This window comes from Bradyrhizobium sp. ERR14, from assembly GCF_014198235.1.
GTDB lineage: Bacteria > Pseudomonadota > Alphaproteobacteria > Rhizobiales > Xanthobacteraceae > Bradyrhizobium.
This window is the reverse complement of the sequence record NZ_JACIHD010000004.1, coordinates 510,203-562,998: the sequence shown is the minus strand read 5'-3', so window position 1 is coordinate 562,998 and position 52,796 is coordinate 510,203. Positions and strand designations below refer to the sequence as shown.

The 52,796-nt window shown below is 64.0% G+C and carries 67 protein-coding genes and 1 pseudogene (2 of these 68 running past the window's edge); 10 read left to right on the top strand and 58 right to left on the bottom strand.

The genetic code is table 11. The annotated features are described in order from the left end of the window. The 4 genes from GGD62_RS16010 to GGD62_RS15995 form a co-directional block, all read right to left on the bottom strand. Positions 1-109 carry the 5' portion of a thiolase domain-containing protein gene (locus GGD62_RS16010; RefSeq protein ID WP_018322309.1) on the bottom strand. 1,049 nt of this gene lie to the left of the window's left edge, so 109 of the gene's 1,158 nt are visible here — the first part of the coding sequence; the start codon lies at positions 107-109; its stop codon lies beyond the left edge, outside the window. A gap of 962 nt (positions 110-1,071) precedes the next feature. Continuing rightward, the gene (locus GGD62_RS16005) at positions 1,072-1,578 is read right to left on the bottom strand and encodes a DUF4262 domain-containing protein (RefSeq protein WP_183709004.1); all 507 of its coding nucleotides are present in this window, start codon (positions 1,576-1,578) and stop codon (positions 1,072-1,074) included. Positions 1,579-1,620: 42 nt separating this feature from the next. Continuing rightward, the gene (locus GGD62_RS16000; protein ID WP_246800119.1) at positions 1,621-2,616 is read right to left on the bottom strand and encodes a hypothetical protein; all 996 of its coding nucleotides are present in this window, start codon (positions 2,614-2,616) and stop codon (positions 1,621-1,623) included. Positions 2,617-2,849: 233 nt separating this feature from the next. Continuing rightward, a complete protein-coding gene (locus GGD62_RS15995; protein WP_183709003.1) occupies positions 2,850-6,341 on the bottom strand; it encodes an indolepyruvate ferredoxin oxidoreductase family protein in 3,492 nt (1,163 codons plus the stop codon). Between the two features lie 283 nt (positions 6,342-6,624). Here GGD62_RS15995 and GGD62_RS15990 point away from each other — a divergent pair, with 283 nt between their 5' ends. Further along, entirely contained in the window at positions 6,625-7,863 is a 1,239-nt protein-coding gene (locus GGD62_RS15990; protein WP_183709002.1) for a cytochrome c, read from the top strand. Positions 7,864-7,902: 39 nt separating this feature from the next. On the opposite strand, the gene GGD62_RS15985 is transcribed toward GGD62_RS15990, so the two are convergent. Next, positions 7,903-8,547: a trimeric intracellular cation channel family protein gene (locus GGD62_RS15985; RefSeq protein WP_183709001.1), complete on the bottom strand. Its 645-nt coding sequence runs from the start codon at positions 8,545-8,547 to the stop codon at positions 7,903-7,905. Positions 8,548-8,710: 163 nt separating this feature from the next. On the opposite strand from GGD62_RS15985, the gene GGD62_RS15980 reads away from it, so the two are divergent. Continuing rightward, the gene (locus tag GGD62_RS15980) at positions 8,711-9,103 is read left to right on the top strand and encodes a hypothetical protein (protein ID WP_018322303.1); all 393 of its coding nucleotides are present in this window, start codon (positions 8,711-8,713) and stop codon (positions 9,101-9,103) included. A 77-nt stretch (positions 9,104-9,180) separates the two neighbouring features. Here GGD62_RS15980 and GGD62_RS15975 read toward each other — a convergent pair whose 3' ends face one another. The 3 genes from GGD62_RS15975 to GGD62_RS15965 form a co-directional block, all read right to left on the bottom strand. Next, positions 9,181-9,990: an oxaloacetate decarboxylase gene (locus tag GGD62_RS15975; RefSeq protein WP_183709000.1), complete on the bottom strand. Its 810-nt coding sequence runs from the start codon at positions 9,988-9,990 to the stop codon at positions 9,181-9,183. 71 nt (positions 9,991-10,061) lie between these two features. Beyond that, a complete protein-coding gene (locus tag GGD62_RS15970; protein ID WP_026202720.1) occupies positions 10,062-10,412 on the bottom strand; it encodes an antibiotic biosynthesis monooxygenase in 351 nt (116 codons plus the stop codon). A 24-nt stretch (positions 10,413-10,436) separates the two neighbouring features. Continuing rightward, on the bottom strand, positions 10,437-10,745 hold the full coding sequence (locus GGD62_RS15965; protein WP_018322300.1) for an NIPSNAP family protein: 309 nt from the start codon (positions 10,743-10,745) through the stop codon (positions 10,437-10,439). A gap of 213 nt (positions 10,746-10,958) precedes the next feature. Between GGD62_RS15965 and GGD62_RS15960 the strand changes: the two genes are divergently transcribed. Together GGD62_RS15960 and GGD62_RS15955 are read left to right on the top strand one after the other, a co-directional pair. Next, complete coding sequence (locus tag GGD62_RS15960; protein ID WP_177237286.1) at positions 10,959-11,657, top strand: helix-turn-helix transcriptional regulator; 699 nt, start codon at positions 10,959-10,961, stop codon at positions 11,655-11,657. 317 nt (positions 11,658-11,974) lie between these two features. Further along, positions 11,975-12,223, top strand: coding sequence for a GCG_CRPN prefix-to-repeats domain-containing protein (locus GGD62_RS15955; RefSeq protein ID WP_026202719.1), 249 nt, complete (start codon positions 11,975-11,977; stop codon positions 12,221-12,223). A 177-nt stretch (positions 12,224-12,400) separates the two neighbouring features. On the opposite strand, the gene GGD62_RS15950 is transcribed toward GGD62_RS15955, so the two are convergent. Further along, on the bottom strand, positions 12,401-12,676 hold the full coding sequence (locus tag GGD62_RS15950) for a twin-arginine translocation signal domain-containing protein (RefSeq protein ID WP_183708999.1): 276 nt from the start codon (positions 12,674-12,676) through the stop codon (positions 12,401-12,403). A gap of 132 nt (positions 12,677-12,808) precedes the next feature. Next, positions 12,809-13,123 carry a hypothetical protein gene (locus tag GGD62_RS15945; RefSeq protein ID WP_183708998.1) on the bottom strand — a complete coding sequence of 105 codons (315 nt, stop codon included), beginning with the start codon at positions 13,121-13,123 and terminating at the stop codon, positions 12,809-12,811. A gap of 130 nt (positions 13,124-13,253) precedes the next feature. On the opposite strand from GGD62_RS15945, the gene GGD62_RS15940 reads away from it, so the two are divergent. Next, a complete protein-coding gene (locus GGD62_RS15940; RefSeq protein ID WP_183708997.1) occupies positions 13,254-13,919 on the top strand; it encodes a glutathione S-transferase family protein in 666 nt (221 codons plus the stop codon). 80 nt (positions 13,920-13,999) lie between these two features. Here the strand turns inward: GGD62_RS15940 and GGD62_RS15935 are convergent, their stop codons facing one another. Genes GGD62_RS15935 through GGD62_RS15920 form a run of 4 tightly spaced genes read right to left on the bottom strand, consistent with a single transcriptional unit; the run spans position 14,000 to position 16,856 of the window. Next, a complete protein-coding gene (locus GGD62_RS15935) occupies positions 14,000-14,347 on the bottom strand; it encodes a hypothetical protein (protein ID WP_183234611.1) in 348 nt (115 codons plus the stop codon). Between the two features lie 60 nt (positions 14,348-14,407). Next, positions 14,408-15,079 (bottom strand): Fic family protein, encoded by a 672-nt coding sequence (locus GGD62_RS15930; RefSeq protein ID WP_018322294.1) that lies wholly within the window; start codon positions 15,077-15,079, stop codon positions 14,408-14,410. Then, the gene (locus GGD62_RS15925) at positions 15,076-15,288 is read right to left on the bottom strand and encodes a hypothetical protein (protein WP_018322293.1); all 213 of its coding nucleotides are present in this window, start codon (positions 15,286-15,288) and stop codon (positions 15,076-15,078) included. Before GGD62_RS15925 ends, GGD62_RS15930 begins: the two co-directional genes overlap by 4 nt. Positions 15,289-15,323: 35 nt before the next feature. Beyond that, positions 15,324-16,856 (bottom strand): acyl-CoA carboxylase subunit beta, encoded by a 1,533-nt coding sequence (locus GGD62_RS15920; protein ID WP_183708996.1) that lies wholly within the window; start codon positions 16,854-16,856, stop codon positions 15,324-15,326. Between the two features lie 138 nt (positions 16,857-16,994). On the opposite strand from GGD62_RS15920, the gene GGD62_RS15915 reads away from it, so the two are divergent. The 3 genes and pseudogenes from GGD62_RS15915 to GGD62_RS40800 form a co-directional block, all read left to right on the top strand. Beyond that, a complete protein-coding gene (locus GGD62_RS15915) occupies positions 16,995-17,399 on the top strand; it encodes a DUF4260 domain-containing protein (protein ID WP_018322291.1) in 405 nt (134 codons plus the stop codon). Positions 17,400-17,552: 153 nt separating this feature from the next. Beyond that, on the top strand, positions 17,553-18,146 hold the full coding sequence (locus GGD62_RS15910; RefSeq protein ID WP_183708995.1) for a hypothetical protein: 594 nt from the start codon (positions 17,553-17,555) through the stop codon (positions 18,144-18,146). 10 nt (positions 18,147-18,156) lie between these two features. Then, positions 18,157-18,264, top strand: a pseudogene (locus tag GGD62_RS40800) (carboxymethylenebutenolidase); the annotation flags it as partial. A 156-nt stretch (positions 18,265-18,420) separates the two neighbouring features. Here GGD62_RS40800 and blaOXA read toward each other — a convergent pair. From blaOXA to GGD62_RS15870, 8 genes are all read right to left on the bottom strand, one after another. Then, complete coding sequence (blaOXA, locus tag GGD62_RS15905; RefSeq protein WP_183708994.1) at positions 18,421-19,239, bottom strand: class D beta-lactamase; 819 nt, start codon at positions 19,237-19,239, stop codon at positions 18,421-18,423. A gap of 76 nt (positions 19,240-19,315) precedes the next feature. Next, complete coding sequence (locus tag GGD62_RS15900; RefSeq protein WP_018322289.1) at positions 19,316-19,579, bottom strand: EscU/YscU/HrcU family type III secretion system export apparatus switch protein; 264 nt, start codon at positions 19,577-19,579, stop codon at positions 19,316-19,318. Beyond that, the gene (locus GGD62_RS15895; RefSeq protein ID WP_183708993.1) at positions 19,576-21,177 is read right to left on the bottom strand and encodes a flagellar hook-length control protein FliK; all 1,602 of its coding nucleotides are present in this window, start codon (positions 21,175-21,177) and stop codon (positions 19,576-19,578) included. Before GGD62_RS15895 ends, GGD62_RS15900 begins: the two co-directional genes overlap by 4 nt. Positions 21,178-21,233: 56 nt before the next feature. Then, entirely contained in the window at positions 21,234-22,028 is a 795-nt protein-coding gene (locus GGD62_RS15890; protein ID WP_183708992.1) for an ATP12 family chaperone protein, read from the bottom strand. A gap of 70 nt (positions 22,029-22,098) precedes the next feature. Further along, positions 22,099-22,398, bottom strand: a complete 300-nt coding sequence (locus GGD62_RS15885) for a hypothetical protein (protein ID WP_092260197.1) — start codon at positions 22,396-22,398, stop codon at positions 22,099-22,101. 40 nt (positions 22,399-22,438) lie between these two features. Further along, entirely contained in the window at positions 22,439-23,656 is a 1,218-nt protein-coding gene (locus GGD62_RS15880; protein WP_183708991.1) for an RluA family pseudouridine synthase, read from the bottom strand. 52 nt (positions 23,657-23,708) lie between these two features. Then, positions 23,709-25,043: a replication-associated recombination protein A gene (locus GGD62_RS15875; protein WP_018322284.1), complete on the bottom strand. Its 1,335-nt coding sequence runs from the start codon at positions 25,041-25,043 to the stop codon at positions 23,709-23,711. Beyond that, the gene (locus tag GGD62_RS15870) at positions 25,040-26,446 is read right to left on the bottom strand and encodes a DegQ family serine endoprotease (RefSeq protein WP_018322283.1); all 1,407 of its coding nucleotides are present in this window, start codon (positions 26,444-26,446) and stop codon (positions 25,040-25,042) included. The genes GGD62_RS15875 and GGD62_RS15870 overlap by 4 nt, the downstream gene beginning before the upstream one ends. Before the next feature lie 314 nt (positions 26,447-26,760). Here GGD62_RS15870 and GGD62_RS15865 point away from each other — a divergent pair, with 314 nt between their 5' ends. Beyond that, entirely contained in the window at positions 26,761-28,374 is a 1,614-nt protein-coding gene (locus GGD62_RS15865; protein WP_183708990.1) for an OprO/OprP family phosphate-selective porin, read from the top strand. 173 nt (positions 28,375-28,547) lie between these two features. On the opposite strand, the gene GGD62_RS15860 is transcribed toward GGD62_RS15865, so the two are convergent. Next, positions 28,548-28,925, bottom strand: a complete 378-nt coding sequence (locus GGD62_RS15860) for a helix-turn-helix domain-containing protein (RefSeq protein ID WP_018322281.1) — start codon at positions 28,923-28,925, stop codon at positions 28,548-28,550. 135 nt (positions 28,926-29,060) lie between these two features. Between GGD62_RS15860 and GGD62_RS15855 the strand changes: the two genes are divergently transcribed. Then, a complete protein-coding gene (locus GGD62_RS15855) occupies positions 29,061-30,074 on the top strand; it encodes a zinc-binding alcohol dehydrogenase family protein (RefSeq protein ID WP_018322280.1) in 1,014 nt (337 codons plus the stop codon). A gap of 103 nt (positions 30,075-30,177) precedes the next feature. Here the strand turns inward: GGD62_RS15855 and GGD62_RS15850 are convergent, their stop codons facing one another. From GGD62_RS15850 to GGD62_RS15680, 35 genes are all read right to left on the bottom strand, one after another. Next, the gene (locus tag GGD62_RS15850) at positions 30,178-30,474 is read right to left on the bottom strand and encodes a DUF1330 domain-containing protein (RefSeq protein WP_018322279.1); all 297 of its coding nucleotides are present in this window, start codon (positions 30,472-30,474) and stop codon (positions 30,178-30,180) included. A gap of 7 nt (positions 30,475-30,481) precedes the next feature. Beyond that, positions 30,482-31,270 carry an SDR family NAD(P)-dependent oxidoreductase gene (locus GGD62_RS15845; RefSeq protein WP_183708989.1) on the bottom strand — a complete coding sequence of 263 codons (789 nt, stop codon included), beginning with the start codon at positions 31,268-31,270 and terminating at the stop codon, positions 30,482-30,484. Positions 31,271-31,474: 204 nt separating this feature from the next. After that, on the bottom strand, positions 31,475-31,891 hold the full coding sequence (gene rplQ / locus GGD62_RS15840) for a 50S ribosomal protein L17 (protein ID WP_018322277.1): 417 nt from the start codon (positions 31,889-31,891) through the stop codon (positions 31,475-31,477). Positions 31,892-32,041: 150 nt separating this feature from the next. Further along, positions 32,042-33,073 (bottom strand): DNA-directed RNA polymerase subunit alpha, encoded by a 1,032-nt coding sequence (locus GGD62_RS15835; RefSeq protein WP_008136316.1) that lies wholly within the window; start codon positions 33,071-33,073, stop codon positions 32,042-32,044. 112 nt (positions 33,074-33,185) lie between these two features. Then, positions 33,186-33,575 (bottom strand): 30S ribosomal protein S11, encoded by a 390-nt coding sequence (gene rpsK, locus GGD62_RS15830; RefSeq protein WP_007603045.1) that lies wholly within the window; start codon positions 33,573-33,575, stop codon positions 33,186-33,188. Between the two features lie 122 nt (positions 33,576-33,697). Continuing rightward, positions 33,698-34,066, bottom strand: a complete 369-nt coding sequence (gene rpsM, locus GGD62_RS15825) for a 30S ribosomal protein S13 (RefSeq protein WP_008549231.1) — start codon at positions 34,064-34,066, stop codon at positions 33,698-33,700. 187 nt (positions 34,067-34,253) lie between these two features. After that, entirely contained in the window at positions 34,254-35,168 is a 915-nt protein-coding gene (locus GGD62_RS15820; RefSeq protein WP_183708988.1) for an adenylate kinase, read from the bottom strand. Beyond that, complete coding sequence (locus tag GGD62_RS15815) at positions 35,165-36,370, bottom strand: preprotein translocase subunit SecY (protein WP_183708987.1); 1,206 nt, start codon at positions 36,368-36,370, stop codon at positions 35,165-35,167. Before GGD62_RS15815 ends, GGD62_RS15820 begins: the two co-directional genes overlap by 4 nt. Continuing rightward, positions 36,367-37,698, bottom strand: a complete 1,332-nt coding sequence (gene secY / locus GGD62_RS15810) for a preprotein translocase subunit SecY (protein WP_018322274.1) — start codon at positions 37,696-37,698, stop codon at positions 36,367-36,369. The genes GGD62_RS15815 and secY overlap by 4 nt, the downstream gene beginning before the upstream one ends. Positions 37,699-37,848: 150 nt before the next feature. Beyond that, positions 37,849-38,334, bottom strand: coding sequence for a 50S ribosomal protein L15 (gene rplO / locus GGD62_RS15805; protein ID WP_018322273.1), 486 nt, complete (start codon positions 38,332-38,334; stop codon positions 37,849-37,851). Between the two features lie 15 nt (positions 38,335-38,349). After that, positions 38,350-38,544 (bottom strand): 50S ribosomal protein L30, encoded by a 195-nt coding sequence (gene rpmD / locus GGD62_RS15800; protein WP_018322272.1) that lies wholly within the window; start codon positions 38,542-38,544, stop codon positions 38,350-38,352. A 23-nt stretch (positions 38,545-38,567) separates the two neighbouring features. After that, entirely contained in the window at positions 38,568-39,164 is a 597-nt protein-coding gene (rpsE, locus tag GGD62_RS15795) for a 30S ribosomal protein S5 (RefSeq protein WP_018322271.1), read from the bottom strand. Between the two features lie 44 nt (positions 39,165-39,208). Further along, positions 39,209-39,571, bottom strand: coding sequence for a 50S ribosomal protein L18 (gene rplR, locus GGD62_RS15790; RefSeq protein WP_007603036.1), 363 nt, complete (start codon positions 39,569-39,571; stop codon positions 39,209-39,211). An 11-nt stretch (positions 39,572-39,582) separates the two neighbouring features. Next, positions 39,583-40,116, bottom strand: coding sequence for a 50S ribosomal protein L6 (gene rplF, locus GGD62_RS15785; RefSeq protein ID WP_018322270.1), 534 nt, complete (start codon positions 40,114-40,116; stop codon positions 39,583-39,585). A 16-nt stretch (positions 40,117-40,132) separates the two neighbouring features. Continuing rightward, complete coding sequence (gene rpsH, locus GGD62_RS15780; protein ID WP_018322269.1) at positions 40,133-40,531, bottom strand: 30S ribosomal protein S8; 399 nt, start codon at positions 40,529-40,531, stop codon at positions 40,133-40,135. Between the two features lie 14 nt (positions 40,532-40,545). Then, complete coding sequence (rpsN, locus tag GGD62_RS15775; protein WP_018322268.1) at positions 40,546-40,851, bottom strand: 30S ribosomal protein S14; 306 nt, start codon at positions 40,849-40,851, stop codon at positions 40,546-40,548. Positions 40,852-40,897: 46 nt separating this feature from the next. Then, entirely contained in the window at positions 40,898-41,455 is a 558-nt protein-coding gene (gene rplE, locus GGD62_RS15770; protein ID WP_018322267.1) for a 50S ribosomal protein L5, read from the bottom strand. Next, on the bottom strand, positions 41,448-41,762 hold the full coding sequence (gene rplX, locus GGD62_RS15765) for a 50S ribosomal protein L24 (protein WP_014494502.1): 315 nt from the start codon (positions 41,760-41,762) through the stop codon (positions 41,448-41,450). Before rplX ends, rplE begins: the two co-directional genes overlap by 8 nt. After that, the gene (gene rplN / locus GGD62_RS15760) at positions 41,762-42,130 is read right to left on the bottom strand and encodes a 50S ribosomal protein L14 (RefSeq protein ID WP_007603030.1); all 369 of its coding nucleotides are present in this window, start codon (positions 42,128-42,130) and stop codon (positions 41,762-41,764) included. Before rplN ends, rplX begins: the two co-directional genes overlap by 1 nt. Positions 42,131-42,213: 83 nt before the next feature. Next, a complete protein-coding gene (rpsQ, locus tag GGD62_RS15755; RefSeq protein WP_007603028.1) occupies positions 42,214-42,462 on the bottom strand; it encodes a 30S ribosomal protein S17 in 249 nt (82 codons plus the stop codon). A 13-nt stretch (positions 42,463-42,475) separates the two neighbouring features. Further along, positions 42,476-42,682 (bottom strand): 50S ribosomal protein L29, encoded by a 207-nt coding sequence (gene rpmC / locus GGD62_RS15750; protein WP_026202715.1) that lies wholly within the window; start codon positions 42,680-42,682, stop codon positions 42,476-42,478. Positions 42,683-42,687: 5 nt separating this feature from the next. Continuing rightward, positions 42,688-43,101, bottom strand: coding sequence for a 50S ribosomal protein L16 (gene rplP, locus GGD62_RS15745; protein WP_008136349.1), 414 nt, complete (start codon positions 43,099-43,101; stop codon positions 42,688-42,690). A 30-nt stretch (positions 43,102-43,131) separates the two neighbouring features. Continuing rightward, on the bottom strand, positions 43,132-43,857 hold the full coding sequence (gene rpsC / locus GGD62_RS15740) for a 30S ribosomal protein S3 (RefSeq protein WP_014494500.1): 726 nt from the start codon (positions 43,855-43,857) through the stop codon (positions 43,132-43,134). A 17-nt stretch (positions 43,858-43,874) separates the two neighbouring features. Beyond that, entirely contained in the window at positions 43,875-44,261 is a 387-nt protein-coding gene (gene rplV / locus GGD62_RS15735; RefSeq protein WP_008136353.1) for a 50S ribosomal protein L22, read from the bottom strand. A 10-nt stretch (positions 44,262-44,271) separates the two neighbouring features. Next, complete coding sequence (rpsS, locus tag GGD62_RS15730) at positions 44,272-44,550, bottom strand: 30S ribosomal protein S19 (RefSeq protein WP_008136357.1); 279 nt, start codon at positions 44,548-44,550, stop codon at positions 44,272-44,274. 12 nt (positions 44,551-44,562) lie between these two features. After that, positions 44,563-45,396: a 50S ribosomal protein L2 gene (rplB, locus tag GGD62_RS15725; RefSeq protein ID WP_183708986.1), complete on the bottom strand. Its 834-nt coding sequence runs from the start codon at positions 45,394-45,396 to the stop codon at positions 44,563-44,565. Positions 45,397-45,408: 12 nt separating this feature from the next. Then, entirely contained in the window at positions 45,409-45,711 is a 303-nt protein-coding gene (locus GGD62_RS15720; protein WP_018322264.1) for a 50S ribosomal protein L23, read from the bottom strand. Further along, a complete protein-coding gene (gene rplD / locus GGD62_RS15715; protein ID WP_020508797.1) occupies positions 45,708-46,328 on the bottom strand; it encodes a 50S ribosomal protein L4 in 621 nt (206 codons plus the stop codon). Before rplD ends, GGD62_RS15720 begins: the two co-directional genes overlap by 4 nt. 1 nt (position 46,329) lies before the next feature. Beyond that, a complete protein-coding gene (gene rplC, locus GGD62_RS15710) occupies positions 46,330-47,046 on the bottom strand; it encodes a 50S ribosomal protein L3 (protein WP_018322262.1) in 717 nt (238 codons plus the stop codon). A gap of 53 nt (positions 47,047-47,099) precedes the next feature. After that, positions 47,100-47,408 carry a 30S ribosomal protein S10 gene (rpsJ, locus tag GGD62_RS15705; protein WP_002712302.1) on the bottom strand — a complete coding sequence of 103 codons (309 nt, stop codon included), beginning with the start codon at positions 47,406-47,408 and terminating at the stop codon, positions 47,100-47,102. Between the two features lie 83 nt (positions 47,409-47,491). Next, the gene (gene tuf / locus GGD62_RS15700) at positions 47,492-48,682 is read right to left on the bottom strand and encodes an elongation factor Tu (protein ID WP_008136415.1); all 1,191 of its coding nucleotides are present in this window, start codon (positions 48,680-48,682) and stop codon (positions 47,492-47,494) included. 40 nt (positions 48,683-48,722) lie between these two features. After that, positions 48,723-50,795 (bottom strand): elongation factor G, encoded by a 2,073-nt coding sequence (fusA, locus tag GGD62_RS15695; protein WP_018322261.1) that lies wholly within the window; start codon positions 50,793-50,795, stop codon positions 48,723-48,725. A gap of 30 nt (positions 50,796-50,825) precedes the next feature. After that, positions 50,826-51,296 (bottom strand): 30S ribosomal protein S7, encoded by a 471-nt coding sequence (rpsG, locus tag GGD62_RS15690; protein WP_018322260.1) that lies wholly within the window; start codon positions 51,294-51,296, stop codon positions 50,826-50,828. A gap of 15 nt (positions 51,297-51,311) precedes the next feature. Then, the gene (rpsL, locus tag GGD62_RS15685; protein ID WP_007603006.1) at positions 51,312-51,683 is read right to left on the bottom strand and encodes a 30S ribosomal protein S12; all 372 of its coding nucleotides are present in this window, start codon (positions 51,681-51,683) and stop codon (positions 51,312-51,314) included. 879 nt (positions 51,684-52,562) lie between these two features. Further along, positions 52,563-52,796, bottom strand: partial view of an ABC transporter ATP-binding protein gene (locus GGD62_RS15680; RefSeq protein WP_092260221.1) — the 3' portion only. The gene runs 1,794 nt beyond the window's last position; 234 of the gene's 2,028 nt are visible here — the last part of the coding sequence; its start codon lies off the right edge, out of view; its stop codon occupies positions 52,563-52,565.

Genomic DNA, 52,796 nt, shown 5'->3' with positions numbered 1-52,796 from the left:
TCGCGCCCTTGGCGACCTCGGCGTGGAGCTGGGCGGTGGATTTGTCCGGCGCATGCCGGGTCGGGTGTTCGTAGATCCCGGCAATGTAGGCCTTGCCCTTGATGGTCAAACTTCAGGTCTCCGCTGGCGTTTCTTGATTGCCCCGTTTTTCTGAACCGCACTGGGCAGATTGGCAAGCGCGGAAATATTCCGCCCCGCGAGAGGGCAGCGGGTCGGCGCAACTCCCAATCCCGTCATCTTGAGGTGCGAGTGATGGGGCGCAGCGCGCCCCATCAGGAGCCTCGAAGGATGCACGGCCAAGCTATCTCGACGCCCACTGAGCGACAGCCGGGCCGTCGCCCTTCGAGGCTCGCCGAAGAGGCGAGCGCCTCAGGGTGACGGTCTAGATGACCGGCTCGCTCTCACGTCGCAGACACACCCCCGCATCCTCGCGGCCCATCTCGCCCGAGCTTTGCTTCCGTCTCGCTCCCTCCTTGAACAGAGGGCGCAGGGAAGACCGGGTGCCGGCTGGGCACCCACGGTCCGCTGTGCGCGATTGCGCGAAGAACAGATGCACAGCGGCATACAGGTGCGGCCAAACATCCGGCCTTCCCTGCGCAGTGGCTTTACGGCTTATGTCGTGCTCTCCCCGGGGAGCGATGCACTATTGCCCCCGTCGCCTTGCAATTACTCGCAAGACTTGACGCCAGCCTGCGGGCGTCAGGACCACACGATTTTGCCGTACGCGAGACCGCGCCCGTCGTGCACGAGCCAATCGCCCGCGCGACGCAGCCCGCGTCCACCGCCACTCACCCCGCGTTTCGTGACGATCGCGATACGCCCCTCTGAGAGGGATGAGGTGGCCAAGGAAATACGACGTTTCCGAATTTCGGTAAAGCGGAATGTTTTTGCGCAGGCGGATTGACCCACGGCGTGGGTGTTTTGCCCGACGGGCAACACAAGGGATGGTGCCGTAGGGTGGGCAAAGCGACTTGTCCGCCGTAGCTCGGAGAGCGAAGGCGGAAGCGTGCCCACGTCTTTTGCGCAATCATAGCGAGGTCGTGGGCACGGCGCTTCGCGCCTTTGCCCACCCTACGGGACCTTGCGCCGTCCCAGCCAGTTGCCTTCCGTCAGGTCGGGCTGTGCGGCACGGGCCTCAGCGGATGCCTCCGCAGCCCAGGGAAAATGCCCGTCGCGATCGGGGTACGCGACTTGCAGGCATTCGAACTCATCATTGCCGTAGAACCATCTGCTCCATCCGAGATGCGAGCGGTAGTGCTGCAACGACACCGGAAGGAGCACGGCGGCGACATTCTCAAACAGCGCATCCGTGGGCTCGCCGACCAGCGGTCGCCGTCCTGCGTCGAGTTCGTGGTAGATCGTCCAGAACGTATCCCGGGCGGTCTGCTGCCCCATTGAAAACACGATCATCTCCGGAAACCTGAACTTCAGCCAGAATCCGGTCGTGTAGGCGAAGCCCGGTCCTTCGCCATCGGGGAAGACATGCGTGCCGAACCAGCCGTGATTGCGAACTTTCTCGACGAAATTCTGCTCGTGCTTATCGAGGCGATCGGGAGGCGCATCAAGGGCTGTGAACATTGCTCGCTCATCCGATACGAGGGGTGAAAGACAGACTCTTCGCTACGAGGCGGTGCTCGGGCGCGCGCGATAACGGAACGCGGTCAGCCCGGCGAACATCAGGCCGAGGACGAGAAAAACGGCGCCTCCCTTCACGCCAAAACTGTCCTGGTGTTGGCGCTCGGCCGCGTCGTCGACGATCAGGGGCCGCGCATCAGGTCTGCCCGTGAGATAGCGGATCCTGATCTGTCTGACGGTCTGGACGCCGTTGCGCGTGATCTGCCGCCAGAACGCCGGGCTGATATGGGTCGGTCCGTAGGCCTGCTGTCGTCCGCTCTTGTCGGTCCACGCCAGCGTCACGAGATAGCTCGGGGCCTCACCGGCCTTGTTCACCTCACCGTAGGCGCGGGTCACATCGGCGGTGGCGTCATCGCCATGGGCGAGGATCTCATTCAACGTGCTTTGCTCAATGTAGGAGTTCACCAGCATGTAGCCGCCGAATGGAAGCATCACAGCAGTCAGGGTCCCGAGGATGTAAGGAAAGGGACGCCTTGCTCCGGCGGCGATCGTCGCACTCCCCGGCCCGCCTCGACGCGCCGACCATGTCTGCCATCCGATCACGAGCATCAGGAGCACGGCACAAACGCCTGCTCCCGCCGCCATGAACCTGGACGTGGACCGGATATGGTTCAGATGGTCGTCGAGATCCTCGACAATGACCGGAAGCGATGCATCGTCGTCAACAGCCTGAATGGGAATCGTCAGGAGCTTGAGCTGGTTGCCAACCATGATCCGCGCCGCATAGGCAGCACTGACCGCAATGCCCGTGCGCTCGCGCTGGACGCCATCCCTGCCGGTCCACTGCAATCCGATCGACAGATTTTCGTCGACATAGCGCGGCCAGCCGCCGTCAAACACGAACGGAAACCGCGGCGAGACGACTTTGGCCGAAATGATCTTTCCGGTGGTGCCATAGCCATCGCGCATGACGCGTTCGATGGCATGCTGATTCCAGAACATCCCCAACGCCGCCAAAACACCGACGGCCAGAAACAGCATCAACACAGTGCGCAATGACATCGATCATCGCCCCGCATAGCGCAGGGCCGCATCGCCCGGCGCGCCTCACTATCGCAAGTTGCTGATATCGCGGCGCCACAACTCTTGTCAAACGGATGAATTGCCGTCCGTTGGCGTAGGGCGGATTAGCCGAAGGCGTAATCCGCCGTATTGATCCCCACGGCAATAGATGTGGCGGATTACGCTTCGCTAATCCGCCCTACGAGATCGCCCTACTCCGCCGCGATCTGCCTTGGCGCGGGCGGCGGGTTGGCGAGGTCCCCAGCGAGTTGGGCGTAGCGGGCCTTGGCGTCCGCGACCGCTTTCTCCTTCACCGGGCCGTAGCCGCGGATGCGGTCGGGCAGCGACAGCAGTTCCACCGCGGTGTCGATCGTCACCGGCGACAACAGGCCGAGCACGGTGGCGACGTCCTTCTCGTAGCCGGCGATCAGGTCGCGTTCGAGCTTGCGGTCGGCGCTGCGGCCGAAGATGTCGAGCGGCGTGCCGCGCAGGAATTTGAGTTTCGCCAGCACGCCGAAGACGTTCAGCATCCAGGGGCCGAAGGCGCGCTTCTTCGGGCGTCCCAGCGCGTCGAGGCCACCGCCGAGGATCGGCGGCGCCAGGTTGAAGCTGAATTTGAAGTCGCCCTCGAATTGATCGCGGAGCTGCTGGGCGAAGGCGCCGTCGGTGTAGAGGCGCGCGACTTCGTATTCGTCCTTGTAGGCCAAGAGCTTGGCGTAGTTCACCGCAACCGCGCGCGGCAGCGCATCGCCATAGCCACCCTTCACTGCGGCATCGCGCACCTGGTCGATCAGCTTGCGGTAGCGCTTGGCGAGACGGCTGTTCTGATAGGCAGCGAGGTGCTTGGCGCGGTGCTCGATGACCTCGTCGAGGCTCATGGCGTCCAGCGTCTTGGGCGCAGCCACCTGGTCCGTACCCTTCAGCATGTTGGCAAGACGTGCGGGATCGGCGACCGCGAGCCGGCCGAGGCGGAAGGCCTCCTTGTTCATCTTGATCGAGACGCCATTGACCTCGATCGCCTGTTCGATCGACTCCGCCGACAGCGGGAACAAGCCCTTCTGATAGGCGTAGCCCATCATCATCATGTTGGTGGCGATGCTGTCGCCGAGCAGCTGCTCGGCCGGCTTGGTGAAATCGAAGAACACGGAGTCCTTGTGCAGCGCGGTCTCCAAGAGCCCGTTCAGCTTGCGGGTCTGGAAGTTGAAGTCGCGGTTAAGGACGAAATCGGCGGTAGGAATGACGTGGCTGTTGATGATGCCGCGGGTCCGGGTGGAGTCGCAGAGCGAGATCGTGTCCTTGGCGACCGCGACCACCTCATCGGCGGCGAGCACGAGATCGGCCGTGCCGGTGACGATGCGCGAGCAGGTCACTTCCGCGGGGTGATCCGACAGGCGGACATGGCTGAGCACCGCCCCGCCCTTCTGTGCAAGGCCGGACATGTCGAGGATCATCGAGGCCTTGCCCTCGATATGGGCGGCCATGCCGAGCAGCGCGCCGATAGTGAGCACGCCGGTGCCGCCGACGCCGCCGACCGCGATGTTATAGGGCTTGTCGAGCGTCGGGCGTGAGGCCGGCTCGGGCAGCGCGCCGATATCGGCAAGCTCGGCCGGCGCACGGTGGCGCGGCTTGCCGCCGTCCACGGTGACGAAGGACGGGCAAAAGCCCTTGAGGCAGGAATAATCCTTGTTGCAGGACGACTGGTTGATGGCGCGCTTGCGACCGAACTCGGTCTCCAGCGGCTCAACCGAGATACAATTCGACTGCACCGAGCAATCGCCGCAGCCTTCGCAGACCGCGGGGTTGATCATGACGCGGCGCGCCGGATCTTCCATCAGGCCGCGCTTGCGGCGGCGGCGTTTTTCGGCGGCGCAGGTCTGCACGAACACGATCGCCGATGTGCCCTTGTGTTCCCGGCACATCTTCATGACGTTCTGCAGCTCGTCGCGATGATAGAGCTTCACGCCCGGCGCGATGGTGCCGGCCGGATAGGCATCGGGCGCCTCCGAGACAAGATAGATCTCGCGGATGCCTTCGGCGTGGAGCTGATGGGTGATCTGCTGCGGCGAGAGATCGCCGTCATGGCGCTGGCCGCCGGTCATGGCCACCGCGTCGTTGTAGAGGATCTTGTAGGTGATGTTGGTCTTGGACGCCACCGCCTGGCGGATGGCGAGAAGGCCCGAGTGGAAATAGGTGCCGTCGCCGAGATTGGCGAAGATGTGGTTCTCGTTGGTGAAGGGTGCGATGCCGACCCACGGCACGCCCTCGCCACCCATATGCGTAAAGGTCTCGGTCGAGCGGTCCATCCACAGCGCCATGAAGTGGCAGCCGATGCCGGCGAGCGCGCGGCTGCCTTCGGGGACCTTCGTCGAGGTGTTGTGGGGACAGCCGGAGCAGAAATACGGAGTGCGGGAGACAGGTGCGACCGCCTGCATCTGGGTGGCCTGACGGCCGTTGAACCAGTCGGCCTTGGCGCGGAGCATCGAAGCAATCTCAGGATTGAGATCGAGCTTGAGAAGTCGCTCGGTAAGCGAGGTCGCAAGCGAGGCGACGCTGAGCTCGGCGGCGAAGGTCAAGAAGCGCTTGTCGTGCTCGTCCATCTTGCCGACGATGCGCGGGCGCACGTCGTCGCGCCAGTTGAACAACACCTGCTTGACCTGGTTCTCGACGATCTCGCGGCGCTCCTCGACGATGAAGATCTCCTCCAGGCCGACGGCGAATTCATGCACGCCTTCCGGCTCCAGCGGCCAGGGCATGCCGATCTTGTAGAGGCGAAGGCCGATCTTGGCAGCGACCTCTTCGGTGACGCCGAGCTCGCGCAGCGCCTGACGGACGTCCTCATAGCTTTTGCCTGACGCCATGATGCCGAAGCGGGCGTTCGGCGAATCCATGGTGACGCGGTTGACCTTGTTGGCGCGCGCAAAGGCGATCGCGGCAAAGCCCTTGTAGTCCTGCAGGCGCCGATCCTGCTCGAAGCGATCGTCGGGCCAGCGCAGGTTGAGCCCGCCTTGCGGCATCTCGAAATCGGTGGGGATGATGAACGGCTTCATCTCGTCGGTGAGGTCGATCTCGGCGGTGGTCTCCACCGTCTCCGTGATCACCTTCATGCCGACCCAGCAGCCGGAATAGCGCGACATCGCGATGCCGAGCAGGCCCATCTCGATCATCTCGTGGATGCTCGAGGGATAGAGATACGGCATCAAGGCCGACATGAAGGCATGGTCGGACTGATGCGGGACCGTCGAGGATTTTGCGCCGTGGTCGTCACCGGCGAGACAGAGCACGCCGCCGTTCTTGGCCGAGCCTGCGGCATTGCCGTGGCGGAACACGTCGCCGCAGCGATCGACGCCGGGGCCCTTGCCGTACCAGATGCCGACCACCCCGTCATATTTCGCGGCGGGCGAGAGGTTAAGCTGCTGCGAGCCCCAGACGGCGGTGGCCGCCAGATCCTCGTTCACGCCGGGCTGGAACTTGATGTTGTACTGTTCGAGATGCTTGCGGGCGGCAAAGAGCTGCTGGTCGTAGCCGCCGAGCGGCGAGCCGCGATAGCCGGAGATGAAGCCCGCGGTGTTGAGGCCGCTGGCGCGGTCACGCCGGATCTGGGCCATGGGCAGGCGGACCAGGGCCTGGATGCCCGTGGTGAAGACGTGTCCGGTTTCCTGGGTGTATTTTTGATCGAGACTGATCGGACCCTGGTTGATTCCCATGCTGTCCTCTTTATCGCGCTGTTCAGGTCTTTCCGACTTAAGCCGTTGCCTTCCCGTTGTTTTTAGCTAGGGCGCGCCGACCAATCTCGCCACTCTATGTCGGATATTTCACGATCCGCATCACAAATCTGGACCAAATGGAGCCCTGGGTAAAAATCGCAATTTCGTGGCCTGAAACACGTTGGGCATTTTCAATTTGTGTCACCATACCCCCACTGTGGCGAAATGAACTGATGCCCCTGTCGTGCCAGATGCGGGCGATTGGTCGCAGGAGAGACTTTCGATGCGGACGATTCTGGCTGGCGCGGCTGTTGTCGGCTTGGCGTTGTGCAGTGCGGTTGCAAGCGCAGCCCGCGCCGCCGAGCCGTCGCCGGAGCTGATCGCCTACGGCAAGACGCTGGTCGAGGCCGGCGACTGCGCGGGCTGCCACACCGCCGATCCCGCAAAACCGTTCGCGGGCGGCAAGCGCATCGACACGCCGTTCGGCGCGATCTATGCGCCGAACCTGACCCCGGACCGCGACACCGGGATCGGCGCCTGGAAAGATGCCGATTTCACCCGCGCGTTGCGCACCGGCGTCGCGCCCGACGGCTCGAACTACTATCCGGCGTTCCCTTATCCCTACTTCACGAAGATGACGAAGGACGACACGCTGGCGATCCGCGCCTATCTCGGCACGCTTGCGCCCGTCGTCAGCCGCAACAAGCCGCCGGAGCTGCGCTGGCCGTTCGGCTATCGCGGCCTGATGCGGGTCTGGAACGCGATGTATTTCAAGCCCGGCCTGTTCGAGCCGGACCAGGGCCAGAGCGCGGCCTGGAACAGAGGTGGCTATCTCGTCACCGGGCTCGGTCATTGCGGCGCCTGCCACACGCCGACGAACTATTTTGGCGCGGACAAACAGGCGCAGGCGCTCTCGGGCAACGAGGTCGGCGGCTGGTACGCGCCAAGGCTCGACGGCGCCTCCCGCACAGGCCTGAAGTCGTGGAGCGAGGCGGACATCGCCGAATATCTGCAGAGCGGGCGCAATGCCAGGAGCCATGCCGGCGGGCTGATGGCGGAGGTGGTCGTCAACTCAACGGCGAAGATGAGCGATGCCGATGTGCGCGCGATCGCGGTGTACCTGAAGAGCCTGCCGCCGTCGCGGCGCGAGACCATCGTGACGCCGCCTGATGATGCCGAGATGAAGGCGGGCCAGGCGGTCTACGCCAAGCTCTGCATCGCATGCCATGAAGCCGACGGCACGGGCGCGCCGCGGATCTATCCGCCGTTGCCCGGCAATGCGCTGCTGCAATCGATCAATCCGTCCTCCACCTTGCGCATCATCCTCGACGGCGCCCACACCGTGACCACCCCGCGCGCGCCCAACACCGGCGAGATGCCGCCCTATGACAGGCTGTCCAATGAGGAGATCGCTGCGGTGACGAACTACATCCGCAACGCCTGGGGCAATGCGGCCCCCCTGGTGACGCCGGCGCAGGTGGCGAAGGCCAGGAAGCAGGGGAGAATGGGGAGTAGCGAATAGCCAGATCTATCCGCTATTCGCCATTCGCGCGCGCGGCGCTCACCTCTCGTCATCCCCGGTGAACACGAATTTCGGCATCTCCCATTTGTAGCGCACCGCGAGCAGGCGGAAGCTGAGACCGAGCACGAAGGTCAGGATGGTCCAGAGCTCGGCATTGAGGTTGAGGCCGAAGGCGGTGGCGTAGAACAGTCCCGTCACGACCGAGACGCTGGCGTAGAGTTCGGATCGGAACAGCAGCGGCACGTCGTTGCAGAGCACGTCGCGCAGCACGCCGCCGGCGCAGCCCGTCACCATGCCCGACACGATCACGATCGGCAGCGAGGCATCCATCTGCCAGCCGACGTTGCAGCCGATCATGGTGAAGACGACGAGGCCGATGGCATCGAGCACGATGAACGCGAGGTGCAGCCGATGCACCAGCCGCGCGATCAGGATCGTGAGCAGCGCCGCGCCACCCGGCAGCGCGAGGTAGATTGGGCTCGCCACCCACACCAGCGGGTAGTGACCGAGAAACAGGTCGCGCAGCGTGCCGCCGCCGAGCGCGGTCACGCAGGCGAGAAGACAAACGCCGACATAGTCCATGCTGCGCCGGCCGGCGGCGAGTGCCGCCGTCATGCCCTCTGCCGTGATGGCGACGAGTCCCAGAAGATGCAGCACGCTATCCGTCGGCGGCAGGCTCCACATCGGCTTGTTCCCTTCGTCGCGCCATGGAACCGCGTCCAGTTCCCAGCCAGACAGGTTCCCGATTCCCGCCGGGAGGGCAACATCCGACGAAAGCATAAAACGGGCGGAACAGAATCTCGCATCCCCGGGTTGTCACGGCGCAATCAACGAGGAGATTGAATCGATGGCTGACGACCGTTTTCCCAACGATCCGTACCGCCCGAACCTCGCCGACGATGAGTATCTTCGCGCGGCGCGCCGGGATGCCGACCTTCAGGCCGATCCCGAGCTTGGCGAAGGCCCCGCTTCCAGCGGCAAGGTTGCGTTGTTCGCCGTTGCGATTGCGCTGGTGCTGGGTGCCGTGTTCTACGGCCTGAACAATACCACCACTAGCAACCAGGCCAGCAACGCACCGGCCTCGCAGACGGCACAGACGCAGCCCACCAATCCGGCCGCGCCTCCCGGCATGCGCGACGTGACGCCACCGCGCAACAACGCCGAGCCGGGCGTGACCACGGGTGCGGCGCCGAGCAAGCCGGCCCCGGATACGCAGAAGCCGTCTGACGGCGCGAAGTAACACTTAGCAATAGCGCGTGAAAGCGGCGGGACTCAAAAAGTCCCGCCGCTTTTCGTTTCCTGGGCTGATCGTCGCCTCTAGCTGAACATCTTGTTCAGCTCGCCGCCGGGATAACCGCTGCCGAGCTCGGTGAACGTACCCTTCTCCGCCATCTCCTTTGCCGCACGCATGAAGCCGCCCCAGGCGGCGCGGGCGAGCGAGCCGCCGACGCTGATCCGGCGCACGCCGAGATCTTCGGCCTGCTGCAACGACAGGCCGGATGCGCCGATCAAGAGGTTGAACGGCTTTGGTGCGACAGCCTTCACCACAGCAGAGATGTCCTCGCAGGTCTTCAGGCCCGGCGCATAGAGGCAGTCGGCGCCGGCATCGGCGTAAGCGGTGAGCCGGTCGATCACCAGATTCAAGTCGGTCACGCCCCACAAATACGCTTCGCAGCGGCCGACCAGCAGCGTGCCGCTGTCGCCGATCGCCTTGCGCGAGGCCTTGATGCGCTCGACCGCGAGTGCGCGATCGTAGAGCGGCCTGTCCTTGTCGCCGGTGGAATCCTCGATCGACAAGCCGGCGACGCCGGTGCGCACGCAGCGCTCGACATTGTCCACGACCCTGTCAGGCTCGACCGCAAAGCCGCCCTCGAAATCGGCGTTGACGGGGATGTCGACGGCCGAGCTCAATGCTGCCAGGTGCTGACAGACCTCCTCGACGCTGACGTGGTTGTCGGCCTTGCCGATGGTCCAGGCGAAGCCCGCGCTCGACGACGCAATCGCCTTGAAACCGAGATGCTGCAACGCCTTGGCGCTGCCGATATCGACCGGATTGGGCAGGATGAAGCAGCCGCTTTCGTGCATCTTCTTGAAGGTCGCGCGCTTGTCCGCGGTCGTGACGTGCATGTTTCTCTCCCTTGTTGGCCGCGCAGACATAGGCGCGCTAACACGGCAGCGCCAGTGCGCGCCCGGCAGCGCTAGTGCGCGTCGTGCACCGCCCGGCTGTCCTTCGGCGCCTGCTCGCGATCATTCATGCCGTAGTCCCTGACGACGCTGGCGATGCGCAAATGATAATCGGCAAAGATCTGCGCCCTGCCCTTCGCCTGGGTGCGGCGATGCTCCATCGTGTTGCGCCAGGCCTGCACCGCCGCCTCGTCGCGCCAGAACGACACCGACAGGATCTTGCCCTTCTCGGTCAGGCTCTCGAAGCGCTCGACCGAGATGAAGCCGTCGATGGTTTGCAGGATCGGCTTCAGATCGGCTGCGAGGTCGAAATAATCCTGGCGGTGTTCCGGCTTCGGCCAGACCTCGAAGATCACGGCGATCATGGGCATCTCCTGCTGCTATCGGGCCTACAATACCACCTTGCGCAGGAACGTGCGCTCTTCAGCGAGGATGAATTTGTGTTCCTCGGCGAAATGGAAATTCGCCATGCCCTCCGCATCCTGCCGCAGCCGCGCGCGATAGGCCTCGTATGCGGCCAGACTCTCGAAGCTGATCAGCCCGAAGGCGATGTTGTTGGTGCCCTCATGCGGCATGAAATAGCCGATCAGGTCACCGCCGCATTTCGGGATGATGGTGAGCCAGCGCTTCGAATATTCCTCGAACTGCGCGCGCTTGAACGGGTCGATCTGGTAGCGGATGAAGACGGTGACGGACATGATGGCTCCTGTTTTCTTCCGTCACTGCGAGCGCGGTCTCGTAGGGTGGGCAAAGGCGCGTCAGCGCCATGCCCACCATTTCTTCGTAATAGCAACAGAACGTGGGCACGCTTACGCTTTGCCCACCCTACGGCTTCGGCTCCTCGCAATGACGTGTTTGCAGCAACACGCTACGCCCTTGCCCGACCACAATGCTTCGGCTACCATCGAAGCATGAAATCAGGACCCGACATCGCCCTGGTCGCTTCGCTGGTCGGCGATCCCGCGCGCGCCAACATGCTCACCGCGCTGATGAACGGCCGCGCGCTCACGGCGAGCGAGCTGGCGCAGGAGGCCGGCATCACGCCGCAGACTGCGAGCTCGCATCTGGCCAAGCTCGAGGCCGGCGGGCTGGTCGAGCCGGAGAAGCAGGGCCGCCACCGCTACTATCGCCTCACCGACGACGACGTCGCCAGCGTGCTCGAGGGCCTTGCAGGCCTTGCCGCGCGCACCGGCCACATGCGCGTGCGCACCGGGCCGAAGGATCCCGCCTTGCGGCGCGCGCGGATCTGCTACGACCACCTCGCCGGCGATCTCGGCGTGCAGATGCTCGATTCCCTGCGCGAACGGCATCTGGTCAAGCAGAAGAAGCAGGACATCGAGCTGACGGCCGAGGGCGAACGCTTTCTCGCCAGGCATCTGCAGATCTCGCCCGGCATGCTCACCCATCCACGTCGCCCGGTGTGCAAAGCCTGCCTCGACTGGAGCGAACGGCGCCATCATCTCGCCGGCACGCTGGGGGCCGCCATGATGCAGCGCTTCGCCGAGCTGAAATGGGCGGCGCGCGATGCCACGCCCGGCAGTCGTGTCGTCAACTTCACCCGCACCGGCGAGAAGCAGTTTGCCGCGCTGTTCGGCGACGGGAAGGACTGACCCACGCGCCGCCACAGCGGAAGTGCGCGCCTCAAATGCTCCCGGCCCCGGCGTCATTTAGGATTGCTGCCGGGCCGGCCGCCGACGCCAGTGTCTGTCGCGCCAAGCCGCATGCCGGGAACGTTCATGCCGCATTCAGGTCATGATTGGCAGGTTTGGATCGCGCCGTGCCGGCATGTTGCAAAATTAACATGTCGAATCGTGTCTTTTGATTCATTGTGCGCCGCAAGCGCCAAGCTCCCGAAGACTTGCTCCAGAGAGTTGCCTCCAAAGACTTGCCCCCAAAGACTTGCCCCAAGGACGAGAAGGAAGATCACATGAAATACCTGTTCGCCGCCGCCATGCTCGCCAGCGCGGTTGTCGGTTTCAGCGAGGCCGCCAGCGCCGCGCAGGGTTGCGGCCCGGGTTGGTATCGTGGCGCCTACGGCGGCTGCCGCCCGATGCGCGGCGCGGTCGTCGTGCGCCCCGCCCCGGTGGTGGTCGCTCCGCCAGTCGTCGTCGTGCCGCGCGCGCGTGTGTGCCCCTATGGCTTCCGCTGGTACGCCGGCCGCTGCCGCCCGTTCTGATCTCTTTGCATCGCAAAGATGGCCGCGCAGGTTCAGCCTGCGCGGCCATTTTCGTTTTCAGGCTTGTTCGTTTTCAGGCTTGCCGCCGACTAATCGTCCGCCGTGGATTTTGAGCGGCCTGGAATCGAAACGGGGACCGCGGCTGCGGTCCCCGTCCAATTCGCGGCTTGCCGCGGCTCACCAGTGGCGGCGGTGCCAGCGCCGGCGACGCCAGCCCCAATGACGGTGACCCCAGCCCCGGTGGCGGCCATGCCAGTGAACCTGTTCCGGCGTCAGCTTGGCGGCTTTCTCGCTGGTGGTGACGGCAGGATGAGCGTCGGGGTTGCCTTGCGGCATGCGCGCGGGATCGCCGACCGGCTGCGGCGACAACGGCGCGGCCTGCGCGGTCGCGGCGAAGGCGGCGGCGCCCGCCGTCACTCCCAATGCAAGTTTCAAAAAGTTCCGGCGCTCCATGACATGTCCTCTAGGCTATCGAGCAAGTGATGCAGAGGGAGTGTCGCGGTCACGACATGAACCAAGGCTGAATCCTGTGTTCAGATTCAGAAATGAAGTGAGATGGAGAATTCGTAGCCTGGATGGACCTCGCTACTTCGCAAACTCCTGCGCCAGCACCAGCGTCTCGCGCGAACGCCTGACATCGGGCCAGTCGCGGTTGAAATCGGCGACGAGCTGGTTGAGCGCATCGCCCTTCAGCATCGCCGCGAGCTTGGCCTCGTCATCGAACTTATACATCGCCTGATGCAGCGAGGGATCGTCCAGGCTCCAGAATCGCCAGGCTTTGCTCACGCCGAATGCCTTCACCGCGTCGGGCACATGTTCCCTCTCGTACCATCGGTCAAAAGCGGCGCGCTTGCCGGGATCGGTGACGATGGCGCGAACGACGAAGAAGGCAGCGGGCATCGGGTTTCCTCCTGTTGTTTGGCGCGAACCTAGCCGGATAAGCCGCCGCCGACAAAAAGAGTTGGCGCGGGTGTCGGAACGGACGCCCTTCGCTCGTCCTTTGTTTCGAACCAGGACACGGAGACAGCAAATGGCCGACCTCACCCTGACCACCTTCAATTGGGTTCCCGAACCGCCGCGAGGATTCGTGCGCGACCTTCGCGTGCGCTGGGCGCTCGAAGAGGCCGCGCTGCCCTATCGCGTCGCAAGCGCCCCATTCGACGATCGCGGCGCCGCACATTTCGCGCATCAGCCTTTCGGCCAGGTGCCCTGGCTGACCGACGGCAACCTCTCGATCTTCGAGACCGGCGCGATCCTGCTGCATCTCGGCGGGCTCAGCGAGAAACTGATGCCATCAGATCCGCGCGGCCGCACTGAAGCGACGGAATGGGTGTTCGCGGCGCTCAATTCGGTGGAGATGGCCAGCCTGCCCTGGGGAATGTCGAAGTTCATGGGCCATCCGACCGACACGGCGGCGTGGAAATTCGTCGACGACTTCCTCAAGCTGCGGCTGAAGCATCTCGAGCCGGTGCTGGCCGGCCGCGAATGGCTGGCCGGCTCCTTCTCCGTCGCCGACATCCTGATGTCGGACGTGCTGCGCGTCGTCGATGGTTTTGGTGGCCTGGCGGACAGTCCTGCCTGCCGCGCCTACGTCGCGCGCGCCACGGCCCGCCCGGCCTTCATCAAGGCCCATGCCGACCAGATGGCGCATTTCGCTGCGGCGGATAAGGCACGCGTAGTTCGTAGGGCGGATTAGGCGAAGCCGTAATCCGCCAACGCCTGCATCCGGCGATAAAGACATTGGCGGGTTACGCTGTCGCTAATCCGCCCCACACCTCACACCAGCTTCAGCGGCGCGTCGGCGACCACGCGCAGGTCGATGCTGCCGATCAACGCCGCCCGGCGTGCCTCCGCAGCACTAATGGCGTCGTCCGTCTGCCGCAACGTGCTGACGTTCGAGCCCAGCGACACGATCCCGCCCAGCACCAACGCGATCGATCCGAGGGCTGCGGTCTGACCGAAGCCAAACAGACCGAGGATCGTGATCAGCAACAGCGCGGCCCCGCCACCGATCGCGATCTTGGACGCCAGGATGTACTTCCGGCACCGCTCGGCGATCTCGGCAAGCCGCTCGATGCGATCCTCGATGTCGGAGATTTCGTCCGTCGGATCGTCTTTGGTCATTGGATTCGAAATTTTAAGGTGACTCGATTGCAAATAGAACCTAGCAACGAAGGCTCTCGTTCAGCCAGGCAGCTTGCCTCCAACCGACTTGTAGAATTCCGCAAGTTGGTTCGCTAACAGTGAGGCCAATAAATCTTCCATCTGCGAGACGTCGATCCGGTCTCCATCGCGAAAGGCTAAATCGGCCGCATCCAACGCGTCGAAATAGGGCTTTCGGTTGTCGACAATTTGATCCGGTATCGTCGGTGTGCCCGGCAGAAGCGCACCAGCACGAATTGAAAGGACGACATACGAGACAATCCGGGAGGTACGACCATTCCCGTCCGCGAACGGATGAATCCAATTCAGCCGCCACATGAGATAGGCGCCGAGATGGATCGGCGTGCTAGCCTCCCACCGATCATTGACGTAGTCGCACATGTCCTCAACGAGTTCGGGGACCAGATGTGCACCAACGGGCTCATGCTTGCTTCCCTCGATGGCAACGCCGCCGGGGCGATAGTTGCCAGCGTAAGAGCTGATGCCCGCTAAAGCTTCTCGCTGCAAACCGAGGATGAGTGACGGACGGAGCTTGAATGAGCCTCGCTCAAGAGCCGTCTGTATCACGCCAATTGCTGCGTCGTACTGACGGAACCCGTTCCGAGCTTCGGCCGCAGCCTTTTCCTGAGGATCGGTAATCAACTCAGGTTCGAGCGCACGGCTATCGCGCCGTTCACGCTCTTCGCTTGTCATTTTTTATCCTTGGCCAGCTTTTCGGCCTCACGATCCACCATTTCGCGCGTGATGAGCGAATTTTCGAAATGGGTATTGCCATACACGAAGCTCCGCCGCTGCTCCTCCCGATGTTCCGGGGATGGATTAGCCGTCTTGGCAGCTTCGATCAGCTTCTTGAGTGCGTCGGTCATGACACCAATATAGACGAGTCCGTTCAGGGGCACCATGCGATTTTATACGTAGTGCCCCCGGTAAGTTCATCTCACAACGGCAAATTGTCGTGCTTCTTCGCCGGCGCTTCGACCTTCTTGTCCTTCAGCATCGCCAGCGCCCGCGCGATGCGCTTGCGGGTCGAATGCGGCATGATGACGTCGTCAATGTAGCCGCGTTCGGCGGCGATGAAGGGTGACAGGAAGCGGTCTTCGTATTCCTTGGTGCGCGCGGTGATCTTGTCGGGGTCGCCGATGTCGGAGCGGAAGATGATCTCGACCGCGCCCTTGGCGCCCATCACCGCGATCTGGGCGGTCGGCCAGGCGTAGTTCATGTCGGCGCCGATCTCCTTGGAGGCCATGACGTCGAAGGCGCCGCCATAGGCCTTGCGGGTGATGATGGTGACGAGCGGCACGGTGCATTGCGAATAGGCGAACAGCAGTTTCGCGCCGTGCTTGATCAGGCCGCCATATTCCTGCGCAGTGCCCGGCAGGAAGCCCGGCACGTCGACGAAGGTGACGATCGGGATGTTGAAGGCATCACAAAAACGAACGAAGCGCGCGGCTTTCCGCGATGCGTCGCTGTCGAGCACGCCGGCCAGCACCATCGGCTGGTTGGCGACGAAGCCGACGGTACGGCCCGCGATGCGGCCGAAGCCCGTGACGATGTTCTTGGCGAAGCTCTCCGCGATCTCGAAGAAGTCCCCCTCGTCCACGACCTTCAGGATCAGCTCCTTCATGTCGTAAGGCTTGTTCGGATTGTCCGGGATCAGCGTATCCAGGGACATGTCGACGCGACCGATGTCGTCGAAGCTCGGCCATTCCGGCACGCCGTCACTGTTGTTGGACGGCAGGAAGTCGATCAGGCGACGCATCTGCAGAAGCGTCTCGACGTCATTCTCGAAGGCGCCGTCCGCGATCGAGGAGCGCGTGGCGTGCACCGAGGCGCCGCCCAGCTCTTCGGCGGTGACGACCTCGTTGGTGACGGTCTTCACCACGTCAGGACCGGTCACGAACATGTAGCTGGTGTTCTTCACCATGAAGATGAAGTCGGTCATGGCAGGCGAATAGACGTCGCCGCCGGCGCAGGGGCCCATGATGACGGAGATCTGCGGGATCACGCCGGAGGCGAGCACGTTGCGGCGGAACACGTAGGAATAGCCGGCGAGCGCAGCGACACCCTCCTGGATGCGGGCGCCGCCCGCGTCATAAAGGCCGATGATGGGCGCCCGCGCCTTCATCGCCATGTCCTGGAGCTTGGTGATCTTTAGCGCATGCGTTTCCGAGAGCGAGCCGCCGAAAACCGTGAAGTCCTTCGCGAACACGAACGTCTTGCGGCCGTTGACGGTGCCCCAGCCCGTGACGACGCCGTCGCCGGGCACCTTGTTCTTCTCCATGCCGAACTCGGTGGAGCGGTGCTCGACGAACATGTCGAATTCCTCGAACGATCCCTTGTCGAGCAGCAACTCGATACGCTCGCGCGCGGTCAGCTTGCCGCGGGCGTGCTGCGCCTCGATGCGCTTCTCCCCGCCGCCGAGCTTTGCGCCGGCGCGACGATCTTCAAGGGCGTCCAGGATGTGTTTCATTTGCTCCCGCCAGTTCTTAAGTGATGCGGGGTTCTAACACGGCATTTTGCGGACCGGAAAGCGCCTTTCCGCGCCGCAGGGCTGCCCTGTCCGGGCTAAAAGCGTGAGAGATTACAAAGTTTTGCCCGGGAGGCGAGCATGGACGAGAGAATGGCCGAGACTGGTGCGGCGACGGGCGGCGTCAACATCCTGCTGCGGCTGGAGGGCCTCACCCTGTTTATCGGGATGGTGATGCTTTACTGGGCCTGGGACGGCTCCTGGCTGGTCTTTGCCCTGCTCTTCTTCGTCCCCGATCTCAGCTTCCTGGCATACCTGTCCGACGCCAAATTCGGCGCGCTGATCTACAACGCCGCCCACAGCTACATGGCGCCGGTGTCGCTGCTGACGCTGGGCTTCGGCCTCGGCTCGCCGCTCACCTTGTCCATCGCCTTGATCTGGCTCGCCCATATCGGCATCGACCGCGCGCTCGGCTATGGCCTGAAATATTCCGCCGGGTTCGGCTTCACCCATCTGGGCCGGATCGGGCGGCAAAAGGACGCCTGACGCGCACGAATTTGGTCGCCCGGCCCGGTTGACCGGGCCTGCCGATTCAGGCTTGCTTCGCGCTCGCGATCAGGCGCCGAATGTTGCGTGAGCTCAGTTGGTACGGCGGCGGTCATTACGCCTTGGCTCGAGCATCACGCAAGCATCACTGAGATGTCCGCGACGGTCGTCCCCCTGCCGCCGAACTCGTCGTCCCAAACCATCGACTTCCTGCGGCGGATGGCCAGCATGGTGTCGGGGCAGAACGGCGAGATGCTGCTGCGCGCCGCAAGCCTGATCGAGTCGCTGGCGCAGCGGGCCATGTCGGCCGAGCGGCTCTATCATGAGCAGCTGGATGCGAGCACGCGTAACGCCGAGCTGCGCGAGGCCGCCGATCTCGCCTCCGATGCCATGGTCGGCCAGATCGAGGTGCTGCGGGCGCAGCTTGCCGAGGTCACCGCGGCAGCCGCCGCCGAGCGCGCCGCCTTCGATGCCGAGCGCGGCAAGCTGATCGGCGTGATGCAGAATGCCGAGAGCCATATCGGCAAGCTCACGACCGAGCTGGACAGCTTGCGCGCCTCCGTCGACAGCTTCAACGCGACCGCGGTCTCCGTGCCGATCGAGGTGCTGCGGCTGGCGCGGACGCAGTTCGATTTCCTCTCCGCCGGGTTTGCCCGCAAGGGCGACGTGATCTCGCAGGCGATGAGCGAGATCGGCGGCTTTGCGATCGACCAGGCGCTGACGGCGAAGAAGAGCGACACCGCCTGAGGCGGTCGCCCCTGCCTGCGTCGAGCTCAACCCGCATGTCGGCGGCAATCCGAAGACGGCCGCCGAGTCGCGCAAGGCGGTGGAGGAGTTTTTGCAGGTGTTGTTCAAGTTGGGCTAAAAAGGCCTTCAGCCTGCACCAGTGCCGTAGGGTGGGCAAAGCGTAGCGTGCCCACGAATCGTCGCTTACGGCATAAAGATCGCGGGCACGGCGCTACGCGCCTATGCCCACCCTACGGCGGCTGCGCTCGACGAGAACGATTGCACCACTCACAGGCTAGATCGCGCCGATCTCGGCAAGGCAGGCTTGCGTCAGCGTCATGCGCTCGCCGACGAGTCGCGGCTCCTTGCAATCCATGTTGAGCGCGAACACCGTGTGCGTCTCGCCCTTCTCGGCCCAGCCCACCATCCAGCCGAGCGATGGCTCGCCGCGCTCGGCGCCCAGCAGGCCGGATTTGGCGCGAATGACGCTGTCGCCGACCTTGGTCACCGGCAGGATGTCGGCGACCAGATCCTGGCTGCGCTTGCTGATCGGCAGCGCGCGGCGCCGCAGCCGGTCGACGAAATCGATCTGCTCGACCGGGTCGATGCGCAAATTCCCGGTCAGCCAGAACTGGTCGATGCCGCCGCCGATGTCGCGGTTACCGTAGTCGAACTCGTCGACATACTTTTGCATCCGCTCCTGGCCTATGCGGCGGGCGATCTCCTGATAGACCGGCACTGCGCTCACGGCGATCGCGCTACGCAGCGTGTGATCCTTGTTCCAGGCCTCGATCGGACGCTTCACGCCATCCCAGGGAAACACGTCCTTGTCGGGGTCAGTGACGACGCCCGTCTCCAGCGCGATCAGCGAGTTCGGGATCTTGAAGGTCGAGGCCGGCAGCTTGCCTTCGCCGGAGCGCTCCTTGTCGCTGGCGACGACCAGATAGTCCTCGACCTTGTAGCCGACGAAGGTGCCTGATGTACCGAGGTCGGTGAAGCGCTTTGCGAGGCTATCGCGGATCTCGTTGCGCGGCGGCGCGACATGGGCGAGCGCGCGCGATGGCAGGATGGCAGATGCGGCGAGAAGGCCGAGAGTGGAGCGGCGGGTGAGCAAGATCGATGTCCGTCAAACGATGAAAGTGATCGCGACCATGCCTCCGCTCCATGGTGAAACGATGACAGATCATGCTCTACCGCCCCCGGCCCGACAGCCGCAGCACGAACACCAGCACTTCGGCGACGGCCTTGTAAAGGTCCGGCGGGATCTCCTCGCCGAGCTCGACCTTGGACAGCGCGCCGGCCAAAACCTCGTTCTCCTCGATCGGGATGTCGTGAGCCCTGGCGATCTCGACGATCTTCTCGCCGATCGTGCCTTTGCCCTTGGCGACGACCACGGGCGCGTTGGTACCCTTTTCGTAATGCAGCGCGATGGCGAGCTTGGATGGGTCGCTCATGTCGCCCGATCCAGGAAGTGGCCGGCGCGGGCCGGTGCCGGCTGCGGCGGCGTGCCCTCACGGACCAGAATGTCACCGGGATTGAGCTCGGCTCGTGTCAGCGCCTGATTGAGCTCGCCGATGCCGGCGCGCAGCTGCTGTACCGTCGCCGGCCGCTCCGCCCACATCCGCACGAAAGTCTTGTCGCCGTTCAGCGTGATCAGCGCGTGCACGGGGCCGGCCGGCTCGACGTTGAGCGAGAAGCGCGCGCGCCAGGCGCGCTTGGCGGCATCGGCGGATTCGCCAGCGCCATCGCGCGAGATCTCGAACTGCGCCATCGCGGTGCCCTGCGGCGTTGCGAAGGGAATCTCGAAATTCCACTGCGGGACGGCCGGGTCGATGCGGTGGCCACTGGCGTCGGTGCGATCCGGGAGCGAAGCGACCTGCAACAATGTCTGCCGCGCGATGGCGGCATCGGTGTCGTCGAGCAGGCGATGCACGGTTGCGGACAGCGGCGTGTCCGGCACGAGCGAGGGCGAGGCAATCGCCTGCGGCGAGGGCAATGCACCACGGAACGGCGGTGGCGTCGCACGTGCGGCTGCTTCGAAGATGTGGCCGTCGGGCACGGCTTTGTTCGAGCCGGGCACGTTGCCGATCAGGCGCGGCAGGTTTTCCGTAGCCTCCTGCAGCAGGCTTGCGGCAAGGCCGGCGGACATGGTGCGCGGCATCGCGGCTTGCTGAGCGTTGCCGGCAACGTCCGCCAGCACGGCGGCCGCGAGATTGGCGTTGCGCGGCGTCTGCGCGATCTCGGGGCCGGAAGGGGACGCGGACTGCGCGGCCTCACCTGCGGCCTGAGCAGGCGCAGTGGCGACCTGCGGTGTCTCTGTCGTCGCAGCGGGAGTTGCAGCGCCCTGTGGCGCGGCGGTTTCGAGCGTGGTCAGCGTCTGGCGCAGCACCAGCAGCGCCGCCTTCAGGTCGGGCGTCGTTCCGGCGGGCGGCCTCGCGCCGGCGGCCAGCGAAGCCTCGAAGAACAAGCCGGATTTCTGGAACGCGGTTTCGACATCGGCGCCATCGAGCCCGGGACTGAGCGGCGTCTGCTGCGCCAGCACGTCCAGCACGGCCTGCTTCAAGCCCGCAGGCAGATTGCTGCCGGTGACGACGGACGCCAGATTGGCGAACAGTGGCGCCTGGCTGCCCTGTTTTGTGGCGGCCTCGGCCGAGGCCGCGGTGACAGCGACCTGCTCCAATGGCGTCAGCGTGTTGCGTGTCGCGGCCGCGGACGGCGCCAGCGGCGGGCTTTCCACCAGCGAAGCCGCACGCGGCGTCAGCGTGATCTGATCGGGAGTTGCCTCGCCTGCCCCGTTCATCACGGCGAGCCTGATGGTGCCGTCGTTCTGCGACACCGCCAGCTGGAGATTCTGCCCCGGCGTCAGCGCCACCTCCGACATCACGTCCATCGAAAGGTTGGCGATCGCGATCCGCACCAGATTGTCGGCCATCACGCTGACGACCCTGGCATCGACGACGCTGCCGGCCTGCAGCACGAGGTCTGGCGTCGTCGCATCAGCCACGGGGCTGGCGGCACTGACGGGGAGGATGGAAGTGACCGGCGTCGGCATCTCAGGGGCCCATGGAGCGCTGGCCACACCCTAAGGCCACCGTCGTAAACCTCTCGTTAAGGACCTTCGGCTGCGGACGCCTTTGCCGCCGCCAGAACCGCCACGGCGGCCTCGAAATCCCTGAGACGGGTGGCCCGACGGCTGGCGGCCTCCTCGTCCACGCCCCATTGGTCGATGTTCCAGTCCTCATCGACATGGGCGGCGGCCCAGACCTGGCCGGCGTCGCGCACGCCATGAGCCAGCGCCAGCGCCAGCAGCGCCGAGCCGGTCAGGGTCGTCACCACGTGGAGTGCGGCGACCGACCAGGGGTCCCCCGGCAGCGCGGCCCGCGCGGCCTCGACCGCCTCATCGGGCTGCTTCACATGCATGACGCCCTCGGACAGGATGAAATGCGCGCCCAGCGTGTCCGCGGCCCAGAACAGCACGGGATCCCAATGCGCGGCCTCGCGGGCGACCAGCCCTTCGGGATGGCCGGCACGATAGAACAGCAAATCGGACTCGAAATATTTCGCAAGGTCGTCGCTGACGAGCTCGACGCGATCGACCACGCCCTCGACCACGCTGTTGGCGATCCGCGTCAGCGGCATGGTCATGGGGTCGATGCTCTCGCCCTGAGCCGCCCATTCCGCGGCCACGGCATCGGCGAGCGCGCGCGACGGAATCACCACCTGGCGGCCGGAGGGCGTGCGGATCGGCTTGCCATCGAGCGTGATGGCGAAACCGCCTTCGGCTTCAGTCGTAGTCGCCTCCTTGTAGAAGCGCTTGCGCTGCGGCGGGCGCGCGGACGCGCGCGCCGATTCCCGCGGGTCAGGCGGGGGTTGCCCTGCTGCTTCTTCGAACAATTCGCGCATCGTTTTTTCGGTCCCTGTCGTCGGTCAGATTATCTGTCTCGTCATGACTTCGCCACGACCATGAGTGCTGCTAGTTCGCGCAAGCGCGTGAGTAAGTGCCGCGATCGGCTGGGCCCAGTCCCGCAGCTGCGGCGGCGTCGAGGCACTTTGTGACGCGATCGCTGAACGAGTTACGCGGAAGCGGCTGGTAGTTGTAGCGCGGCGGCGCGTCGACTTGCGGAACCTGCGGCACCTCGATCTTCGGCGGCGGTGGCGGCTGAGGCAGCGGTGGGGCGAGCCGTGAAGCGTCCGGCAGCACGTATTGCGCGTGGGCGGCCTGCCCCACACATAGCGCCGCCAACAGCACAAGATAGATCGAGAGCCGTGTCATGGAGGATATGTCGTGGGTCTACCACCCCCGTTCAACCCGGCTATTCTTCAGGCGCGTTCTCGATTGGATCAAACCGGCTTGCATCCAGCCCGAGCAGATTCCACGACTGCTGCATGTGCGGCGGCAATGGCGCGGTGGCGTCGATCACGCCGCCGCGGGGATGCGGAATGACGATGCGGCGCGCGAGCAGATGCAGCCGGTTTTGCAGGCCGCCCGGCAGCTGCCAGTTCTCGATGTTAAAATATTTGGGATCGCCGACGATGGGATGGCCGATATGCTCCATGTGGGCGCGCAGCTGATGGGTGCGTCCCGTCACCGGCTTCAGCGACACCCAGGTCAACTTGTTGCCGGCGGTCTCGACCACCGCGTAATATGTCACCGCGTGGCTGGCGCCCTCGTCGCCATGCTGGGCGATGCGCATGATGGTGTCGTCCTCGCTCTCCTCCTTGGCGAGGAAGGTCGAGATGCGGCCCTGCTTCGGCTTCGGCAGGCCCGGCACCAGCGCCCAATAGACTTTTCGCGCCGAGCGCGAGCGGAACGCGCCGGTCAGATGCGAAGCGGCAAACCGCGTCTTGGCGACCAGCAGACAGCCTGACGTCTCCCGGTCGATACGGTGCACCAGGCGTGGCTTCTGGCCCTTGGAATCGCGCATCACCTCCAGCATCTGGTCGATGTGCCGCGTCATGCCCGAGCCGCCCTGCACCGCAAGGCCGGCCGGCTTGTTCAGGACGAGGACGTCGTCGTCCTCAAAGATCGTCATCTCCTTCAGCGCCTTGAGGGTCTTCTGGGCGGCTTCCGAGAGCTCGCCGACGCCCTTCGGCGTGTCGAGCTTGAGCGGCGGAATGCGGACGCTCTGGCCCTCCTCCAGGCGGTCCTTGCTGTCGACGCGCTTGCCGTCGACGCGCAGCTCGCCTTTGCGGACGACACGCTGGATGTGGGAGAACGACAGGCCGGGAAAGCGCGCCTCGAGGAAACGATCGACGCGCATGTTGTTCTCGTCGGCGGTCACCTTGACGGTCTGCACCTTGGTCGGCAACAGCGCCTCGACGGGCTTTTCGGGCGCGGCCCTTTCCAGCTCGGCTTTCGGCGCGCGCCGCTCGGCGCGCTCGCCGGCAAAGCGCGGCGGCTTGCTGCCGCCGGGCTTGCCACCCGGCCGGGGTCCAGCCTTAGACGCGCTACGCGCCTTGAACGGGCGGGATTCCTTGCGCTCGTCGCGCGAGCGGGGCTTTGGATCGGTTCTCTTGATGCGGCGGCTCATAGTTGCCTGCGTACCCTAAAAGCCGGGTCCCGTCACGGCGAAATGGCCGTTTTTAGCGCGGGCCGCCCCGCTCCTTCCTCAGCTTGGCCCAGTAATCCAGCCGCTTCCTGATCTCCCGCTCGAAGCCGCGCTCGGGCGGGTCGTAGAACGTTTGGCGGCCCAGGGCTTCCGGGAAGTAGTCCTGCCCGGAGAAGGCGTCGGGGGCGTCGTGGTCGTATTCGTAAGATGCGCCGTAGCCTTCGGACTTCATCAGCTTGGTCGGCGAATTGAGGATGTGCTTTGGCGGCAGCAGCGAGCCGGCCTGCTTGGCGACCTGCATCGCCGTGCCGAAGGCGGTGTAGACCGCATTCGATTTCGGCGCGGTGGCGAGATAGACGACGGCCTGCGCGATGGCGAGCTCGCCTTCGGGATGGCCGAGGAAGTCGAACGCGTCCTTGGCCGCATTGGCGATGACGAGGGCCTGCGGATCGGCAAGGCCGATGTCCTCTACCGCCATGCGCACGACGCGGCGGGCCAGGAACAGCGGATCCTCACCGGCATCGAGCATGCGCGCGAGGTAATACAGCGCGGCATCGGGATCGGAGCCGCGCACCGACTTATGCAGCGCCGAGATCAAATTGTAATGGCCGTCAGCCGATTTGTCGTAGATCGGCGCGCGGCGCTGCAAAATCTCCTGCAACTGCGCGGCATTGAAGATCTCGTCCGCCCGCGCCGAACGCCAGACCTCTTCGGCGAGCGTCAGCGAGGCGCGGCCATCGCCATCGGCCATGCGCACCAGCACGGCGCGCGCTTCCGCATCGAGCGGCAGCTTGCGACCTTCGACCTCCTCGGCATGCGCAAACAGTTTTTCGATCGCGGCGGCATCGAGCGAGCGAAACACCAAGACGCGCGCACGAGAGAGCAACGCCGCGTTGAGCTCGAAGGACGGATTCTCCGTGGTGGCGCCGACCATCACCACGGTGCCGTCTTCCATCACGGGCAGAAACGAATCCTGCTGGGCGCGGTTGAAGCGATGCACCTCGTCGACGAACAGCAGCGTGCCCTTGCCCATCTCGCGGCGGGCGCGCGCGGCGTCGAAGGCTTTCTTCAGATCGGCGACGCCGGAGAACACCGCGGAGATCTGCTCGAAATGCAGGTCGGTCGCATCCGCCAGCAGCCGCGCCACCGTGGTCTTGCCGGTGCCGGGCGGGCCCCAGAACACCAGCGATCCCAGCGTGCGCGTCTCCAGCATGCGCGTCAGCGCCCCGTCGGGACCGAGGATGTGGTCCTGGCCCACGACCTCCGACAGCGCGCGCGGGCGCAACCGGTCCGGCAGCGGATGCGGAGCGTCGTGGTCGAGCCCCGCCGCGGCAAAGAGCGTTGGCGTTTGTGGTCGCTTCGGACTCATCCGCCCAGCGTGACGTTGATCTGCTGGCCGCCGCGCACCAGCGTGATACGCCAGATCCGCGGGCGCTCTCCGGCCGCCTTTTCCAGGTCGCCGGTCCTGCTGATCTTCTGGTTGTTGACCGCCAGAATGATATCGCCCTTCTGGAAGCCGACATTTGCGGCCGCACTGTCGCCGCCGAGATCGGTGATCACGACACCCTCGGTGTCGGCGTCAAGATGCAGCTCGTCGGCGACCGCCGGCGTGATGGTCGAGACCTTCGCGCCCTGGAACGGCGAACGCGCGGTGACGACGAGCTCGTTACGTCCCGTATCGGGCGCGGTCTCCAGCGCCACCGTCAGCTTGAGCGGCTTGCCGCTGCGCTGCACGTCGATCTGCGCGCTGCCGCCGAGCGGACGAGTGGCGAAGCGATAGTCGAAGGCGTTGGGATCATCCACGGTCTGGCCATCGATCCCAGTGATGAGATCGGAGGACTTCAGGCCGGCCTTCGCGGCGGGGCCGTTCGACACCACGCTCGCGACCAGCGCGCCGGTCGGCGAACGTAGGCCGAGGCTCTCGGCGATCTCGGGCGTCACCGCCTGCAATTTTGCCCCGAGCCAGGGACGCTTCACCGCCTTGCCGCCGCTCTTGGCGGAGGCGACGACGACACGCACCATGTTGGCAGGGATCGCGAAACCGATGCCTTGCGAGCCGCCGGAGCGCGAATAGATCGCGGTGTTGATGCCCGCCAGCTTGCCGGCCATGTCGACCAGCGCGCCGCCGGAATTACCGGGATTGATCGCCGCATCGGTCTGGATGAAGAACTGATAGTCGGTGATGCCGACCTGCGTGCGCGCCAGCGCCGAGATGATGCCGTGAGTCACGGTCTGGCCGACGCCGAAGGGATTGCCGATCGCGAGCACGACGTCGCCGACCAGCAATTCGTCGGAATTGGTGAAATCGAGGGTCGGGAATTTCTCCTTGGTGTCCTTCAGGCGCAGCACGGCAAGATCGGTGCGCGTATCCTTCAGCAGGATCTCCGCCTCGAACTCGCGCTTGTCCGACAGCGACACCTTCACCTGGTCCGCGCCCTCGATGACGTGGACGTTGGTGACGACGAGGCCGGACGCATCGACGATGACGCCGGAGCCGAGCGAGCGCTGCATCTGCTCGGGCTGTTGGCCCGGCACGCCGAAGAAGCGGCGGAAGATCGGATCGTCCAGCAGCGGGTTGCGGTTCTGCACCACCTTGGCGGCATAGACGTTGACCACGGCCGGCTGCACCCGCTGCACGATCGGCGCATAGGACAGCCGCAGCTCGGCCGGCGATGACGGGACCCGACGGTCCTGCGCAGCAGCCGGGTTGAAGTGGGCGGAAAAGCCTATGCACAATGCCGTGACGACGGCGGTCCGGATCGATCGAAACATTCCTACCTCTTGGAAAAGACGCCGGAATATAGGCGCGTTCGTCCCCCAATAGAAGGGCGCCGGGCGGCAATATTCGGCCTCGGTCTGACGTCTACGGCATGCAAGCCAAGCGTGCGGAACGGCGATTTGTCTTGCCTCGCGGATTGGCATGACACGCATCATCTTGCATTCTTTGCTCACGGTGGATTCGGTTGCGGCGAATTTACATCACCGGGAACCAGGCAACCGATGCGCGTCGTCGCGGGGCAGTCATCAATCGTTCCTAGCCTCACCGCCTACGACTTGGGGAAATTGGTCAACCATGGAGTCATGACGTGAGCAGGACAAGGATTGCAGCCACGGCGATTGGCCTCGCCGGAGCGTTGGCGGCCTCGCAGGCCCAGGCCCAATCAGCAAGCAGCAGCGAGCAGGAGATCGCGCTGCTCAAGCAGCAGCTGAAGATGCTGGAGCAGAAGCTCGACAAGCTCCAGAGCCAGACCGCGGCGAACACGGCGGCCACGGCAAAAGCCAAAGCCGAAGCAAAGGCAGAGGCCAAGGCCGAAGCGCGGTCGGAGGCGAAGGTCGCCGTGGCCAACGCGAACGCGGCGATCCCGGTCAAGGGCCCGGCACCGGCATCCGGCGTCGTCGTGACCATGCCGAACAACCGGCCGACCATCTGCACCGCGGACCAGGCCAATTGCGTCGCCATCACCAGCCGCCTGCACTGGGATGTCGGCGGCTATGACTATCGTCCCAACACGGCAGCGACCGTGCCGCAGAAGCTCGACAGCGGCCAGAACGTCCGCCGCGCGCGCATCGGCGTCACCGGCAAATTCTTCAACGACTGGAACTTCGCGCTGGTCTACGATTTCGGCGGCACGTCCGACGGTTTTGGCGGCACGGCCCCTGGATCACTGCCGGGCGGCGGCGTCTCCGGCGTCGAGAACGCCTATCTCAGCTACACCGGCTTGAAGCCATTCGGCGGCAAGATGGCGATCGAAGCCGGCATCATGGACCTGCCCTACACGCTCGATGAGGCCACGAGCTCCAACGACATCATGTTCATGGAGCGCGCCTCGGCCGGCATCATCGCGACCAATATCGCCGCCGGCGACTTCCGCTCCGCGGCCGGTACGCGCTGGTACAACGACCAGCTCTGGATCGGCGGCTATGTCACGGGGCCATCGACCGGCGCGATCCACTCGGCTTCCAGCGCGGCACCGGCAGGCACGAGCGAGCAATACGGCGCTGTGGCGCGCATTGCCGGCAACCCGATCAGCGGCAAGGACTATTCGGTGCATATCGGCGCCGACGCCCAGTGGCTGATCCAGCCGCCGCGCAATCTCATTGCCAATACGCAGACCGTCACGCTCAGCGATCGTCCGGAATTGCGTCTCGACCCGACCACGCTGATCTCGACCGGCGCGATCGCCAATGCCTCGGGTGCGCAGGTCTACAGCATCGAAGCCGCGGCGACCTACGGCCCGCTCATCGTTCAAGGCGAGTACTTCTGGTACAATGTCGACCGGACCGCCAACACCGGCGTGCCGCTGGTCGGCGCACCCAGCCTGAAATTCCAGGTCGGCTACGCGCAAGCCGGCTACGTGTTGACGGGGGAAGGCCGCAGCTACAACGCGGCGAACGCGGCCTATAGCGGCGTCAAGCCGGCGCATCCGTTCTCGCTCGAAGGCGGCGGCTGGGGTGCGTGGGAGATCGCGGGGCGCTTCTCGACGGTCGACCTCAACAATCAGTTGGGCACAGCGACCGGCATCGCCGGCGGACGGCAGACCGTCTATACGCTGGCGCTCAACTGGTACGTCAACGGCAACGTCCGCTTCATGCTCGACTATCTGCACGGCACGGTGTCGAGGCAAGCCTCGCCGATCTCAACCGCAGATGTCGGCTCGAAGTTCGATGCGGTCGCGATGCGCACGCAGTTCGCGTTCTAAACTCGCTGTCGTCCCGGGGCGCGCGCAAGCGCGAACCCGGGACCCATAACCACAGGGAGTAGTTTGGCGAAGTCTCAGAGTTGGCCGCTCGCGCTACAATTTCTTCCTGGGGTTATGGATCCCCGCGTTCGCGGGGATGACACCGAGAGTGAGGCGCCAGCTTTACGACCAACTCACGCCGCGCGCTTCGGCTTCTTCACCACGACCGGCGCCGGTGCGCAGGACAGGCGCTGCTGGTGGCTCTCGCCCCAGGCCTTCAGGATGTCGATCACCGGCTTGAGGCTCTCGCCGAGCTCGGAGAGGCAATATTCGACGCGCGGCGGCACCTCGGCATAGACCTTGCGGATGACAAGCTTGTCCTCCTCCAGCGCGCGCAGCTGCTTTGTCAGCATGCGCTGGGTGATGCCGGGCATCCGGCGGCGCAGTTCGCCGAAACGCTGGGTGCCGCTCTGCAGATGGTAGAGGATCACGCCCTTCCACTTGCCGTCGATCAGATCCAGCGTCGCCTCGACCGAGCAGCCCGGGCGACGGGCAAAATCGCGCCGTTTCATGCGTATTTTCCCAATAGTATCCAAACAGGGACTATATCCCCGAATTTACAGTACTTGCCAAATTGGAGCCAGCGCGACAGTTAGCAGGTCAGGCGCGCCCATGCCAAGCTGCGCCCCATCTGATGGAGACAAGCCATGAAGGCCGTCGGCTACAAGAAATCGCTCCCGATCGAGGATCAGGATGCGCTGATCGATTTCGAGACCGCAAAACCCGAGCCCAAAGGGCGCGACATCCGCGTCGCCGTGAAGGCGATCTCGGCCAATCCGGTCGATTACAAGGTACGCAAGCGCGCAGCGCCGCCCGAGGGCGAGACCAAGATCCTGGGCTACGACGCGGCAGGCGTGGTCGACGCCGTCGGGCCTGAAGTCACGCTGTTCAAGCCGGGCGACGAGGTGTTTTACGCCGGCTCGATCCTGCGCCAGGGCACCAATTCCGAATTCCACCTGGTCGACGAGCGCATCGTCGGCAACAAGCCGAAGAGCCTGTCGTTCGCGCAAGCCGCTGCCCTTCCCCTCACCTCCATCACCGCCTGGGAATTGCTGTTCGATCGGCTCGGCGCGGTGCCCGGCAAGAGCGTCGATCCGCGCACGCTGCTGATCACGGGCGGTGCCGGCGGCGTCGGCTCGATCCTGATCCAGCTCGCGCGCCGCCTCACCGGCCTCACGGTGCTCGCCACCGCGACGCGGCCGGACTCGCAGAAATGGTGCCTCGATCTCGGCGCGCATGCGGTGATCGACCACGGCAAGCCGATGAAGGAGCAGATCGAAAAATTGAAGCTGCCGCCGGTCGCGCTGGTGGCGAGCCTCACCTTCACCGATCAGCATTACAAGGCGATCGTCGAGTTCATGGCGCCGCAGGGCCGGTTCGGCCTGATCGACGACCCCCCTGAATTCACCATGAGCACGTTCAAGGGCAAGGCGATCTCGGTGCACTGGGAATCGATGTTCACGCGCTCCTCGTTCCAGACATCAGACATGATCGCGCAGCATCATTTGCTGAACGACGTCGCCGACCTTGTCGACAAAGGCGTGCTGCGCACCACGCTCGACCAGACTTTTGGCACGATCAACGCCGCCAACCTCAAGCGCGCGCATGCGCTCTTGGAGAGCGGCAAGTCGCGCGGCAAGATCGTGCTGGAGGGATGGTAGGCGAAGGTCTCGTAGGGTGGGCAAAGGCGCACTTGCGCCGTGCCCACCAACGCTCAACGAGGACAGGAGTGGTGGGCACTACGCTTTGCCCACCCTACCGCTCCTACGCTTCCGCCGCGCCCTCGACGAACAGCAGCCGCCGCTCCAGCGCCGACTGCCGCAGCTTCAGCGCCTCGGCATATTCCGGCGAGGCGTACCATTCCTTCAGCCGCGCCATCGACGCGAATTCGACGATGACGATGGCCTTCGCTGGAAGGTTGCCTTCGGCAAGCTCGGCCTTGCCGCCGCGGACGAGATAACGCCCGCCATACTGCGCGATCGTCTCTGCGGCGAGCACACGATAGGCTTCGAACCCCTCGGGATCGCGCATCTCGACTTCGGAAATCACATAGGCTGTCATGCGCGGCTCAGGCGATGGTGTTGACGATGCCGCCCTCGGCCCGCAGCGCCGCACCGTTGGTCGCCGACGCCTCCTTCGACGCGGCATAGACCACCATGTTGGCGATCTCGTCGACGCTGGCGAAGCGTTGCAGCAGCGAGCTCGGGCGATGCTGCTTGACGAAATTGGCTGCAGCCTCGTCGACCGACTGGCCGTTCTGCTTGGCGAGATCCTTCACAAAGGTCTCGACGCCCTCCGACATGGTCGGGCCCGGCAGCACGGAATTGATGGTGACGCCGGTGCCGCGGGTGAGCTGCGCCAGACCGCGCGCGACCGAGAGCTGGGCCGTCTTGGTCATGCCGTAGTGGATCATCTCGACGGGAATGTTGAGCCCGGACTCCGATGAGATGAAGACGATGCGGCCCCAATTGCGCTTGAGCATGCCCTTCAGGTAGACCCGCGACAGCCGCACGCCGCTCATGACATTGACCTCGAAGAAACGACTCCAGTCCTCGTCCGGAATCTCGAAGAAATCCTTGGGCTCGAAGATGCCGGCATTGTTGATGAGGATGTCGACCTCGGGCAGCGCCGCAAAGAGCGCCTTGCAGCCCGCTGCGGTCGAGACGTCGGCAGCGATACCGCGCACCTTCGCGCCCGTCCCTTCCAGCTTGCGCACGGCGGCATCGACCTTGTCCTGGCCGCGCCCATTGATCACGACACTGGCGCCGGAGGCTGCTAGGCCTCTGGCGATGGCGTGGCCGATGCCGGCAGTCGAGCCGGTCACGAGGGCGGTCTTTCCGGAAAGGTCGATCTTCATGTCTCATCTCCATCGATGTCGGTGGAGATATCGGGCGCTCGACATGAGACCGCAATTGGCGCTCACTCACGCGTGAGAAGGACATGGGCTCGTCGCCACGGCGAAACCCGGGACTACGAGACGAGCACCGATAAGGCATCGGCGACGGCCAACAAAAAAAGCGGCGCCCGAAGGCGCCGCTCTCTGAATTCAATACCGACCGGCTTATGCCGCCTCGGCTTCCTTTTCCTGCACCGGACCGGAATCCTGGCCCTTGGCATCGACGTCGCGATCGACGAACTCGATCACGGCCATCGCGGCATTGTCGCCGTAGCGGAAGCCGGCCTTGATGATGCGGGTGTAGCCGCCCTGGCGGTCCTTGTAGCGAGGCGCCAGCACGTCGAACAGCTTCTTGACCTGGTCCTTGTCGCGCATCTCGGAGATGGCCTGGCGGCGCATGGCCAGCCCGCCCTTCTTGCCGAGGGTGACGAGCTTCTCGACGATCGGGCGCAATTCCTTCGCCTTCGGCAGCGTGGTGACGATCTGCTCGTGCTTGATCAGCGCGGCGCACATGTTGGCGAACATCGCGCGGCGATGCTCGGCGGTGCGATTGAGCTTTCGATGAACCTTGCCGTGACGCATTTGACTATTCCTTACGTAAAAACTGCCGCGACGGTTCGTCGGACATGTTGCTCAGGTGGGCTGCCTGCGTTCGCCCTAGGTCGCGAATAGCGAATGGCGAGTAGCGAATGGATGATCTTCCCTATTCGCTATTCGCCACTCCCAACTCGCTCAGTAATGATCCTCGAAGCGCTTGGCGAGCTCGTCGATGTTCTCCGGCGGCCAGCCCGGCACTTCCATGCCGAGATGCAGACCCATCTGGGCCAGCACTTCCTTGATCTCGTTCAGCGACTTGCGGCCGAAGTTCGGAGTGCGGAGCATTTCCGCCTCGCTCTTCTGCACGAGGTCGCCGATGTAGACGATGTTGTCGTTCTTCAAGCAGTTGGCCGAACGCACCGACAGCTCGAGCTCGTCCACCTTCTTGAGGAAGGCCGGGTTGAAGGCGAGGTCCGGGATGATCTCCTGGGCGACTTCCTTGCGCGGCTCTTCGAAGTTGACGAACACGTTGAGCTGATCCTGCAGGATGCGCGCGGCGTAAGCCACGGAATCATCCGGCGAGATCGCGCCGTTGGTCTCGATCGTCATGGTCAGCTTGTCGTAGTCGAGGATCTGGCCCTCACGGGTGTTCTCGACCTTGTAGGAGACCTTGCGGACCGGCGAGTAAAGGCTGTCGACCGGGATCAGGCCGATCGGCGCGTCCTCGGGGCGGTTGCGCTCGGCGGGCACGTAGCCCTTGCCGGTGGCGACCGTGAACTCCATGCGGATCTCGGCGCCCTCGTCGAGCGTGCAGATCTGCAGATCCGGGTTCAGCACCACGACGTCGCCGACGGTCTGGATGTCGCCGGCGGTGACGACGCCCGGGCCCTGCTTCTTCACGACCATGCGCTTGGGGCCTTCGCCCTGCATCTTGATCGAGATGTCCTTGATGTTGAGCACGATGTCGGTGACGTCCTCACGAACGCCCGCGATCGAGGAGAACTCGTGCAGCACGCCGTCGATGTGCACCGACTGCACCGCCGCGCCCTGGAGCGAGGAGAGCAGGATGCGACGCAGCGCGTTGCCGAGCGTCTGGCCGAAGCCGCGCTCGAGCGGCTCGGCGACGATGGTCGCGAAACGGTTCGAATCGCTGCCGGGCGTGACCTGGAGCTTGTTCGGTCGAATCAGTTCTTGCCAATTTTTCTGGATCGTCACTGTTTCACCCATACAGGCCAGTCAATTTGAGAGCTCAAATACTGGCGTTGGAGAAAGGCCGCGGATCATTCCCGCGGCTTCTTAGAAAAGTCATTGCGGGCGCCAATGCGCCCGCAACTCGGGATCAAACGCGCCGACGCTTGCGGGGACGGCAACCGTTATGCGGGATCGTGGTCACGTCGCGGATCGAGGTGACGGTAAAGCCTGCGGCCTGAAGCGCGCGGAGTGCCGACTCGCGGCCCGAACCGGGACCTGCGACTTCGACTTCCAGCGTGCGCATGCCGTGCTCCTGCGCCTTCTTGGACACGTCCTCGGCAGCAACCTGCGCGGCGTACGGGGTCGACTTGCGCGAGCCCTTGAAGCCCATCGTGCCGGCGGAAGACCAGGCAATCGTGTTGCCCTGCGCGTCGGTGATGGTGATGGTCGTGTTGTTGAACGACGAGTTCACGTGCGCGACGCCGGAGGCGATGTTCTTGCGCTCACGACGACGAACGCGGGTGGCTTCCTTGCCCATAGAGTACCTTTCCTGAAGATCTCAAACGCCGCCGTAATGCCAGCGGCTACACCTGTGGAACGAAAGGCGCGTGGCGAACGGGTCATCCCTGTTCGCCACACGCCGCGATTGGATTCGAAAACTTACTTCTTCTTGCCGGCGATGGCCTTGGCCGGACCCTTGCGCGTGCGCGCATTGGTGTGGGTGCGCTGGCCGCGCACCGGCAGGCCGCGACGATGACGCAGGCCGCGATAGCAGCCGAGGTCCATCAGACGCTTGATGTTGATGCCGACCTCACGACGCAGGTCGCCCTCGACGAGATAGTCGCGGTCGATCACTTCGCGGATCTGGAGCACTTCGGCGTCGCTCAGCTGATTGACGCGACGATCCACGGGGATCTTCACCTTCTCCAGGATCTCACCGGCGATCTTCTGGCCGATGCCATGGATGTACTGGAGCGCGATCAGCACGCGCTTGTTGGTCGGGATGTTCACGCCGGCAATACGGGCCACGGCCTTCTCTCCTGTTGCCGATCCCTCGTCAGGAATCGGTCTTTAAGTGCTTGGTTTCTCGGGCAGGTGTTCACAAACGCGAACACGACGCCCACCCCTGGTCTTCCTGGGGCCCGGCATCGTTTGAAACTATCCGACTTGGATGCGGGGCTTATTAGGGGATTCCAGGGGCTTTCGTCAACCGCCGCTAGCGCTTAGCTCGCTTTTTCGTGACCTTTTTTCCGGCCTCTCTGGCACCCTTTTTGACAGCCTTCTTGGCGGTCTTTTGGGCTGCCTTTTTCGCCGCTTTCTTGACGGTCTTCCCGGCGGCCTTCTTGCCGGCTTTCTTGGCCGCCTTCTTGGGACCCCTCACCGCCGTCTTGGCGGCCTTTCTGGCCGATTTGGCGGGTTTTTTGGTCGTTCTGGCCGGTTTTGGGGCTGTTTTCCGGGCCGTCTTGCTCGCCGTTTTGCCCGCCTTGGCCTTCTTGGCCGGGCCCGCCTTGGCTGCGCTTTTGGCGTGGGTCTTGGGCTCGACCGCCCCCAGGGCCAGGAGCTGGCGATGGATGGCGCGGGTGACCTCGTCGATGGCCATCATACCGTCGATGGTCGAAAGCTTCCGCCGCTCGGAATAGTAGTGAATCAGCGGTTCCGTCTGGTTGCGGTAGCTGGCTAACCGCTTGGTCAGGACCTCCGGGGTGTCGTCGAGTCGGACCTCCTCCCCGCGCTCACGCATCTGGGCGACGCGGGTCTCGACACGGCTCAGGAGCGCGCTCTCGTTGACGCGGAGCTCGATCACGGCGTCGAGCTTGAGGTGCTTGTGCTTGAGCAACTCGTCCAGCGCCTCGGCCTGCGGCACGGTGCGCGGGAAACCGTCGAGGATGAAGCCGTTGCGGGCATCCGGCTGGTCGATCCGATCCGAGATGATTCCGACCACGACCTCGTCGGGTACGAGACCGCCGCTGGCCATGATCTCCTTGGCCTTCAGCCCGACCGGCGTACCGGCCGCAACCGCGGCACGCAGCATCTCGCCGGTCGAGAGCTGGACGATGCCATAACGCTGCACCAAGAGCTGCGCCTGGGTCCCCTTGCCCGACCCCGGCGGTCCCAGAAGTATAATTCTCATCGGCGTACGCCCCCCGGATTGGTGAGCGATACCTCGCGCACCTGTGTTTGAAGATCGAGAATAGTGCAAACCACAATCAGCGCCGCACCACCACCCATTTTATAAACTAGCGCATTCCCGTAGGCCAAGAACACCTCGGGAATCAACGAAAGCGCAGTCAAGTAGCTGGCGCCGATCACGGTGGTCAGCGACACCACGCGGTCGAGATAGCTAGCTGTTGCCTCGCCCGGCGTGACGCCGGGAATCACGCCGCCCTGCCGGGCAAGCGATTCGGCAGCATGATCGGGATCGATGACAAAGGCCGTGTAGACGAAGGCCAGCGCGAATACCGCGATCGATCCGAAAACGATGTGAGCCTTCTCGCCGAACTGAAGATGCGCGCTGATGGTTTCGACCCAGGATCCGTCATCGGCACCGAAGATGAAGCCGGCAAAAATCACTGGCAGCGAGATCGCCCAGGGCGCGACGGTCACGGGCAACAGGTAACCGGCGCTGTTGATCTTGAGCGGCAGCACCGCCGAACGCGAAGGCAGCGAGCGCTCCCCGACGCGGCGCGCGGCAAACTGCACCGGAACGTTACGCCGCGCGCGCTCGACGAAGACGATCAGCGCGACCACCACGATCAGGAAGACCGCGTTGCTCACCAGAACATTGCCGGAGATCGCTCCTCGTCGCAGCTGGGTGAGGAGGGTCGCAACATCGGACGGCAGCGAAGCCACGATGCTGACGGTTAGGACGAGCGCGAGGCCATTGCCGATTCCGCGACGCGTGATCTGCTCACTGAGCCAGATCAGAACGAACACGCCGCCGACAAGCGAGACCGTGGCGCTCAAGACGAACCAGTCGCCGGGATGGACGACAAGTCCCGGCATTTGCCGCATGGTCGAGGCGATGCCAAAGGCCTGAAACGTAGCAAGGAGCAACGTCAGGATCAGGGTGATACGCGCCAGCTTGCGCCGACCGGCCTCGCCCGATCGTTCGAGCGCCCTCAGCCTTCGCCACACCACAGCGACGAGCTGAACAAGAATTGCGGCAGTCAGATAAGGAAACAGGGACAGCGAGAAGATCGAAAGCGGGGCGATTTTGTTTGCCGCGAACCCGCCATGCACCGCGACACCCGCGACCGGAATCTGGGTGCCGAGCCTGAAGAGGAGCAGCGCGCCGATCGTGAAAGCGATTCGGCGCGCGAGCTCCCTGCTCATCTACGGCGGCCGCGCAGCTTCGACTTGCGGATCAGGCCTTCATACTGGTGCGCCAGCAGATAGCCCTGCACCTGTGCCACCGTATCCATGGTGACGCTGACCACGATCAGCAGTGAGGTACCGCCGAAGTAGAACGGCACCGAGGCGTAGGAGATCAGGATCTCCGGGATCAAGCAAACGATCGCGAGATAAATCGCACCAAGCACGGTGATACGCGAGAGCACGTAGTCGATATATTCCGCAGTGCGCTCGCCGGGACGGATGCCCGGAATGAAACCGCCGTGCTTCTTCAGATTGTCCGCGGTCTCGGTCGGGTTGAACACGATCGCGGTGTAGAAGAAGGCGAAGAACACGATCAACGCCAGGTACATGATCAGGAACAGCGGACGGCCGTGGCCGAGCTGGGTCGTGATCCACTGGAACCATTCCGGCCCGCTGCCCGCGTTGAAGTTCGCAACCGTCGTCGGCAGCAGCAGCAGCGAGGACGCGAAGATCGGCGGGATCACGCCGGAGGTGTTGAGCTTGAGCGGCAGATGCGAGGACTGGCCCTCGAACATCTTGTTGCCGACCTGGCGCTTCGGATACTGGATCAGGAGACGGCGCTGCGCCCGCTCCATGAACACGATGAAGGCAATCACGGCGACCGCCATGATGATGACGACCAGGATCAGGCCGGTCGACATCGCGCCCTGACGGCCGAGCTCGAGCATGTTGGCGAGCGCGGCGGGCAGCTCGGCGACGATACCGGCGAGAATGATCAGCGAGATGCCGTTGCCGATGCCGCGCGAGGTGATCTGCTCGCCCAGCCACATCAGGAACATGGTGCCGCCGGTCAGCGTGATCGCGGTGGACAGGCGGAAGAACAGGCCGGGGTCGCTGACGACGTTGCCGGCGCCCTCGAGGCCTACCGCGATGCCGTAGGACTGGAACGCGGCCAGGATCACCGTGAGATAGCGGGTGTACTGGTTCAGCAGCTTGCGGCCGGACTCACCTTCCTTCTTCAGCGCCTCGAGTTGCGGCGAGACGGTGGTGAGGAGCTGGATGATGATCGAGGCCGAGATATACGGCATGATGTTCAGCGCAAAGATCGCCATGCGGTGGATGCCGCCGCCGGCGAACATGTTGAACATGCCGAGGATGCCGCCCGCCTGGGAGCGGAACACCTGCTCCCAGATATTGGGATCGATGCCGGGGAGCGGGATATAGGTCCCGAGCCGATAAACGAGCAGCGCACCCAGGGTGAACCAGATGCGCTTCTTCAGTTCGTCAGCCTTGGCAAACGCACCGAAATTGAGATTGGCTGCCAGTTGTTCCGCTGCAGAGGCCATCTTGGACTTTCTCCCGCCGCCTATTGCGCCGTCATGCCCGCGGCCGGGCTACATTATACCGGACACCGGACATTATCTGGGGCTCGGCTTCGATAAGTCCACGTCCCGCACGCGTAAAGGCCCGCTAGCCGCGGGCCAATGACGCAGTTGTTACGCCGCCTCGCCTTCTTCCTTGGCAGGGGCGAGGATCTTCACCGAGCCGCCGGCCTTCTCGACCGCGGCGATCGCGGTCTTGGTGGCGCCGTGGACTTCGATGTTGAGCTTGGACTTGAGCTCGCCACGGCCGAGCAGCCGCAGGCCGGCCTTGGCGCGGCGCAGCACGCCGCCCTTCACCAGGGCCTCGACGTTCACGACGCTGCCGGCATCGATCTTCTTGGCGTCGACCGCTTCCTGGAGCCGGTCGAGATTGATCTCGGCGAACTCGACGCGGAAGATGTTGTTGAAGCCGCGCTTGGGCAGACGGCGATGCATCGGCATCTGGCCGCCTTCGAAACCCTTGATGCGCACGCCGGAACGCGCGGTCTGACCCTTGCCGCCGCGGCCGGACTGCTTGCCCTTGCCCGAACCGATGCCACGGCCGACGCGCATGCGCTTCTTGCGCGAGCCGGCGTTGTCGGCGATATCGCTGAGCTTCATCGCCCTTCTCCTTATTTACTTCTCGTCGACGATGCGGACGAGATGGTGAACCTTCTCGATCATGCCACGGACCGCCGGGGTGTCCTGCAGTTCGCTGGTGCGACCGATCTTGTTGAGCTTGAGCCCGATCAGCGTCGAGCGCTGCGAGTGATGGCGGCGGATCGCGCTGCCGGTCTGCTCGAGCTTGATCGTCTTGCTGGCCTTGGCCATGGGAGTCTACTCCAGAGCTTCCGTTAGTCGGCGGCCGCCTCGGCATCACCACCGATACGGCGGGACTGCAGAGTGGACACCTTGATGTTGCGGCGGGCTGCGACCGAACGCGGCGAATCCTGATGCTTCAGCGCGTCGAAGGTCGCGCGAACCATGTTGTAGGGGTTCGACGAGCCGATCGACTTGGCGACCACGTCCTGGACGCCGAGCGTCTCGAACACGGCACGCATCGGGCCGCCGGCGATGATGCCGGTACCGGCGGGAGCTGCACGCAGGTAGACACGGCCCGCGCCGTGACGGCCGGCGATGTCGTGATGGAGCGTGCGGCCCTCGCGCAGCGAGACGCGGGTCAGGTTGCGCTTGGCGGACTCGGTGGCCTTGCGGATCGCTTCCGGCACTTCGCGCGCCTTGCCGTGACCGAAGCCGGCGCGGCCCTTCTGGTCGCCGATCACGACCAGCGCTGCGAAACCGAAGCGCTTGCCGCCCTTGACGACCTTGGCCACGCGGTTGATGTGGACGAGCTTGTCGACGAACTCGCTGTCGCGCTCCTCGCGCTCCCTGCGTTCACGTCCGCCGCCGCCGCGTTGATCGCGTCCACCACGTTGTTCGCGTTCTGCCATTTTTCCAATCCTTCAGAGGCTTGCGCCTCAATCCTCAAATTCTGTTAGAAGCTCAGCCCGCTCTCACGCGCCGCGTCGGCAAGAGCCTTGACGCGCCCGTGGTAGAGGTAGCTGCCGCGATCGAACACGACTTCCTTGACGCCCTTCTCGGCGGCGCGCTCGGCCAGCAGCTTGCCGACCGCCTTCGCTGCATCGATGTCGGCGCCGGTCTTGCCGCCGTCGCGCATCGACTTCTCGAGCGACGAGGCAGAGGCCAGCGTCTCGCCCTTCAGGTCGTCGATGACCTGGGCGTAGATATGCTTGGACGAGCGGAACACCGACAGACGCGGACGACCACCACCGGAGCGGCGCAGCTTCAGCCGCACACTCCGCTTGCGCCGGGCATTGGTAACCTTGGCTTTGGACATGACCGGCTCCGTTACTTCTTCTTGCCTTCCTTGCGGAAGATGAATTCGCCAACATACTTCACGCCCTTGCCCTTGTAGGGCTCCGGCGGGCGATAACCGCGGATCTCGGCCGCAACCTGGCCGACGCGCTGGATGTCGCTGCCCGCCACCGTGATCTCGGTCGGCTTCGGCACGGTGATCGTGATCCCCTCGGGGATCGTGTAGATCACGTCGTGGCTGTAGCCGAGCGCGAGCTGCAGGTTCTTGCCCTGCATCGCGGCGCGGTAACCGACGCCGGTGATCTCGAGCTTCTTCTCGAAGCCCTTGGTGACGCCTTCGACCAGATTCGCGACCTGGGCGCGAGCGGTACCATAGAGCGCGCGCGCGCGATTGGTCTCAAGCCGCGGCTTGACCTTGATCTGGCCGCTCTCGAGCTTCACCTCGACGTCGTCATGAACGACGAACTGAAGCTGGCCCTTCGGCCCCTTCATCTTGACGGTCTGCCCATCGACGGTCGCGGTAACACCCGACGGCACCGCCACAGGCCTTTTGCCAACACGTGACATGGATCAAAAATCCTTCTCAGAACACCGTGAAGAGGACTTCACCGCCCACATTCGCGTCGCGCGCGCTGTGGTCGGCCATGATCCCCTTCGGCGTCGACAACACCGAAATGCCGAGCCCGTTGTTGACCCGCGGCAGGTTCTTCACCGAGGCGTAGACGCGACGCCCGGGCTTGGAAACACGTTCGATCTCGCGGATGACGGGCTCGCCGTCGAAATACTTCAGCTCGATCTCGATCTCGCTGCGGCCCGAGGAATGCTCGAGCGTGGCGTAACCGCGGATGTAGCCCTCGGACTTGAGGACCTCGAGCACGTTCTCGCGCATCTTCGAGCCAGGCGTGGAGACCTTGGTCTTGGAGCGCATCTGCGCGTTGCGGATACGGGTGATCAGATCGCTGATTGGATCGTGCGTAGACATCTAAACGACCCTCCTTACCAGCTGGACTTCACGAGGCCCGGGACCATGCCCTTGGAGCCAAGTTCGCGCAGCGCGATACGGGACAGCTTGTTCTTGCGGTAGTTCGAGCGCGGGCGACCCGACAGCTCGCAACGTAGGCGGATGCGGGTTGCCGACGAGTTGCGCGGCATTTCCGCCAGCTTCAACGTCGCAGCGAAACGCTCCTCCATCGGCAGCTTCTTATCGGCGATGATCGCCTTCAACCGCTCGCGCTTGGCGGCGGCGTTCTTCACCATCCGCTTGCGCCGGTTGTTCTTCTCGACTGAACTCTTCTTTGCCATGCTTGGCTCCTGGGTATCCGCGTTTGAGAGGCTTTAGGTCAGCGTCTCACTGCCGGAACGGGAAATTGAAAGCGGTCAACAAGGCCCTCGCCTCTTCGTCGGTCTTGGCCGTGGTGCAGACGGTGATGTCCATGCCGCGGGCTTCCGTGACCTTGTCGAAGTCGATCTCGGGGAAAATGATGTGCTCCTTGATGCCGAGCGAGTAGTTGCCGCGGCCGTCGAAGCTCTTCGGGTTCAGGCCGCGGAAGTCGCGGACGCGCGGCAGCGCGACCGTCACCAGGCGATCGATGAACTCGTACATGTGGGCCTTGCGCAGCGTGACCTTGCAGCCGATCGGCTGGTTTTCACGCAGCTTGAAGGTCGCGATCGCGATACGCGAATAGGTCACGATCGCCTTCTGGCCAGCGATCTGGGTCAGCTCGGCAGCGGCGGTCTCGGCCTTCTTGCGATCGTTGACGGAATCGCCAACGCCCATGTTCAGCACGACCTTGTCCAGACGCGGAACCTGCATGACGTTCTCATAACCGAACTTCTCGGTCATGGCCGTGCGGATCTTCGCATCGTATTCCGCGCGCAGGCGCGGCGTGTAAGCGGCCTCAGCCATCGATCTCAGCTCCCGAGCTCTTGGCGATGCGGACCTTCTTGCCGTCCGCCAGAATCTTGAATCCGACGCGGGTCGGCTTTCCGTCCTTGCCGACATACGCGATATTGGACAGTTGGATCGGCGACTCCTTCGAGATGATGCCGCCCTCCTGGGCCTGCGTCTGCTTCTGATGACGCTTGACCATGTTGATGCCGCGCACCAGCGCCGTGCCGGCTGCGGGACGCACTTCGAACACTTCACCGGTGCGGCCCTTGTCGCGGCCGGTCAGCACGACGACCTTGTCGCCCTTGCGGATCTTGGCAGCCATCACAGCACCTCCGGCGCGAGCGAGATGATCTTCATGTGGTTCTTCGCGCGCAGCTCGCGCGGCACGGGCCCGAAGATACGGGTGCCGACCGGCTCGGACTGGTTGTTGATCAGAACGGCGGCGTTACGGTCGAAGCGGATGACCGAACCGTCGGCGCGGCGGATGTCCTTGCGGACGCGCACCACGACGGCCTTCATCACGTCGCCCTTCTTCACCTTGCCACGCGGAATTGCTTCCTTGATCGAAACGACGATGATGTCGCCGATCGTGGCGTAGCGGCGCTTGGAGCCCCCGAGCACCTTGATACACATGACACGGCGTGCGCCAGAATTGTCGGCCACGTCGAGGTTGGTCTGCATCTGAATCATTGATGCACCTCGTCCTCTTCTATTTGCGCCAGCCCAGCCGGCGCTCAACATTTCCCTGAAGTCAGCCGGCTAAAGCCAACAGATCAGGCGCTTTTCTTGTGTTCGCCCCGGATCACGACCCAGCGCTTCAACTTCGAAATCGGCTTCGATTCCTCGATCCACACCATGTCGCCCGGCTTGAACTCGTTGCTCTCGTCGTGCGCGTGGTAGTTCTTCGAACGGCGGATCGTCTTCTTGTAGATCGGGTGCGTGAAGCGGCGATCGACGCGCACCACGATGGTCTTGGCTTGCTTGTCGCTGACGACCACGCCCTGCAAAGTACGTTTCGGCATCTTCGTAAGCCTCTTACTTCTTCTTCGCGCGCGTCTGCGCGGCGACGGTCTTGATCCGGGCGATGTCACGGCGGGCCTCGCGCAGGCGCGAGGTGTTCTCGAGCTGCCCGGTGGCGCGCTGGAAGCGCAGGTTGAAGCGCTCCTTCTTCAGGTTCAGGACGGCATCGTCCTGCTGGTCGGGGCTCATCGCGCGGATGTCTTCGATCTTCATCTGGGCCATGGCCATTACTCCGCAATGCGCTCGACGAAGCGCGTCTTGATCGGCAGCTTGGCGGCCGCCAGGGTCAGCGCCTCACGCGCCGTCTGGGTGTTGACGCCGTCGATCTCGAACAGCACCCGGCCCGGCTTGACGCGCGCGACCCACAATTCCGGCGAACCCTTGCCGGAGCCCATGCGGACTTCGGCCGGCTTCTTCGACACCGGAACGTCGGGGAACACGCGGATCCAGACGCGGCCGGCGCGCTTCATGTGGCGGGTCAGCGCGCGGCGAGCGGCTTCGATCTGGCGCGCGGTGACGCGCTCAGGCTCCGTCGCCTTCAGGCCGAACTGGCCGAACGCCAACGTCGCGCCCGAAGACGCAACGCCGTGGATGCGGCCCTTATGCGCCTTCCGGAACTTCGTTTTCTTAGGTTGCATCATGGCTTTGAGCCCTCAAATTCCTGTGCGGCTTTAGGCTGCAGCCGTATCGCGGCGCTGACGGCCACCACGATCACCACTGCCACCCGTCTCGCCTTCGGCCATTCTCTTGTCCTGGGCCATCGGATCGTGCTCGAGGATCTCGCCCTTGAAGATCCAGACCTTGACGCCGCAGGTGCCGAAGGTCGTGAACGCGGTCGCAACGCCGTAGTCGATGTCGGCGCGCAGCGTGTGCAGCGGCACGCGACCTTCGCGGTACCACTCCATGCGCGCGATTTCCGCACCGCCCAGACGACCCGAGCAGTTGATGCGGATGCCTTCCGCGCCGAGACGCATCGCCGACTGAACGGCGCGCTTCATGGCACGGCGGAACGCCACGCGGCGCTCGAGCTGCTGCGCGATCGACTCGGCCACCAGCGTCGCATCGAGCTCCGGCTTGCGGATCTCGACGATGTTGATGACGACGTCGGACGAAGTAATGTCCGCGACCTTCTTGCGCAGCTTGTCGATGTCCGCGCCCTTCTTGCCGATCACCACGCCCGGACGAGCCGAGTGGATGGTGACGCGGCACTTCTTGTGCGGACGCTCGATCACGATGCGGGCGACGGCCGCCTGCTTGAGCTCCTTGTGCAGGATCTCACGGATCTTGACGTCTTCGTGCAGCAGCTTGCCGTATTCCTGCTTGCCGGCGAACCAGCGGGAATCCCAGGTGCGGTTGATGCCGAGACGCAGACCGATCGGATTGATCTTTTGACCCATCGTGTTCTCCTGCGCCCTTAAGCGGCTGCTTCGGCTTCGACCTGACGAACGATGATCGTCAGCTGCGAAAATGGTTTGTAGACACGGCCCGAGCGGCCACGGCCACGGGCGGCGAAGCGCTTCATCACGAGGCCATTGCCGACGAAGGCCTGCGCCACGACGAGATCGTCCACGTCGAGATCGTGATTGTTCTCGGCATTGGCGATAGCCGATTCCAGGCACTTCTTCACGTCGACCGCGATCCGCTTGCGCGAAAACTGCAGATCGGCGAGCGCAGCTGCTGCCTTCCGGCCGCGAATGAGCTGGGCGACCAGGTTGAGCTTCTGCGGGCTCACCCGCAGCATCCGGGCGACCGCCTTGGCCTCGTTTTCGGCGAGGCTCCGTTCGCGCTTAGGTTTGCTCATCGTTTAATCCTCAAGCCTTCTTGGCTTTCTTGTCGCCGGAGTGGCCATGGAAGGTCCGGGTCGGCGAGAACTCGCCGAACTTGTGACCGACCATTTCCTCGTTGACGGCCACCGGCACGTGCTTCTGACCGTTGTAGACGCCGAAGGTCAGGCCGACGAACTGCGGCAGGATCGTCGAGCGACGGCTCCAGATCTTGATGACGTCGTGACGGCCGGACGCGCGGGCGGCATCTGCCTTCTTGAGCAGAGAACCCTCGACGAACGGGCCTTTCCAGACTGAACGAACCATGTCCGGCGTTCCTTACTTCTTCCGCTTGTGGCGGCTTAGGAGAATGAATTTGTTGGTCGACTTGTTGGTGCGGGTCTTCTTGCCCTTGGTCGGCTTGCCCCACGGGGTGACCGGGTGGCGGCCGCCCGAGGTGCGACCTTCACCACCGCCGTGCGGATGGTCGATCGGGTTCATCGAAACACCGCGGTTGTGCGGCTTGCGGCCCAGCCAACGGTTGCGGCCGGCCTTGCCGATCGAGGTGTTCATGTGATCCGGGTTCGACACCGCGCCGATCGTGCCGCGGCAACGGCCGTGCACCAGGCGCTGCTCGCCCGAGTTCAGGCGGATGATCACGTAGTCCTGGTCGCGGCCGACGAGCTGGGCGTAGGTGCCAGCCGAACGAGCGAGCTGGCCGCCCTTCCCAATCTTGACCTCGATGTTGTGGATGATCGTGCCGACCGGCATGTTGCCGAGCGGCATGACATTGCCCGGCTTCACGTCGACGTAGTTGCCCGCGATGATGGTGTCACCGACGGCCAGGCGCTGCGGCGCCAGGATGTAGGCCTGCTCGCCGTCCTGATACTTGATCAGCGCGATGAAGCCGGTGCGGTTCGGATCGTACTCGAGACGCTCGACGGTCGCGGGGACGTCGATCTTCTCGCGCTTGAAATCCACAGTGCGCAGCGTCTTCTTGTGGCCACCGCCACGGAAACGCACGGTGGTGCGACCGGTGTTGTTGCGGCCGCCCGAGGAGTGCTTGCCCTCGGTGAGCGCCTTGACCGGCTTGCCCTTGTAGAGGGCCGAACGATCGACCATGACCAGCTGGCGCTGGCCCGGCGTCGTAGGATTGAATGTCTTCAGTGCCATCGTCGTACGACCTTACAGACCGGTGGTGACGTCGATCCGGTGGCCCTCTTCGAGGGTCACGATCGCGCGCTTGGTGTTCGACTGCGAGCCGAGATTGCCGCGGAAGATCTTGGTCTTGCCCTTGCGGACCAGCGTGTTGACGCTCTTGACCTTGACGTCGAACAGCTTCTCGATCGCTTCCTTGATCTGCGGCTTGGTCGCCTTGGCGGCCACCTTGAACAGCACCTTGTTGTGCTCCGAGGCGATCGTTGCCTTTTCGGTCACGACCGGCGACAGGATCACGTCGTAGTGGCGAGCCTCGATGTTCTTCGTCATTTGAAGCGCGCCTCCAGCGCATCGATGGCGGCCTTGGTCAGAACGAGCTTCTGACGGCGCAGGATGTCGTAGACGTTGATGCCCTGGATCGGCAGCACGTCCATGTTCGGGATGTTGCGGGCCGCAGCGGCGAAGCCGTTGTTGAGCTCGGCGCCGTCGATGATCAGCGCGTTGGTCAGACCCAGACCCGAGAAGTGACCGAGCAGCGCCTTGGTCTTGGCGGCTTCCAGCGCGGCCTTCTCGATCACGACGAGATCGCCGTCCTTGGCCTTGGCCGAGAGCGCATGCTTCAGCGCCAGCGCACGGACCTTCTTCGGCAGGTCGGTGGCGTGCGAACGCACCACCGGACCGAAGGCACGGCCACCGCCGCGGAACTGCGGCACGCGGGCCGAGCCGTGACGAGCACCGCCGGTGCCCTTCTGCTTGTACATCTTCTTGCCGGTGCGCCAGATCTCGGCGCGGCCCTTGGCCTTGTGCGTGCCGGCCTGACGCTTGTTGAGCTGCCACTGCACGCAACGCGCAATGATGTCCTGGCGCGGCTCGAGGCCGAAAATGGTGTCGGACAGCTGGACCGAGCCGGCTTCCTTACCTTCGAGGGTGGTGACCTTCAATTCCATCTCACGCACCCTCCTGCTGGGCCGCAGCCTCGGCTTCGCCACCGGCAACCTTGAACTTGCCGGGCTTCGGAGCTTCCTTCGGCAGCGGCTTCTTGACGGCGTCGCGCACGCGGATCCAGCCGCCCTTGGAGCCGGGAACGGCGCCTTCGACGAGGATCAGGCCGCGCTCGACATCGAGCTGAACGACGCGAAGGTTGAGCGTGGTGATGCGGTCGACACCCATGTGGCCGGGCATCTTCTTGTTCTTCCAGGTCTTGCCGGGGTCCTGACGGCCACCGGTCGAACCGATCGAGCGGTGCGAGACCGAGACGCCGTGGGTGGCGCGCAGACCGCCGAAGTTCCAGCGCTTCATGCCGCCGGCGAAGCCCTTACCGACCGAGGTGCCGGTGACGTCGACGAACTGGCCGACGACGAAGTGGTCGGCAAGGATCTCGGCGCCGACCGGGATCATGGCATCCGCGGTGACGCGGAATTCCTCGACCCGGCGCTTCGGCTCGACCTTGGCGACCGCGAACTGGCCGCGCTCCGCCTTGGGCATGTAAACGGTCTTGCGGGCACCAGAACCAAGCTGGAGCGCCACGTAACCGTTCTTCTCTTCGGTACGGTGGCCCACGACCTGGCAATTGCCGAGCTTCAGCACGGTCACGGGGATATGTTCGCCGGCCTCAGTAAAGACCCGCGTCATCCCGACCTTTTGTGCGATCACTCCGGAGCGCATCGGCTTGCTTCCTGTTCTTTCTGTCCGCCTTAAGCGAACGGGATCCAAAAATCTTAGAGCTTGATCTCGACGTCGACACCGGCGGCCAGGTCGAGCTTCATCAAAGCATCGACGGTCTGCGGGGTCGGATCGACGATGTCGAGCAGGCGCTTGTGAGTGCGCATCTCGAACTGCTCGCGGCTCTTCTTGTCGACGTGGGGCGAACGGTTGACGGTGAACTTCTCGATGCGGGTGGGCAGCGGAATGGGTCCGCGGACCTGCGCGCCGGTGCGCTTCGCCGTGTTCACGATCTCGCGGGTCGACGTATCGAGGATACGATGGTCGAACGCCTTGAGACGGATACGAATGTTTTGGCCGTTCATTGCCGTGCTTTCTTTAGTGAGTGGCGAGTAGCGAGTAGCGAATAGAAATCCCTATTCGCCACTCACCATTCCCTATTCGCTTGTTACTCGATGATCGAGGCGACGACGCCGGCGCCGACGGTGCGGCCACCTTCGCGGATCGCGAAGCGGAGCTTCTCTTCCATCGCGATCGGCACGATCAGGTGCACTTCCATCGCGATGTTGTCGCCCGGCATCACCATCTCGGTGCCTTCCGGCAGGTGCACGACACCGGTCACGTCGGTGGTGCGGAAGTAGAACTGCGGACGGTAGTTGGTGAAGAACGGGGTGTGGCGACCGCCCTCTTCCTTGGTGAGGATGTAAGCCTCAGCCTTGAACTTGGTGTGCGGCTTGACCGAACCCGGCTTGCACAGCACCTGGCCGCGCTCGACGTCTTCGCGCTTGGTGCCGCGGAGCAGCGCACCGATGTTGTCGCCAGCCTGGCCCTGATCGAGCAGCTTGCGGAACATTTCGACGCCGGTAACGGTCGTCTTCTGGGTCGCACGGAGACCGACGATCTCGATTTCCTCGCCGACCTTGACGATGCCGCGCTCGACACGGCCGGTCACGACGGTGCCGCGGCCCGAGATCGAGAACACGTCTTCAACCGGCATCAGGAACGGCTGGTCGATCGGACGCTCCGGCTGCGGGATGTACTCGTCGACGTTCTTCATCAGCTCGAGGATGGCGTCGTGGCCGAGCTTCTTGTCGGAATCTTCGAGAGCGGCGAGCGCCGAACCCTTGATGATCGGGATCTTGTCGCCCGGGAAGTCGTACTTCGAGAGCAGCTCGCGGACTTCGAGCTCGACGAGCTCGAGCAGTTCCGGATCGTCGACCATGTCGCACTTGTTGAGGAACACGACGAGCGCGGGCACGCCGACCTGGCGGGCGAGCAGGATGTGCTCGCGGGTCTGCGGCATCGGGCCGTCCGCGGCCGACACGACCAGGATCGCACCGTCCATCTGGGCGGCGCCGGTGATCATGTTCTTGACGTAGTCGGCGTGGCCGGGGCAGTCGACGTGGGCGTAGTGGCGGTTCGGCGTCTCGTACTCGACGTGCGCGGTCGAGATGGTGATGCCGCGCGCCTTCTCTTCCGGCGCCTTGTCGATCTGGTCGTACGCGGTGAACGTCGCACCGCCGGCTTCGGCGAGAACCTTGGTGATCGCCGCGGTCAGCGACGTCTTGCCATGGTCGACGTGACCGATGGTGCCGATGTTGCAGTGCGGCTTGTTACGTTCAAACTTTGCTTTGGCCATTTGACTCTCCGTTCAATCGTCAGTTCGTGACCGACGACAATCAGGCAAACTTCTTCTGGACTTCTGCCGACACGTTGGCCGGCGCTTCTGCGTAGTGGTCGAACTGCATGGTGAAGGTTGCGCGCCCCTGGCTCATCGAGCGCAGGTTATTCACGTAACCGAACATGTTCATGAGCGGCACCATCGCATTGATGACGTTGGCGTTGCCGCGCATGTCCTGACCCTGGATCTGACCGCGCCGCGAATTCAGGTCGCCGATGACCGAGCCGGTGTAGTCTTCCGGGGTCACCACTTCGACCTTCATGATCGGCTCGAGCAGGACGGACTTGCCCTTCTGCAAGGCTTCGCGGAACGCCGCGCGCGATGCGATTTCGAAGGCGAGTGCCGACGAGTCGACGTCGTGATACTTGCCGTCGACGAGCTGAACCTTGACGTCGACCACGGGGAAGCCCGCGACGACACCAGAGCTCATCACGCTGTTGAGGCCCTTTTCGACGCCGGGGATGTATTCCTTCGGAACCGCACCACCGACGATCTTGGACTCGAACTCGTAGCCCTTGCCGGGCTCGTTCGGCTCGACCACGATCGACACTTCCGCGAACTGACCGGTACCGCCGGTCTGCTTCTTGTGGGTGTACTTGACCTCGGCCTTCTTGGTGACGCGCTCACGGAACGCAACCTGGGGCGCGCCGATGTTGGCGTCGACCTTGTAGGTGCGCTTGAGGATGTCGACCTTGATGTCGAGATGGAGTTCGCCCATGCCCTTGAGGATGGTCTGGCCGGACTCCTGGTCGGTCGACACGCGGAAGGACGGATCCTCCGCAGCGAGCTTGGCCAGCGCCACGCCCAGCTTTTCCTGGTCGGCCTTGGACTTCGGCTCGATCGCGATCTCGATGACCGGCTCGGGGAATTCCATCTTCTCGAGGATCACCTGCTTGTCGGGATCGCACAGCGTGTCACCGGTGCGCGCTTCCTTCAGGCCGGCCAGCGCGACGATGTCGCCGGCATAGGCTTCCTTGATGTCTTCGCGGTTGTTCGCATGCATCAAGAGCATGCGCCCGATGCGCTCCTTCTTCTCGCGGGTCGAGTTCACGACGCCGGTGCCGCTCTGCAGAACGCCGGAGTAGATGCGGCAGAAGGTGATGGTGCCGACGAACGGGTCGTCCATGATCTTGAACGCGAGCAGCGCGAGCGGCTCCTTGTCGTCCGCCTTGCGCACGACTTCGTTGCCGCGATCGTCGGTGCCCTTGATCGCGGGCACGTCGATCGGCGACGGCAGATAGTCGACGACGGCGTCGAGCAGCGGCTGCACGCCCTTGTTCTTGAAGGCCGAGCCGCACAGCACCGGATAGAACGCACCGGTCAGAACCGCCTTGCGGATCAGCCGCTTCAGCGTCTCTTCGTCCGGCTCCTTGCCGTCGAGATAGGCGGCCATGGCGTCGTCGTCGAGCTCGACGGCGGCTTCCACCATCTTCTCGCGGTATTCCTTGGCCTGCTCGACCAGATCTTCCGGAATGTCGACATAATCGAACTTCGCGCCGAGCGATTCATCGTTCCAGATGATGCCCTGCATCTTCACGAGGTCGACGAGACCCTTGAAGTTGTTCTCGGCGCCGATCGGAAGCTGGATCGCGATCGGCTTGGCGCCGAGGCGGTCGACGATGTCGGCCAGGCACTTGAAGAAGTCGGCGCCGGTCTTGTCCATCTTGTTGGCGAAGACGATGCGCGGAACCTTGTACTTGTCGCCCTGGCGCCAGACGGTCTCGGTCTGGGGCTCAACGCCCTGGTTCGAGTCGAGCACGCAGACGGCGCCGTCGAGCACGCGCAGCGAACGCTCGACTTCGATGGTGAAGTCGACGTGGCCGGGGGTGTCGATGATGTTCAGGCGCTTGCCGGCCCAGAATGCAGTGGTCGCAGCCGAGGTGATCGTGATGCCACGCTCCTGCTCCTGCTCCATCCAGTCCATCGTCGCGGCACCTTCGTGCACTTCGCCGATCTTGTGGCTCTTGCCGGTGTAATAGAGGATGCGCTCGGTGGTCGTGGTCTTGCCGGCATCGATATGCGCCATGATACCGAAGTTGCGGTAATTCTCTATGGCATGAACGCGGGGCATAGGGTGTTCCTTAGATTCCGTGTGTCGCCGTTACCAGCGATAGTGCGAGAAGGCGCGGTTGGCTTCCGCCATCCGGTGCACGTCTTCGCGCTTCTTGACGGCATTCCCGCGGTTGTTCGAGGCGTCCAGAAGCTCGGCCGAGAGCCGCTCGGTCATGGTCTTCTCGTTGCGATCACGCGCAGCGGAGATCAGCCAGCGGATGCCCAGCGCCTGACGGCGGGTCGAACGAACTTCGACCGGAACCTGGTAGGTCGCGCCGCCGACGCGGCGGGAGCGCACTTCGATCGTCGGCATGACGTTCTCGAGCGCCTGCTCGAACACGCCGAGCGGGTTCTGCTTGGTCTTGGTTTCGATGATACCGAACGCACCGTAGACGATGCCTTCGGCGACCGACTTCTTGCCGGCGTACATCACAGAGTTCATGAACTTCGTGACGATGATGTTCCCGAACTTCGGATCGGGAAGGACTTCGCGCTTTTCCGCTGAGTGGCGACGAGACATGGACCTGGTTCCCGCTTACTTCGGACGCTTCGCGCCGTACTTCGAACGACGCTGCTTACGGTTCTTGACGCCCTGGGTATCCAGAACGCCGCGGAGGATGTGGTAGCGCACGCCGGGCAAGTCCTTGACGCGACCGCCGCGGATCATGACCACCGAGTGCTCCTGGAGGTTATGGCCCTCACCGGGGATGTAGCCGATCACCTCGAAGCCGTTGGTCAGGCGCACCTTGGCGACCTTACGAAGCGCCGAGTTCGGCTTCTTCGGGGTCGTGGTGTAGACGCGGGTGCAAACACCACGCTTCTGCGGCGACTGCTGCAGCGCCGGCACCTTCTTGCGCGACTTCTGCACTTCACGCGGTTGAGCGATCAGCTGGTTGATCGTCGGCATCCTGGCCTTACCCTTTGTTCTGTCGCAGATCCTTTTCGGATCCGCTGTCTTGCCGCAGCCCGTCGCCGGGACTGCAAATTCTTTCGAGCTACCTGCCCGACGAGGTCGCCTTCCGCGGAACCAATCCGCACAAAGCGAAATCGCGCCAACCGCCCCATCAACGGGCGGAAAGCGCTTCGACGCCACAGAGGACCGCAGTATTGAGGCCGGTCAGCATAAAGCCGCGGCCCGCGCACTGAGGTCATGCATCCGAATTCGATCTCAAGAGAATAAGCTCAAGAGAACTAGAATCGCACTGGCATTGCCTAGCTATGAGCGACAGCGTTTGAGCGGCATTCGTCGAGGTTGGTGCCCGCCTTGAGCGATCCCTTGTGGCTCTAGTCCGCGGGGATCTAACGGGTGGCCCGTTCCGACGCTGGCGATGCTCACCGCCTGTCGTTAAGTGAGGCGCTTTCTATAAGTGAGAATCGATCAAGTCAAGGCGAAACGACAGCCACGAACCGCTTCAGGAGCCTGTCAAAATCGCTGTTTGCCGCCCTCGCCGCACCACTCCGATATGGGACCGCAGCCTTCATTTCGCCAGCCGCGCGGCTATTTATATCCGGGCAAAAAGTACTTTTGTGTCGCGAAGCATTGGCTTTTTTACGCGGGAGCCGCAAATCTACCCGCTTCAGCAGCAATCGGCGGCGGGGATGTCACCAAAATCGGCGGAGGTTGCCCGGCGCGACCAACGCCCGGGATATCGGCCGCGAGGCTTCCGACGGTCCTGACCTATCCGCATGTGAGCTATCCGACCGGGCTTTTTCTGACCGAAGAGCGCATCGTCACGTCGAGAATCAAGCAAGCACCGATGGCCGCATAGAATCGGTGCGAGCTCGGTCATTCCTCCTCGTCGTCCTCGTCCTCATCATCCTCGAGGTCGTCTTCGTCCTCATCGTCGCTGCCGTCGTCGGCGTGAGCCGCCGCGCCGTGCGGCTGGTGGATCTGGTCGTTCCAGAGCTTGCGATAGGTCCCGTTCTTGGCGAGCAGCTGGGCATGCGAGCCGCGCTCGATCGCCCTGCCCCCCGAGATCACGATGATCTCGTCCATCTCCACCACCGAGGTCAGGCGGTG

Excerpts from the sequence above, each read along its gene's own strand:
- tuf (WP_008136415.1), bottom strand. The coding sequence starts at position 48,682 with ATGGCCAAAGCAAAGTTTGAACGTAACAAGCCGCACTGCAACATCGGC.
- rplE (WP_018322267.1), bottom strand. The coding sequence starts at position 41,455 with ATGGCTGAGGCCGCTTACACGCCGCGCCTGCGCGCGGAATACGATGCG.
- GGD62_RS15900 (WP_018322289.1), bottom strand. The coding sequence starts at position 19,579 with ATGAGCGACCCATCCAAGCTCGCCATCGCGCTGCATTACGAAAAGGGT.
- GGD62_RS15970 (WP_026202720.1), bottom strand. The coding sequence starts at position 10,412 with ATGATCGCCGTGATCTTCGAGGTCTGGCCGAAGCCGGAACACCGCCAG.
- rpsN (WP_018322268.1), bottom strand. The coding sequence starts at position 40,851 with ATGGCAAAGAAGAGTTCAGTCGAGAAGAACAACCGGCGCAAGCGGATG.
- GGD62_RS15995 (WP_183709003.1), bottom strand. The coding sequence starts at position 6,341 with ATGGGAATCAACCAGGGTCCGATCAGTCTCGATCAAAAATACACCCAG.
- rplO (WP_018322273.1), bottom strand. The coding sequence starts at position 38,334 with ATGAAGCTCAGCGATATCGCCGACAACGCCGGCTCGCGCAAGAAGCGC.
- GGD62_RS15985 (WP_183709001.1), bottom strand. The coding sequence starts at position 8,547 with ATGTGGAGCCTGCCGCCGACGGATAGCGTGCTGCATCTTCTGGGACTC.
- GGD62_RS15820 (WP_183708988.1), bottom strand. The coding sequence starts at position 35,168 with ATGAGAATTATACTTCTGGGACCGCCGGGGTCGGGCAAGGGGACCCAG.
- GGD62_RS15940 (WP_183708997.1), top strand. The coding sequence starts at position 13,254 with ATGGCCGACCTCACCCTGACCACCTTCAATTGGGTTCCCGAACCGCCG.
- rpmC (WP_026202715.1), bottom strand. The coding sequence starts at position 42,682 with ATGGCCCAGATGAAGATCGAAGACATCCGCGCGATGAGCCCCGACCAG.
- rpsL (WP_007603006.1), bottom strand. The coding sequence starts at position 51,683 with ATGCCGACGATCAACCAGCTGATCGCTCAACCGCGTGAAGTGCAGAAG.
- rpsH (WP_018322269.1), bottom strand. The coding sequence starts at position 40,531 with ATGTCTACGCACGATCCAATCAGCGATCTGATCACCCGTATCCGCAAC.
- rpsQ (WP_007603028.1), bottom strand. The coding sequence starts at position 42,462 with ATGCCGAAACGTACTTTGCAGGGCGTGGTCGTCAGCGACAAGCAAGCC.
- GGD62_RS15955 (WP_026202719.1), top strand. The coding sequence starts at position 11,975 with ATGAAATACCTGTTCGCCGCCGCCATGCTCGCCAGCGCGGTTGTCGGT.
- rplN (WP_007603030.1), bottom strand. The coding sequence starts at position 42,130 with ATGATTCAGATGCAGACCAACCTCGACGTGGCCGACAATTCTGGCGCA.
- rplR (WP_007603036.1), bottom strand. The coding sequence starts at position 39,571 with ATGTCCAAAGCCAAGGTTACCAATGCCCGGCGCAAGCGGAGTGTGCGG.
- rplD (WP_020508797.1), bottom strand. The coding sequence starts at position 46,328 with ATGGAATTGAAGGTCACCACCCTCGAAGGTAAGGAAGCCGGCTCGGTC.
- GGD62_RS15950 (WP_183708999.1), bottom strand. The coding sequence starts at position 12,676 with ATGGAGCGCCGGAACTTTTTGAAACTTGCATTGGGAGTGACGGCGGGC.
- GGD62_RS15885 (WP_092260197.1), bottom strand. The coding sequence starts at position 22,398 with ATGACACGGCTCTCGATCTATCTTGTGCTGTTGGCGGCGCTATGTGTG.
- GGD62_RS15990 (WP_183709002.1), top strand. The coding sequence starts at position 6,625 with ATGCGGACGATTCTGGCTGGCGCGGCTGTTGTCGGCTTGGCGTTGTGC.
- GGD62_RS15875 (WP_018322284.1), bottom strand. The coding sequence starts at position 25,043 with ATGAGTCCGAAGCGACCACAAACGCCAACGCTCTTTGCCGCGGCGGGG.
- GGD62_RS15720 (WP_018322264.1), bottom strand. The coding sequence starts at position 45,711 with ATGACGAAGAACATCGAGGCTCGCCACTACGACGTGATCCTGTCGCCG.
- rpsK (WP_007603045.1), bottom strand. The coding sequence starts at position 33,575 with ATGGGCAAGGAAGCCACCCGCGTTCGTCGTCGTGAGCGCAAGAACATC.
- GGD62_RS15890 (WP_183708992.1), bottom strand. The coding sequence starts at position 22,028 with ATGCGCGAATTGTTCGAAGAAGCAGCAGGGCAACCCCCGCCTGACCCG.
- GGD62_RS15960 (WP_177237286.1), top strand. The coding sequence starts at position 10,959 with ATGAAATCAGGACCCGACATCGCCCTGGTCGCTTCGCTGGTCGGCGAT.
- rplF (WP_018322270.1), bottom strand. The coding sequence starts at position 40,116 with ATGTCACGTGTTGGCAAAAGGCCTGTGGCGGTGCCGTCGGGTGTTACC.
- GGD62_RS16005 (WP_183709004.1), bottom strand. The coding sequence starts at position 1,578 with ATGTTCACAGCCCTTGATGCGCCTCCCGATCGCCTCGATAAGCACGAG.
- GGD62_RS15975 (WP_183709000.1), bottom strand. The coding sequence starts at position 9,990 with ATGCACGTCACGACCGCGGACAAGCGCGCGACCTTCAAGAAGATGCAC.
- GGD62_RS15925 (WP_018322293.1), bottom strand. The coding sequence starts at position 15,288 with ATGGTGCCCCTGAACGGACTCGTCTATATTGGTGTCATGACCGACGCA.
- GGD62_RS15870 (WP_018322283.1), bottom strand. The coding sequence starts at position 26,446 with ATGTTTCGATCGATCCGGACCGCCGTCGTCACGGCATTGTGCATAGGC.
- rpsE (WP_018322271.1), bottom strand. The coding sequence starts at position 39,164 with ATGGCAGAACGCGAACAACGTGGTGGACGCGATCAACGCGGCGGCGGC.
- rplP (WP_008136349.1), bottom strand. The coding sequence starts at position 43,101 with ATGATGCAACCTAAGAAAACGAAGTTCCGGAAGGCGCATAAGGGCCGC.
- rpmD (WP_018322272.1), bottom strand. The coding sequence starts at position 38,544 with ATGGCCAAGGCCAGCAAGACGATCAAGCTCGAGCAGACCGGCAGCGCG.
- GGD62_RS15945 (WP_183708998.1), bottom strand. The coding sequence starts at position 13,123 with ATGCCCGCTGCCTTCTTCGTCGTTCGCGCCATCGTCACCGATCCCGGC.
- GGD62_RS15815 (WP_183708987.1), bottom strand. The coding sequence starts at position 36,370 with ATGAGCAGGGAGCTCGCGCGCCGAATCGCTTTCACGATCGGCGCGCTG.
- rplB (WP_183708986.1), bottom strand. The coding sequence starts at position 45,396 with ATGGCACTGAAGACATTCAATCCTACGACGCCGGGCCAGCGCCAGCTG.
- rpsC (WP_014494500.1), bottom strand. The coding sequence starts at position 43,857 with ATGGGTCAAAAGATCAATCCGATCGGTCTGCGTCTCGGCATCAACCGC.
- GGD62_RS15920 (WP_183708996.1), bottom strand. The coding sequence starts at position 16,856 with ATGAAACACATCCTGGACGCCCTTGAAGATCGTCGCGCCGGCGCAAAG.
- rplC (WP_018322262.1), bottom strand. The coding sequence starts at position 47,046 with ATGCGCTCCGGAGTGATCGCACAAAAGGTCGGGATGACGCGGGTCTTT.
- GGD62_RS15935 (WP_183234611.1), bottom strand. The coding sequence starts at position 14,347 with ATGACCAAAGACGATCCGACGGACGAAATCTCCGACATCGAGGATCGC.
- rplQ (WP_018322277.1), bottom strand. The coding sequence starts at position 31,891 with ATGCGTCACGGCAAGGTTCATCGAAAGCTCAATCGCACCGCCGAGCAT.
- GGD62_RS15860 (WP_018322281.1), bottom strand. The coding sequence starts at position 28,925 with ATGAAACGGCGCGATTTTGCCCGTCGCCCGGGCTGCTCGGTCGAGGCG.
- GGD62_RS15895 (WP_183708993.1), bottom strand. The coding sequence starts at position 21,177 with ATGCCGACGCCGGTCACTTCCATCCTCCCCGTCAGTGCCGCCAGCCCC.
- GGD62_RS15855 (WP_018322280.1), top strand. The coding sequence starts at position 29,061 with ATGAAGGCCGTCGGCTACAAGAAATCGCTCCCGATCGAGGATCAGGAT.
- GGD62_RS16000 (WP_246800119.1), bottom strand. The coding sequence starts at position 2,616 with ATGCTGTTTCTGGCCGTCGGTGTTTTGGCGGCGTTGGGGATGTTCTGG.
- GGD62_RS15980 (WP_018322303.1), top strand. The coding sequence starts at position 8,711 with ATGGCTGACGACCGTTTTCCCAACGATCCGTACCGCCCGAACCTCGCC.
- GGD62_RS15835 (WP_008136316.1), bottom strand. The coding sequence starts at position 33,073 with ATGGGTGAAACAGTGACGATCCAGAAAAATTGGCAAGAACTGATTCGA.
- rpsG (WP_018322260.1), bottom strand. The coding sequence starts at position 51,296 with ATGTCTCGTCGCCACTCAGCGGAAAAGCGCGAAGTCCTTCCCGATCCG.
- GGD62_RS15930 (WP_018322294.1), bottom strand. The coding sequence starts at position 15,079 with ATGACAAGCGAAGAGCGTGAACGGCGCGATAGCCGTGCGCTCGAACCT.
- rplX (WP_014494502.1), bottom strand. The coding sequence starts at position 41,762 with ATGGCTGCCAAGATCCGCAAGGGCGACAAGGTCGTCGTGCTGACCGGC.
- GGD62_RS15850 (WP_018322279.1), bottom strand. The coding sequence starts at position 30,474 with ATGACAGCCTATGTGATTTCCGAAGTCGAGATGCGCGATCCCGAGGGG.
- GGD62_RS15965 (WP_018322300.1), bottom strand. The coding sequence starts at position 10,745 with ATGTCCGTCACCGTCTTCATCCGCTACCAGATCGACCCGTTCAAGCGC.
- rplV (WP_008136353.1), bottom strand. The coding sequence starts at position 44,261 with ATGAGCAAACCTAAGCGCGAACGGAGCCTCGCCGAAAACGAGGCCAAG.
- fusA (WP_018322261.1), bottom strand. The coding sequence starts at position 50,795 with ATGCCCCGCGTTCATGCCATAGAGAATTACCGCAACTTCGGTATCATG.
- rpsS (WP_008136357.1), bottom strand. The coding sequence starts at position 44,550 with ATGGTTCGTTCAGTCTGGAAAGGCCCGTTCGTCGAGGGTTCTCTGCTC.
- GGD62_RS15880 (WP_183708991.1), bottom strand. The coding sequence starts at position 23,656 with ATGAGCCGCCGCATCAAGAGAACCGATCCAAAGCCCCGCTCGCGCGAC.
- secY (WP_018322274.1), bottom strand. The coding sequence starts at position 37,698 with ATGGCCTCTGCAGCGGAACAACTGGCAGCCAATCTCAATTTCGGTGCG.
- GGD62_RS15845 (WP_183708989.1), bottom strand. The coding sequence starts at position 31,270 with ATGAAGATCGACCTTTCCGGAAAGACCGCCCTCGTGACCGGCTCGACT.
- rpsJ (WP_002712302.1), bottom strand. The coding sequence starts at position 47,408 with ATGAACGGCCAAAACATTCGTATCCGTCTCAAGGCGTTCGACCATCGT.
- GGD62_RS15915 (WP_018322291.1), top strand. The coding sequence starts at position 16,995 with ATGGACGAGAGAATGGCCGAGACTGGTGCGGCGACGGGCGGCGTCAAC.
- GGD62_RS15910 (WP_183708995.1), top strand. The coding sequence starts at position 17,553 with ATGTCCGCGACGGTCGTCCCCCTGCCGCCGAACTCGTCGTCCCAAACC.